The organism is Paenibacillus sp. FSL R7-0297 (assembly GCF_038009025.1).
Classification (GTDB): Bacteria; Bacillota; Bacilli; order Paenibacillales; family Paenibacillaceae; genus Paenibacillus_AQ.
In genome coordinates this window covers 7088002-7145672 of the sequence record NZ_JBBPAQ010000001.1, presented here as the reverse complement: position 1 = coordinate 7145672, position 57671 = coordinate 7088002, and the positions used below count along the sequence as shown (strand labels likewise).

Genomic DNA, 57671 nt, shown 5'->3' with positions numbered 1-57671 from the left:
ATGTCCAGGAGGCCGGACGTGCCGGCCGCGACGGGGAGCCGAGTGACTGTATTCTGCTCTTCAGTGCGCAGGATATTATGACGCAGAAGTTCCTGATTGAGCAGAATCCGCAGGACACAGAGCGCAAAGCCAATGAATACCGCAAGCTGCAGCAGATGATTGATTACTGCTACACCACCCGCTGTCTGCGCAGTGCACAGCTGGATTATTTCGGCGAGAATCATGACGACGATCCGTGCGGCATCTGCAGCTCCTGTACCGATGAACGGCAGCTGGTAGACATGACGGTGGATGCACAGAAGATCTTCTCCTGTATCCACCGTATGCGCGAACGCTACGGGGTGGCGCTGGTGTCCTCGGTGCTGAAGGGCTCGCGCAACCAGAAGGTGCTGCAGTACGGCTTCGAGAAGCTGCCGACCCACGGGGCGATGTCGGGCCGCAGCGAGAAGGAGATTACCGAGAGCATCAATGTGCTGATCTCAGAGGGGTATCTGGCCTTGTCCGAAGGCCAGTATCCGGTCGTGCGGCTTCAGCCGCTGGCAGCAGAGGTGCTGCGCGGCCAGCGTGAGGTTCACCAGCGCGTGGCCCGCACGCTGGTCACCTCCGGCACGCGGGACCGCAGCCGGACGCGCGACCATTCACCGTCGGCCGTAAACGAGACGGTCTTCGAGCAGCTGCGTCTGATCCGCCGCGAGCTGGCGGGGCGCGAGCATGTGCCGTCCTATATCATCTTCAATGATGCGACACTGCGCGAGATGAGCGTGGTTTGCCCGCAGACTGAAGGCGAGATGCTGAGAGTGAAGGGTGTCGGCGAAGTGAAGTATCGTAAATACGGTAAGGCATTCCTGGAGTTTTTTCAAAATGAAATGTAAAGAAGGTTATAAGGCATGAGAATCATCCTGGCCACATTAAATGCCAAATATATTCATACATCGCTGGCGATCCGGCTTCTGAAGGCGTACAGCGAGCATGAATTCGAAGATATCCTTTTGGCGGAATACACCATCAAAGATCCCGTGATGAATATCGTGTCGGACCTTTTCCAGAAGCAGCCGGATGTGATCGGCTTCTCCTGTTATATCTGGAACATCGAAGAAACAGTCAAGCTGGTCTCAATTCTCAAGCAGGTGATGCCGGAGGTGAAGATCGTACTTGGGGGGCCGGAGGTGTCTTATGAGCCGCTCTACTGGATGAAACGGGAAGCCGGAATCGACTTCGTAGTCAATGGGGACGGGGAAGAGACCTTCCATCATCTGCTGCAGGAGATCCGGGATGAGCATAAATACCATTTTGTATACGGCGCTGCCTACCGCAAGGGGGAGGACCTGATCGTCAACCCGCCGCGGCCCAAAAGCGACCTTAATACCCTGCCGACGCCCCACCGGTTCGCGGAGGATCTGCCGGAGCTCAGCAAGCGCATTGTGTATTTTGAGACAAGCCGGGGGTGCCCTTTCAATTGCCAGTTCTGCCTGTCCAGCATCGAGGTAGGCGTGCGTTATTACGATATTGAACGGGTGAAATCCGATCTGCTCTATCTGATTGAAGGCGGGGCCAAGGTGATCAAATTCCTCGACCGCACCTTCAATATCAACCGCAATTACGCGATGGAGATGTTCCAGTTCCTGATCGACAATCATCAGGGCTGTGTGTTCCAATTCGAGATTACAGCGGATATTATGCGTCCGGAGGTGCTGGATTTCCTTGCGCAGAATGCGCCGCCCGGAGTTTTCCGCTTCGAGATCGGTGTGCAGTCGACCAATGATGAGACCAACGAACTGGTCAAACGCCGCCAGAACTTCACGAAGCTGTCCCGCACGGTAATGAAGATCAAGGCCAGCGGCAATATCGACCAGCATCTCGATTTGATTGCCGGACTGCCGATGGAGGATTACTCGACCTTCCGCAAGACCTTCAATGATGTATTCGCCATGGAGCCGGAGGAGCTGCAGCTAGGTTTCCTCAAAATGCTCCGCGGCACCGGGCTGCGCGCCCAGGCAGCCAAATACGATTATACGTACATGGAGCATGCGCCGTACGAAATTCTCAGCAGCCATGTAATGCCGTTCTCTGACATTATCCGGCTGAAGCGGCTGGAGGATGTGCTGGAGAAGTACTGGAACAGCCAGCGCCTGGCTCATTCGGTCAAGTATCTGATCCGCCATGTCTTCCCGTCACCGTTCGATTTCTTCCAGGAATTCGGCGACTACTGGGAAGCGCGGGGCTGGCAGAAGATCGGGCATCAGCTCGAGGATCTGTTCACCCGGCTGCATAATTTCCTCACGGACCGGGGGACGGCTTCCATGGACATGGACATCATCACCGGGCTGATGAAGCTGGATTATTTCCTCGGCCACAAGTACAAGCCGCGGAAGATCTGGTGGGATGAGGTGATGGGCAAGTCAGAGTGGGCCAAATACCTGAAGCAGATTGCCGGGCAGCCGGAGCTGATTTCGCCCAAGCTGGCCGAGGCAGGCTTAAGCGAGCGTGAATTGCAGAAGTACATCGTGCTGGATGTGCTGCCGTTCGTGCTTGCGCCGGTGCTGGATTCGATCAGCGGGCTGCGTTTTGACGGCTTGGCTGGTGCTGAAGGTGAGGCGGCAGAGAATGCGACGGTTGCCGTGGCTGGCTATGAAGGCAGCGACAAAGCCGAAGGAGGCATGTCCGGCAGCTTGACTACGGCCGGGACGGCAGCTACGGTGGCTCCGGCAGCACTGCTGCAAGCTGCAGTAGCTGTGGCCGGGGACACAGTACCGGCCGTGGCGGATGCGCATCCCGGTTCCAGCGGCGGCAGTACGCTGCTGATTGTGCTCTATCAGCAGGATGAGAGCCAGCGGGCGCAGTATTACGCGCTGCCTATATAGACGGAAGCCTGCTGAAATGGCCGGAGCTTACGGTTGTCCCTTGGGGGCAATGAAGCTCCGGCTTTTTGCTGTGTTCATGGCGCTCAACTACTTCAGCAGATGGGATATGAAGAAAGTGGCAAGCCTCCATTAAGAAATACGACCGGGTAGGATTGTGTAGAACGAGTAGCGAATAGATTGAGTACCAATAACAGACAGGAGGATTTCAATGACACAGTTTTATCTCATCCGCCATGGTGAACCCGATTGGAACATCAATGAGCAGTACAAATTAAAGGGCCATGGCCGGGATCTGGTACCTCTTACGGAAGCAGGAGTGAACCAGGTATATCGGACAGCACAAGATGAGCGGCTGAAAGAAGCGGAGGTCATTATTTCTTCTCCTTACACAAGAGCACTTCAAACGGCCGCTATTTTATCCAAGGAACTCGGTTTAGACATAAAGGTTGAATTGGATTTAAGGGAATGGCAGCCTGACTTAACCTTTGAATATGATTCCCTGGAGCAGCTTGCAGAGCTGGGGAACGATTATGATGCTAATCTTGGGGTATATCCTCCAGGGGCAACCAAGCAATGGGAGTCCAAAGAACTGCTGAAGAACCGCGTGGAGAAGGTGATTGACAGATATCTCGGATTTGAAAAAGTGATCATTACCGGACATGGCATGGCTTTTCGTACCCTCGTAGGAGAGATGGAAGAAATTCCGCATGCCTCCATTACCGGATATAATAAAACACAGGCTGTAATAGGAATTACGTAATTGTAATTGGCGGTATCCGGTGTTAATATCAGGAATGAGATGCCTGTAAAGGAGCATAAACCGTATCATGTGGATGACTCTGTAAAGATTAACAAGCCGGAAGAATGCCTGAAATAGTGAACGCACTATTGTATTAGGCATGTCTTTCTTTAATCTTACAGGGTATGCAGGATAAGGTGTGTCATAAAACCACTTCTGCGGATACCCTTTTGGTATCCGCTTTATTGTCGTGTCGCGGGAAATACGCATCTCCCTTGATTCTTACCTGCCTATCCTCCTAAAAATGACTGGAGGAACTACTATATGCATACTAAATTGATCTTAATTGAGGGCTTACCGGGCTCCGGGAAATCAACCACGGCTCAGCTGGTGCATGAAATTCTTACAGAGAATAATCTTAGGGCTCAGCTATTCCTTGAAGGGAATTTGGACCATCCTGCTGATTATGATGGAGTCGCTTATCTAGATGAAGTTGAATACGATGATCTATTGAGCGACTATGAGGAATTTAGGGATTTATTAAGCCCATATACATGGAATCAAGAGAATAGTTATTTCGTGGAATACCGGAAACTAATCAATGAACACTGTTCAAGTATTCCAAATGAAATGCTGGATACTTTGGTGAAGCACGATGTGTATGAATTGCCGCTAGACCGAAACAGGGAACTGATTACGGCAAAATGGAAGCAGTTTGCAGAGAGAGCCTTAAATGGCGCTGACCTTTATATTTTCGATTGTTGTTTCATACAGAATCCTGTAACCATGGGAATGATCAAACATGATGCTGCCAAGGAAGACATCACAAATTATGTTGTTGAACTGGCAGCCATATCAGAAGCGCTGAATCCGCTTCTGATATACGTTGACCAGAACGATCTTGAGTATTCCTTCGGCAAGGCTTTTGAAGAGAGACCCCAAGAATGGTCTGAAGGCTTTGTTGACTATTACACCAAACAAGGGTTTGGCAAAAAACAGGGTTACACCGGCTTGGAAGGAACTCTGCAGGTGCTTAAGGCAAGAAGGGACTTAGAAGAATCCATATTAAGCAGCTTGAATATGGCTAAGCGCAAAGTAAACAACTCTTCATATGATTTAGATGCGTACAGACAGGTTTTAGTGAAGGTATTATCAGGAATAAACTGAAGGGATTTTAAAGGCAGATGGGCGATGGAACCTGGAATTGGATCATCCTCAAGCTTGGGCCTGAATTCGGTGCAATCGGTAAGGATTGAGACCATTCTCAAGCAGAGAGCCTAGCAGATAATTGTATTTCGTGCAGTTAAAATACGGCGAAAAGCCGGATGAGCAGGGATAACTGTATTCTGTACAATTAAAATACTGCGGCGTCAATCAGGTGGAGACCCTGGCAGCAACAGAACTTTGGCAGCATAACCGAAAGCGAGGCACTCCGTCAGGTACGGGGTGCCTCGCTTTATTTTAAAGATATATCTTAAGCTGCTGACAGTTCTCATCCTTTCCCCTGCGGGTTACATGAATGGTCAGCCAGGGTACCAGAGCCAAAGCTCCATTGAAGCTAGTTCGCCGTAGGCTGAAGCCGCATGGAGCCGGCAGGGAGGTGGCGGGCAAGCCAGTCCAGTACATCGGCGGTGACCTCATCCCGGTTGACCTCGTTCAGCATCTCATGCCTGCCTTCAGGGTACAGCTTGCACTCTACGTCCTGTATTCCCTGCCCGCGGTACAGTTCGGCCAGACGCTTCACCCCTTGACCGTTCATCCCCACGGGGTCTTTCTCCCCGGAGAACAGATAGACAGGTTTATCTCTGCACAAGGTCAGCAGGGTAGTCTTGGTATGAAGCTCCCGCAGCATATGGAAGAAATCCCGGAAGAAGCGGGTAGTGCAGATCGCCCCGCAGAACGGGTCGGAGATGAAGTGGTCTACTTCCTCCCGGTCTCTGCTGAGCCAGTCGAAGGCTGTTCTGACCGGTGAGAAGGAACGGTTATATGCGCCAAAAACAAGACCGTTCAACAATACGCTGCGATGGTGGTCTCCCTGCAGCCTTAGCTGCATTGCCGACAGAGATTCGGCCAGCCGCAGCATGCTCCGCGGACCGTTGGTACCGCTGAGAATGAAGCCGCTGTAGATGTCGTTACCTACTTCGCACATCAGCTTCTGGGCCAGGAATGAACCCATGCTATGGGCGAACAGGTAAATCGGCACATGCTGATGCCGGGAGCAGGCGATTCCCGCAAGCTGCAGCAGATTGCGGCGCATCCAGTAGAAACCGTTCTCCCCGGTATCGCCGAGCAGATTGACTTGGCCGGCGGTGAGGCCATGGCCCCGGTGGTCATTGGCATACACCGCATAACCGGCTGCGTTGAGCGCGGACGCAAAACGTGCATAACGCGCAGCCGTTTCACACATGCCGTGAGAGATCTGCACGACCCCTCTGACGTCGGCTCCAGCTTCCGGCAGCCATTCATAGACATGGATTTTGACGCCTAGTGGATCGGTCATTGTAAAGGTGTTCTCTGTCATCGCCGTCCTCCTGAAAGTTAAATTCAGCAATCCTAGCGTAAGAGTACTTCGTTATACTAAATCTGCCCGGTATACCAGTTATGAATGGATGTAAACCGCTGCTGCTTACGGCAGATAAGAGCGGAGAACGGTGGACATGCCTTCAATGCTGTAGGCGCCGAGGCTGGACGGGAGCAGATAGCATTCGCCCGCTGCATAAGGCTGGGAGCCGTCTTCCCAGATCAGGTGGCCGCTGCCTTCACAGATCACCAGAATGGTGAAGCTGTCGTCCGTGGTGGCGAGCTGCCATTCACCGGCGACCACACCTTTTTCTACGATGAAATAAGGGGAGGAGGCGATTTGCAGCCATTCACCGGCCACTGCACCGTCTGTCTTCATCGAAGTCGCGCCTGCACCTTCATAGGCAGTAACATTCAGGGAATCCTCAATATGCAGCTCGCGGGGCTTGCCGTCCAGGCCGGGACGGTCGTAATCGTAAATCCGGTATGTAGTGTCGGAGTTCTGCTGGATTTCGGCTACAACGACACCTGCACACAAGGCGTGAACGGTGCCTGCGGGAATATAGAAAGAATCTCCTGCCGCTACAGTCACTTCCTGCAGGCTGTCCATAACGGTCCCGTTCTCGAGAGCATCCTGCAGAACCTCGCGGGTTACGCCTTCTTTCAGACCGTAGATGATTTTGGCGCCCGGCTTGGCATCCAGCACGTACCACATTTCTGTTTTGCCCAGTTCGCCCTTGGGTAATCCGGCATAATCATCAGTAGGGTGTACCTGTACGGAAAGATTGTCATTGCAATCGAGCAGCTTGATCAGCAGCGGGAATCTTCCGCCGTCCTCCGTAATACCCTTGCTGCCAAACCATTCATGTCCGAACTGCTCACGGATGGCATCCAGACCTAGTCCGGCGAGTTCGCCGTTCACTACAGAAGAAGTTCCGTTCGGGTGGTCAGCGATCATCCAGCCTTCGCCGATATGGCCTTCCGGCAGCTCCAGGCCGAATTTCTCCAGCGCACGGCCTCCCCAGACACGTTCTTTGAACTCCGGCTGAAATTTCAGAGGATATGGTTTCGTCATTACAACATCTTCCTTCCTGATTATAGAATGGTTAAAACTTAATATTTAAACGGTACATCGGACTATAACCCAATAAGTAACCGGTCAAACGCTGGTCAACCAAGCCGGATCATATGTGACACGCTTAAGCTCACACATTATTGGCAGCATCATGGTTATGTTGTACTTATTACAACATTGATTGAGCGATACCAGGGTGATTGGAAGCAGGGCTATCTATGCGCCGGCTGGAAGAACTCAAGCTTCTCGCTGTCCGGTCCCTCGAAGAAGAAATAGCGGCTGCCGTTTGCGAGCTCTGAAATACCGGTCAGTCCCAGGATGCCGAGTCCGGCAAGTCTACTGTGCTCTTCCTCAATGTCATCGACTGTGAAGGCGGTATGGCTTACCCGTCCTTCCTGCGGCAGACCCCCGAATGCCCGTTCAATCAGTTCAATCTCCACACTGGCCTGTCCGGGGAAGCTGAGAAAGGCGAGACGCACTTCATCTCCAGGCTGGCCCAGACTACCCTGAAGCGTCAAGCCGATGACCTCTTGGTAAAATTGCAGTGAACGCTCAAGAATGTCCACTTTAATGCCAACATGCTCCATTTTGGTTACTGCCATTTAGTGATCAGCTCCTTTTTTCTTCTCTACAGCTACAACATACGGGGCGGAATCGCGCTGCAGCTGGCGGTACACGATGGATTGCGCGTCCGGCTGGGCCAGTCCGGCGGCCCAGGCTTCCACGGCGGCAGCTTCACGGCCGCCGCCTTCGTGGCCGGGATACAGCACGGCCGTGATGACCCCGCCCGGGCGCAGCAGCAGCAGCGCCGCCTCCAGCGCGGCCAGCGTGCTCTCCGGCTCGGTGATGATGGTCTTGTCGGCATCGCCTGCAGGCAGATAGCCGAGGTTGAACATCACCGCAGAGACCGTTCCGCGCCAATCCGGCGGAACGGCTTCAGCCATTGCTGCATGGCTCCGCTGCAGCAGGGTCACGGGAGACAGCGCAGCAGGCGCTTCCTCCCGGGCCAGCCGCAGGCGCTCTCCGGCAAGAGCCAGCGCCGCGTGCTGGATGTCGAAGCCGTAGACCCCGCCGCGCGGCCCCGCCGCCTTGGCGAGGAACAGGGTGTCGGCACCTGCGCCTACGGTGGCGTCAATGGCCCGTCCGCCGGGAGCGAGCCGCTCGGCGGTTAGTTTATGAGCAAAGCTAAGGACGGACATGAAGCCCATTAGCTCTTCCTCCAATACTTACCCTGCCAGGTATCACGGGCAATCAGCTCGTGGTCGATGGCATTAAGAACTTCCCATTTCTTGAGGCTCCACATCGGGCCGATCAGGGCATCGCGCGGAGCATCGCCGGTCAGGCGGTGGACAATCATGTCCGGCGGCAGAATCTCCAGCGAGTCGGCAATCAGCTTCACATACTCATCCTGCTCCAGGAAGCGCAGCAGACCGGCTTCGTACTGCTTTACCATCGGCGTTTTGCGCATGAGGTGAAGCAGGTGGATTTTGATCCCCTGCACGCCCATGTTGGCAACAGCAGATACAGTCTCCAGCATCATCTCGTGCGTTTCCTGCGGAAGCCCGTGAATGATATGGGTGCAGACCCGGATACCGTGACGTCTGAGCTTCGCAACGGCTTCGGTATAACAGGCAGTATCATGCGCCCGGTTAATCAGATCGGAGGTGGACTGGTGGATGGTCTGAAGCCCCATCTCCACCCACAGATAGGTGCGCTTGTTCAGATCGGCAAGGTATTCGACCACATCATCGGGCAGGCAGTCCGGCCGGGTAGCAATGGCGAGGCCGACCACACCCGGCTGCTGCAGGATAACCTCATAATATTCCCTTAGCTCCTCAACGGGAGCGTACGTATTAGTGTAGGCCTGGAAATAGCCGATATATTTAGCGTTTGGCCATTTCAAGTGCTGGCGGTCACGTACATTGTTGAACTGGGTTACCAGATCATCGCGGCGGCTTCCGGCGAAATCACCAGACCCTCTGGCGCTGCAGAAAGTGCAGCCTCCTTTGGCGATGGAACCGTCACGGTTTGGACAGGTGAAGCCGGCATCCAGCATGACCTTGAACACCTTGGTATCCATCTGGTCACGCATTTCATAGTTCCAGGTATGGAACCGTTTATCCCCCCACAGAAGCGGAGAGGAGGTCTGTAGAAGATTAGACATGTGCAGCTCCTTTCATTAACCTTCCCATTGTATCAAAAATCAAAGAGGAGCGTAACAATTACTCCCGGAAATCCAGCGGAAAAGGACTAGAAATAGGCAGGAAACAGCCGGGATTTCGCTTGTAAATGCTTACACAATATGTTATATTTAAAGTGTAAAAAAGCCGCTGCAGCAACCACAATCACATTTTTGAATTCATAATTTCGTGTCGTCCGGTCCATAATAAACCATAGAGGTGATAACGATGAATTCTCCAACGGTGTTTCCCGATAATAAAGGTTCGATTGATGTGCAGCTGACTCCCGATGAGGCCCTTGCCCTGACAGGCGTGGAATTTAACGGCAACCACAAGATTAAGACCGAAGCGCAGCGCAAGATCCGCAGTGCCTTCGAGAAGACATTTGATTTTAACGCTCCGGCAAGGTAGACTATGTACTGTTGAAAAATGGACCCCAATTCCAAATACAACAAAAGGGGATTTTCCAACCGGCCTTTTTCAGGCTGGACGGGGAATCCTTTTTTTTTTTGAACTATTGCAGGGATATTTCAGCTTCCTGCTTAAATCCCTTTACTTTTGACGGCAAGTTCGGCACAATATTGCAAGTGGCAGTTATCCTAGAGACTGCGACGAAATAAAGTACCGCTAATTTGTTGACAAAACTCCCAAAACCGTGGAGATTTTGTCAACAAAAGCGGGTACTAATTTCCTCGCAGCTCCCTATTCACAGATAATGCAATAAGAGATAAGCGGAGGAATACTTAATGCGTTTACGCGGAAGAAAAGGAATACGTGAAAGCCTTGAGGAGCAGACTGACCTGGTCATCCTTGATCCACGCAGCCTGAAGGGCCGGTGGTCAGAGCTGTTCGGCAATGATCATCCGATTCATGTGGAGTTCGGAATGGGCAAGGGGCAGTTCATCAGCCAAATGAGCTTCAAATATCCCGGTATCAATTTTATCGGCGTGGATATGTACGATGAACTGGTCCGGCGTGCAGCCGAGAAGGCCAGAAATGTGTGGGAGCCGGCAGGGGAAGAGACGCCGCCGAACGTCAGAGTGGCACTGGCTAATATCGATTATGCGGAGGAAGTATTTGCTCCGGGTGAACTGGAGCGGATCTACCTGAATTTCAGCGATCCGTGGCCGAAGAGCAAGCATGCCCGCCGGCGTCTGACGCATCCGCGTTTTCTCGACAAATACCGGGGGCTGCTTAGTCCGCTTGGCGAAATCCACCTGAAGACGGATTCCCGCAGCCTGTTTGAATTCTCCCTGAATGCTTTTGCCGACTATGGTCTGCAGATGAAGAACATTTCCCTTGATCTGCATGAAGGCGGCGTGATCAATGAAGAGCATGTCATGACGGAATACGAAACCAAATTTTACGGACGCGGTGTGAACATTCAGCGCTGTGAGGCCATTGTCGGGGAAGAGGCAATGAGGCAGTATCAGGCCTCACGGTTGGACAAATACCGCCTGTAGTCCGCCCACGGGTAAGAATATCATTCCGCATTATTAGCTGTATAGTACAAATGGCAGTCCGGGGAAACTTCCCAGGGCTGCCATTTGCCGTTTCTCAACCAAATATAAGAAGAGTCATACTTTAAGTCCCATTGTTCTATAAGAATCCGGGAGGCTATTCCAGCATGTCAATGATGCTCTGGGCGCTTTGCAGCGGATTGAACCGGGAAATCTCCTCCAGGTGTGCTTTGCGTTTGGCCCGCACATCCCCGTAGTCGCCCAGCAGCCGTTCCATCCAACGGTCGACCACATCAAGGGAGCTTATGGGTTCCCCGAAGCCGGCTGCCGTGAAATAACGGCAGTTTTCTTCTTCCTGCCCCGGCAGCGGGGAATGGAAGAGCATAGGGATGCCCTTGGCCAATCCTTCGCTGCAGGTCATTCCGCCGGGCTTGGTGACCAGCAGGTCCGAGACCTCCATGAGCTTATCGACTTCACGGGTGAAGCCCAGCAGCTTGATGTTGGGGTGGCTGTAGCGCGGGTCTTCCTGCATTCCGCGCAGCAGCTTGTCATTCTGTCCGAGGCAGAACACAAGCTGCACCTGCTCCCGCCAGCCGGCGAGGGTCTCGTTCACCACCTCATCGTTCATCATGCCCCAGCCGCCGCCCATGACCATGACCGTAGGCATGTTCCGGAGGCTGAACTGCTTCTGGATCTCATCGCGGCCAGGATGCTCCCAGAAATCGGGATGTACCGGCATACCGGTTACCCGGATCTTGGCGGCAGCAACACTGCGGCGGCGAAGCTTGGCCTTGACCTCCGGTGTAGAGACCAGATATCGGTCCACTTCAGGACTAATCCAGCTGGCATGGGCGTCGTAATCCGTGATGACTGTGATCAGCGGCGCTTTCAGCGACGGATTCAGCCGCTTGAGTCGGGACACCACAGCGCCGGGAATGAAATGAGTGCAAACGATGATGTCCGGCTTCAGCTGCTTCACAATATTTTGCGTATGCGTATAAAATAGGCGGTGCAGGGCAAGTGTGGTAAGACGATTGAATGATTTCTGGTGCCGGTATACATAGCCCATCAGCCGGGGCTGGGAGATCACCGTTTTACGGTAGGCCGAGACAATGATCGGCGCCATCTTAGGATTGAGGAAGCTTCCGAGCTCCAGCACCTTCGTCTGCACATCAGGCGACAATTTGCGCAGGCTGCTCGACAGCGCGTATGCTGCCTGGGTATGCCCTGCGCCGAAACCTTCCGACAGCAATAATACTCTTTTTTTGCGCAATGTATAGTTCACCTGTTCTTTAGTGGTATTCAGGGGTCCGGCAGCCGGGAGGGCGTCAGACCCATAGCGCAAGCGTGCCTGCGGCAACGCCGGAGCCGATTACCGCACCAGCGATGACATCGGACGGATAATGCAGCCCGAGATAGATCCGGGAGAAGCCGACCGTGCAGGCGAGCGGAAGCAAGATATAGGTCAGGGCAGGGTAAGCCATCATATAAGGAACCGTAGAGGCGAAGATAGCTGTAGTATGGCCTGAAGGAAAAGAATGATCCTTAAGCGGATTATGAAACGTATTGGTGCCCGGCAGCGCCAGATAAGGCCGCATGCGCGGATAGAGCTTTTTGGCAACGGCAACGGGCAGATGGCTTACTGCCAGCGCGGTCAGTGCCTGCAGTCCTGTAGTTCTCCATGGCTGTGGACACAGTGCCCAGATTAGAAGATTGATACCGATGGAGCTCGTAGCTCCTCCGAGATGAGTGAGGTACCAGAGCCAGAAGTTCAGAAAGCGGTTGTGCAGCCGTCCGTTAATCCATTGAAAGAGAAGCCGCTCCAAGAGATGCAGTTTCTTGAAAAAAGGTCTCATATCTTGTCCCTCCGTTAGTCCGGCTAAAGATATTTGGCGCAGCTTAAGCAGCAGGTTCCGAGACCTGAAGCTGTCTTTATCATACTTTTTTAAGGCAGTCCATTTCAAGAAAAAGCTCGGAATCACTCGAAAAATGCCAGTTTTGACTTGTGTACCCCAATGCGTCTACAATGATTCAAGCAGGAAGATCCCGTTTATAAGGTAACAGAGAAATAAGGATTCGGCCATGATCCGGATACCATGTTCATATCTTAGGAACGGGGCTAATACACAATCGGAAGCCTGCCCGAGAAAAAGGGATAATTCTTGTCTGCTGTAAGGGATGCAACAAAAGGGTCAGAAAGAACGTTAACAAGCCTGAGAGAGAAAGAGAACATCTAGACTTGGAAAAAGGGGGCATCAAAAGATCATGACAGACGCATTGTTTGTTACGCTCCAAGTGATCTTGGCGGCAATTGCAGTTTATCAGTTTGCATTCTCGCTGTTTGGACTGCACAAGAAAAAGAACAAGGTTAAGTATGCGCCGCAAAAGTCATTTGCCGTACTGGTTGCCGCGCACAACGAGGAAGAAGTAGTCGGCGCGTTAATGGAAAATTTGAAACAGCTTAATTATCCCCAGGAACTGTACGATGTATTTGTCATCTGCGATAACTGTACGGATAATACAGCAGCCATCGTACGGGAGCACGGCATGAATGCCTGTGTACGTACCAACACGAATCTTCGCGGAAAAGGGTATGCTATCGAGTGGATGCTCAAGGAGCTGTGGGCGCTGCCCCGCCAGTATGATGCTGTCGTGATGTTCGATGCCGACAACCTCGCGCATACCGAATTCCTGACCGAAATGAACAATGATCTATGTTCAGGGGGACGTGTAATTCAAGGTTATATTGATACCAAGAATCCGGAGGATTCATGGATTACCGCTGCTTATGGTGTATCCTACTGGTACATCAACCGGCTCTGGCAGCTGTCGCGCCATAATCTGAAGATGGCCAACTTCCTCGGCGGAACAGGCATGTGCTTCGAGACGAACCTGCTCAAAGAAATGGGCTGGGGGGCTACAAGTCTGGTTGAGGATTTGGAATTCACCATGCGCAGCGCTTCTAAGGGTGTGTATCCAAGATTCAACTATGATGCCAAGGTCTTCGATGAGAAGCCGCTTACGTTCAAGGCTTCCTCCAGACAGCGTCTGCGCTGGATGCAGGGGCATTTCACAGTCGCCCGCCGTTATTTCTTCCCTTTGCTGTGGCAGAGCATCAAAGAACGCAGCCTCACGAAGTTTGACTTGGCGCTCTATGGAGCGAATGTCTACATTGTGCTGCTGACATTCCTGATGACGGCTGTAATGTGGATCGATAACTCCATGTTCGATGGTCCGCATATTGCTAATATTTACGGTCATTTGCCGCTCTGGCTGAGCTACTTTGCCATTGGAGCCAATATTCTGACCTTCCTGCTGGCCATGGCGCTTGAGAAGGTGAAGTTCAAAAAGGTATATCTGTACCTCCTGGCCTTCCCGGTTTATCTGCTCTCGTGGTACCCCATTACGTTCTACGCGTTCTTCACGCAGAACAACAAGCAATGGAGCCATACCAAGCACACGCGTGTGGTGCGGCTTGAAGAAGTGCAGAGCAAGCAAGTGTAGTATAATGCCTGATTGTTATCTAAGTATTTTTTGGAGAAGATATTGACACTGTTCGCTCAGTGTTGTATAGTATTCAAGTATGCAAAACATAGGGATTGCAAGCAGAAGCACCGGCTTCTCACCTGAACGGCTAAATTGCCGGCTGGTTTTGATCTCAATGCTTTATGAATGGTTATAATTCATGAACGTTGATCAAACGGGGTGTCGGGGAGTTACCGGCATCCCTTTTTTATGGAGAACCGCATTACAAGAAGATCCGGAGGTGGAGTATTATCAGTAAGGAACATATGATCAATGATGAAATTCGGGCCAAAGAGGTTCGGCTGGTTGGAGCAGAAGGTGAACAAATCGGGATCAAACCGATCCGCGAGGCGTTGCAGATGGCGATCGATCTTAATCTTGATTTAGTCAATGTAGCACCGCAGGCGAAACCGCCGGTATGCCGCATCATGGATTACGGCAAGTTCCGTTATGAAACGCAGAAGAAAGAGAAGGAAGCGCGCAAGAACCAGAAGATCGTGGATATCAAGGAAGTCTGGTTCCGTGCTAACATTGAAGAACATGATTATCAGACCAAGTTCCGCAATGTTATCAAGTTCCTGGGCGAAGGCGATAAAGTGAAGTGCTCCGTTCGTTTCCGCGGACGTGAGATTACCCATGCGAGTATCGGCCAGAAGATCCTGGAGCGTGTGAAGAACGAAGTGGAAGATATTTCTGTTGTTGAGCGCCAGCCTAAGCTGGAAGGCCGCAGCATGATTATGATTTTGGCTCCAAAAGCCCAATAATCCTGGAGTCACTTGCACAGCAATTTGGCGCCGCATAATATTCAAGGAGGAAACACCATGCCTAAAATGAAAACACATAGCAGCCTGAAAGGCCGCTTTAAGATCACTGGAACTGGTAAAGTATTGCGTTACAAAGCTCACAAGAACCACTTGCTGTCCCACAAATCGAAACGCGCAAAACGCGTATTGAACGGCAATCCAGTAATGGCCCCTGGGGATGTAAGACGTTTGAAACAAGGACTTGCTAACTTGAAATAGTTAATTACACATTTTTGGGAGGTTTATTAATATGGCAAGAGTTAAAGGCGGATTTGTAGTTCGTCGTAGACATAAAAAAGTATTGAAACTGGCAAAAGGTTACTTCGGTTCCAAGCACCGCATTTTTAAAACAGCTAAAGAGCAAGTAATGAAATCGATGGTTTACGCTTACCGTGACCGTCGTCAGACTAAACGTAACTTCCGCAGACTGTGGATCGTTCGTATCAACGCAGCAGCGCGTTTGAACGGTCTTTCCTATAGCAAGCTTGTATACGGCCTGAAATTGGCTGGCGTAGAAGTGAACCGTAAGATGCTGGCTGATCTGGCAGTGAACGATCTGAATGCATTCAACTCCCTGGCTGTAGTTGCCAAAGAGAAGATCAACGCGTAAGAATGATATAAACCGAAAAGCACCGCCTGCGGGTTGTCCCGCGTGACGGTGCTTTTTTGTGCCCGAAGGCTGAGCTACTGCTCCCTGCTATATTGAAGGAACAGAATTCCGGAGGAGTGCTATTCCCAGTACTTTGTTGTGCTGAGCTGTGAAGCCAGCTTCTTGCTGCTGGCGCGTCTGATCTTGCGCAGCTCCGAACGCTCGTTGGCAGATTGGCAGATTAGCTTCTCTTCCTCAGTCTCGGCAATGATGGCCGGAACCGGAGATGGAGTGCCATCTTCGTGAACTGCAACGAAGGTAAGGAACGATGTAGCGGCAACAGCCCGTTCGCCTGTATAGAGGTTCTCCGAGATGATTTTGACGAATACCTCGATGCTAGTGCGCCCCGTCCAGGAGACGAAGGATTCGAAGCAGACGGAATCTGTGGGCCTGATTGGCAGAAGGAAGTCTACAGAGTCAGCGGAGGCGGTTACCACATTCGCACGGCAGTGGCGCATGGCCGAGATGGAGGCAACTTCATCAATTGTGCTCATCAGTTTGCCACCAAACAATGTTTTGTGGTTGTTAACATCATTCGGGAAGACACGGCCGGTTTTGAATACGCGGGATTCGTGGCAGTATTTAGAGGCCGGAACAACTTGAGGTTTGTTTTCTTGATCCATTTCAGTAACTCCCTTTGCGAACAATATGTAAACATTCATGATAATAGAAAAGCCATCACTGTGCAATAATAACGTTAATGCGAGGGTATCACAAGATGAATTTTGAGGTTTCCTGACACCTATCATACATAGTGGTTACATGCTATGTCATGGTAAGCGGTTTCTTGTTGAAAAATGCAAATTATTATTGACCTGAGGTCATTAATAGACTGGATTTTAGCTTTTTTTGCAGGTATAATTTGTTCTAATGGTATGTCCAAGCAGAACACAGAAGACATCCAATTTTCTAAGGGGGATCACATTCGATGAAGAAGTTTTACCAACTATCTTTAGTTATGGTTATGGCATTCACTGTTATTTTGGCAGGATGCGGAAACAATAACAACGCAAACACCAATGCTGGAGCAGCAACTACTGCACCAACCACAGATGCAGCAGCTACAGAAGCACCAGCAGCAACTGAGGCTCCTAAGGCTGTCAAACTAGGTCTCGTAACTGACGTGGGCGGCGTTAATGACAAATCCTTTAACCAATCCGCTTGGGAAGCCCTGCAGGCTCTGGAAACAGAATCTGGCGCAGAAATCAAATACCTGCAAAGTAAATCCAATGCAGACTACGAGCCCAACCTTAACCAATTCGTTAAAGGCGGCTACGACCTGACTTGGGGAATCGGCTTTGACCTTGGCGACGCAGTATTGAAGGTTGCTACTGAGAACCCTACTGCTAATCTGGCGATCATCGACAGCGTAGTAGAAGCTCCTAACGTTGAATCCGTAACATTTGCTGAGAACGAAGGATCCTTCCTGGTGGGTGTTGTTGCAGGTCTGACAACCAAAACTAACAAAGTAGGCTTCATCGGCGGTATGGAAAGCCCGGTTATCAAACGTTTTGAAGTTGGCTTCAAAGCCGGCGTATTGGCAGTTAACCCTAGTGCGAATGTAACGATTACTTATGCAGGAGCTTATGACAAGCCTGATACTGGTAAATCCCTGGCTGCTACCCTGTATGATGCAGGCAATGACATCATCTTCCCGGCTGCCGGCGCTACAGGTAACGGCGTATTCAATGAAGCTAAATCCCGCAACAAAGCTGGCGGTACTAAAGTATGGGTTATCGGCGTAGACAAAGACCAATCCCTGGAATTTGGCGACGACGTAACTTTGACTTCCATGATCAAACGTGTTGACGAAGCGGTTAAGAAGGTTTCCCAGCAAGTGGTTGACGGAACATTCAAAGGCGGCACTACAACTGTTCTTAGTCTGAAAGACAACGGCGTAGGCCTTCCTGAAACATCCAAAGCTAACGTTTCTGCTGAAATCCTGGCTAAAGTTGACGAGTACAGCAAACAAATCATCGATGGAACAATCACTGTTCCTGCCGAGTAATTCGTTGCCTCACCTTTACTGGATTTAACCATATCAAGAAACAAGGCCGGTTACTTGAGCTGGCCTTGTTCTCTGTTACAACATTTGTTATAGGTATACACAGCGGTACCGTCCTGCATAGGGCGGTACAGCCGTGTCTATAAGGCAGTATTATATATTCTGTGATGAGGGTGATTCCATGAGTGCTGCGGCTCCTGTCGTAGAGTTGAAGCAAATCACAAAACGCTTTCCCGGTATTGTCGCGAATGACTCTATCAGTCTGACGCTGGAAAAAGGGGAGATTCATGCGCTGCTTGGTGAGAACGGGGCAGGCAAATCAACCTTGATGAATATCGTATTCGGACTGTACCAGCCCGATGAAGGCAGCATCGAAATCGACGGGAAACCGGTTATTATCGATAACCCTAATAAGGCTATTGAGCTTGGCATTGGTATGGTTCACCAACATTTCAAGCTAGTAGAGCCTTTTACGGTAACAGAGAATATTGTTCTGGGAATGGAACCGAAAAAAGGTCTTAAAATCGACTATAAATCCGCTGCGGAGCAGGTTCGTAAGCTATCGGAGCAGTACGGTCTTCAAGTCAATCCAAATGCCAAAATTCATGACATTTCGGTAGGCATGCAGCAACGGGTAGAAATTATGAAAACCCTGTACCGCGGAGCGGATATACTTATATTCGACGAGCCGACCGCTGTACTTACGCCTCAGGAAATTACTGAACTGATGGCGATTATGAAGCGGCTCGTTGCCGAAGGCAAGTCCATTATACTTATTACCCATAAGCTGAAAGAAATTATGCAGATTTCTGACCGTGTAACCATTATCCGGCGGGGCAAGGTAATTGATACCGTCAAGACCTCCGGCACGAATCCGAACGAGCTGGCCGAAAAAATGGTCGGACGCGGTGTTACCTTTAAAGTAGACAAGCAGCCGGCACATATTGGTGAAGGCATCCTGAAGCTGTCGGATGTCAGAAGTAAAAGCAAGGATGGGGTCGCTGTGCTGAACGGCCTCAGCTTTGAAGTGAAAGCGGGCGAGATTCTGGGGATTGCAGGAGTCGACGGCAACGGACAAAGCGAGCTTATTCAGGCGATTACCGGTTTGCGCAAGATCGATTCCGGTTCAATTACAGTTTCGGGCAAGGAAATTGCCAACCTCTCTCCGCGTAAAGTGTCTGAAATGAATGTCTCCCACATCCCCGAAGACCGGCACAAGCATGGACTGGTACTTGATTTCACCGTGAGTGAGAATATGGTGCTGGAAACCTATTATAAGAGCCCGTACAATCAGAACGGATTCTTGAATAAGGATGTTATCAACCGGCATGCAGAGGATCTGGTGAAGCAATTCGATGTACGCACGCCTTCAATTGAGAACAAGGCCCGGTCATTATCCGGCGGTAATCAACAGAAAGCGATTATTGCGCGGGAAATAGACAAAAATCCGACCCTTCTGATTGCAGCACAGCCTACACGTGGCCTTGATGTTGGAGCCATTGAGTTTGTTCAGAAGCAGCTGATTGCCCAGCGTGACCAGGGTAAAGCCGTATTGCTGATCTCTTTTGAATTGGACGAGATTATGAATGTATCTGACAGAATTGCCGTTATTTATGAAGGACAGATTGTCGGAGAAGTATTCCCGCAGGATACGAATGACCAGGAACTGGGTCTGATGATGGCGGGCAGCTTGAAGCGGGGAGGCCACGCGGATGTCTAGAATCAAAAAAATATTCGCTACAGACACCTACATTATTCCGCTTATTGCGATTCTGTTGGGTTTCCTGGTCGGCGCTATCGTTATGCTGATTGGCGGATACGATCCGGTCGCAGCCTACTCGGCGTTATTCAAACGCGTATTCGGCAGTCCATACGATTTCGGTGAAGCTGTACGCGAGATGACTCCGCTAATGTTCACAGGTCTAGCGGTAGCCTTTGCTTTTCGTTCAGGTATGTTTAACATTGGTGCGGATGGCCAGGTAATGATCGGTATGACGGCTGCATCAGTAGTCGGCATCAAGCTTGGCGGCGTATTGCCTGCATTCCTGCTTGTACCTCTTGCGGTGATTGCAGCGGGTGTATGCGGCGGACTTTGGGCGGGGATTGCCGGTTACCTGAAGGCCAAACGCGGAATCAACGAAGTTATTACTACGATCATGTTGAACTGGATTGCCCTCTTCCTGTCGAACTATATTGTCCGGACATTCCTGCTCTTACAGGGGCAGAACCGTTCGGAAGATAACCCGGCATCGCTGTCGATGACTTTCCTGTTCTCCACATTCGACAATGCCCGTCTGCACTGGGGAACGGTTATTGCCCTTGCAGCGGCGACATTCTTCTACGTCTATTTGTGGAAAACCAAGCAAGGTTACGAAATGCGTGCGGTAGGTTTGAACCCGCATGCTGCAGAATATGCAGGGATGAATGTAGGACGCAATGTGATCAAGGCGATGTTCATCAGTGGTGTGTTCGCCGGATTGGCGGGCGCTGGTGAAGTACTGGGTGTGTTCCATTATCAATCGGTATTCGCGGCATCACCTGGTTATGGATTCGATGGTATCGCTGTGGCTCTGCTGGGGCTGACTCATCCGCTCGGCGTCATTCTCGCTGCTATTCTATACGGTACGCTTACGTATGGCTCTGCAGGGATGAGCTTTGGTGCTGATGTACCTCCGGAGCTGATCCGTATTGTCATCGGTTCAATTATTTTCTTCATTGCTGCGCAAGGCATTGTACGCTGGGTGCTCAAACCGTTTTACTTCAAGCGCAAGAAAGAGAAGGTGTTATAGATGGAAGTCTTAGGCCAACTGCTCAATACAACGCTTGTTTTTTCCACGGCGCTTATATTTGCCGCCCTTGGCGGCATCTTCTCTGAACGATCCGGTGTCGTCAACATCGGACTTGAAGGCTTGATGATGTTTGGTGCATTTGCTGCAGCAGTAGGCGGGTACTACGCTCAGGAAGCAGGAATGGGTGAATGGGCGCCTTGGGTTGGTGTGCTTTGTGCCATGGCTGTGGGTGTGATTGGTTCACTGATTCATGCGGTGGCTTCAATAACCTTCAAGGCCGACCAGACGATAAGTGGTACGGTCATCAACTTCCTTGCCGCAGGCAGTACACTGTATATGGTTAAGCTAATCTTCGACGGTTCGGGTGAAACTCCGCTGATCGATGGTTTTAGCAAATTATCCATTCCCGGACTTTCCAAGATACCAGTGATCGGGGAAGGGATTTTTAATTCCTATCCAACGACCTACTTAGCGATTATATTGGTGATTGTTATTTATTTCGTCCTGTTCAAAACTCCGTTTGGACTCCGTCTGCGTGCAGTCGGTGAACATCCGAGTGCAGCAGATACACTGGGTGTAAATGTAAACAAGATGAGATATATTGGCGTAATGCTGAGCGGCCTGCTGGCTGGTATCGGCGGAGCCACGATTACTTTGACAACTACGGGTACGTTTGCGCATAATACCATCTCCGGACAAGGCTTCATTGCCATCGCAGCGATGATCTTCGGTAAATGGAATCCGCTGGGTGCTTTCGGAGCGGCCGTGTTCTTCGGTCTGTCCCAGGCCATCCGTAACTATGTGCAATTGTTTGAATGGTCCAAGAGCATTCCGCAGGAATTCATTTTCATGATTCCTTATGTACTAACTATCATCGTACTGGTAAGTGCAGTCGGACGTTCTTCGGCACCTAAGGCTCTGGGGGAACCGTACGACCCGGGTAAACGCTAGGGTCAGTTTCTCCTTGTTTAATTCTCTTTCGTTGCAGTGCGCATTTTCGGTTATCCGGAAATGCGTTTTTTTTATTCGCGGTGATGCTGCTCCTTCATGATTCGGGCAGGACAGATGTACAGGCAAATACCGGCTGAGGCGAATAGACTGCTTAAGAAACTCATTAGGAGGGATATTATGGCACAGCCGGTTACGAAAAAACAAGTCATGAAGCTGGTGGGTAGAAATATCGTTGCAGTAAAAAAAGACGGCTCCAAGGTGATGGGCAAGTTACTCCGTGTTTCGGGCAACCGTCTTGTTTTACAGCGTATCAGTGGTAAAAAAGTACAAACCAAAGCATTGATTCCGCTTGTATTATTTGATTTGCTGGCCGTCGGTACGGCTCCATACGCTTATGGCGGCGGGGGTTATGGATATGGAGGGGCTCCTTACGGAGGCGGATATGGTTACGGCCCTGGGCCTGTTCCCGGTCCTTACGGCGGTTATGGTCCTGGTCCCGGTTATGGTGTTCCGCCTATTGGATTCTTTTAAGCTGTAGAGCGGTCAGAGTTCGTCAGATAAACTGTTTTTCAAGCTCATAACAGTAGTTTTGCGGTTGATAACGGGCTACGCTGTAGCCCAGTTTTTCATAAAAGGCAAGACCGGCTGTATTTCCGGTATCCACAGAAACCTTAGCCCGCCGGCATGCACGTGATAGTGCAAACCGCTCCGCTCTGTCCATCAGCATATTCCCGTAACGCCTACGCCTTGCATTAGGCGCAATGGCGAGCATATCGATATATAACAAATCTCCATGCAGCATAAAGTGTACGAACCCCAGCGGATCACTCTCATAGTCAGGACAAGCCACGAGAGTAACGCCTTGCCCCAGACGGCGGGGCAGATCTTTTCTGACCTGATTGATAATCGTCTGTGGAAGATGGGATAGCGGGACAAGCTGCTTTTCAATCAAGTCAAAAATGACGGTGTCATCCTGCTTGGGTCTGCGGTAACGAATCATAAAATGCCCCCTTTCCACGCATTGTCGTACATCATATGCCCTGCTTGGTGTGGGCGTTCCGGAAAGGGTAGAACAACATTTTGTGAAGAATTTAATATATATCCGGAAGATGGGTATTGACTTACCGTGTGAGGAAATCATATAATGTGTCTAAACATTTTAACGAACATACATGTATCGGCGATGAAGAGGACGAAGTTTTAAGGGCTCTTTTGTTCAGAGAGTGAGAGGAATTGCTGCAACCTCCACCAAAATCCCTTATATACGAGCTCACCTCGGAGCTGTTTCCCTGAAAGGTCCATCAGCAAGAGCGTTGGAATTATTAGGGGGAATCGTCTAGTCCGCGTTAGGGACTTCAGGTTACAGAGATTTGGGCCCTGCCTACATCGATGGATTTTTGTATCCTGATAAGGCATTTCATCGTGAGATGGAATGCAAACATGGGTGGTACCACGGAAGCTAAACCTTTCGTCCCTCACGCGCTTATTCTGCGCGTGGGAGGCGAGAGGTTTTTTTGTTGAATGAGGAGGATTTACGGCCCGTTCGCCAATATTAATTGTTGTATAAAAGACGTCCTGTCATTTGAATAATGAATGTGAACAATCGAAGGGAGGAATACTGATGAGCGCGCAATTACCGGAAGAAGTGCGGTCTATAGAGCAGTTACGTGAGAAATGGAAAAATCCTGAGGTGATTACAGGGTCTGAAGTCCTGCTGCGCAGTCTAGTACTGGAAGGTGTGGATACTGTATTCGGATATCCGGGCGGGGCTGTACTCTATATCTATGATGCTCTTTATGGATTCGATGATTTCAAACATATTCTGACACGCCATGAGCAGGGAGCGATTCATGCGGCTGACGGATATGCCAGAGCGAGCGGCAAAGCAGGCGTATGTATCGCCACTTCAGGCCCGGGGGCAACTAATCTGGTAACAGGAATTGCTACTGCATTCATGGACTCTGTTCCGCTGGTGGTAATCACCGGGAACGTATTCTCCAGCCTGATCGGCACAGATGCTTTTCAGGAAGCGGATATTACTGGTATAACGATGCCGATTACGAAGCACAGCTATCTGGTACGGGATGTTGAAGACCTGCCGCGAATTATTCATGAGGCATTCCATATCGCGAATACCGGACGCAAGGGTCCGGTGCTGATTGATATTCCGAAGGATGTATCGGCTGCGAAGACATTGTTCACGCCGGTTCAGCAGCAAGGCGTTAACCTTCGCGGTTACAACCCGCGCACAGTGCCTAACAAGCTTCAGCTTGATAAGCTGGTGAAGGCCATTGCTGCTGCAGAGCGTCCGATTATTATTGCAGGCGGCGGGGTCATTTACTCCGGAGCGCATGAGGCGATGTATGAATTCGTGAAGCGTACAGAAATTCCTATTACTACAACATTGCTGGGTCTCGGCTGTTATCCGAGTGCGGAGGATCTGTGGATGGGAATGCCGGGCATGCACGGTACCTATACAGCGAACAATGCGATTCAACAATGCGACCTGCTGATTAATATCGGTGCCCGGTTTGATGACCGTGTAACCGGTAAGCTGGATGGTTTTGCTCCAAAAGCCAAGATTGTTCATATCGATATTGATCCGGCGGAGATCGGCAAGAATGTATCGCCTGATATTCCGATCGTTGGCGATGTAAAAACCGTGCTGGAAATGCTGATCCCTGATGTGAAGCGGGCCGCGAATGCGGATGCCTGGAGAACGCAAATCGCCCAGTGGAAGCTGGATCAGCCGTTGCGTTATAAAGATTCTGAGGCAGAGCTGAAACCGCAATGGGTAATTCAAATGATTAATGACACCACTAAAGGCGAGGCAATTGTTACTACTGACGTAGGACAGCACCAGATGTGGGCTGCACAATATTACAAATTCAATCACCCTCGTGCATGGATTACTTCGGGTGGTCTTGGTACAATGGGCTTCGGCTTCCCTGCGGCAATCGGGGCGCAAATGGCACATCCGGAGCGGCTGGTAGTCTCCATTAATGGTGACGGCGGCATGCAGATGTGTTCACAGGAACTTGCGATTTGCGCGATTAATAAGATTCCGGTCAAAATCGTCGTAATCAATAATCAGGTACTGGGAATGGTCCGGCAATGGCAGAATCTCATCTATGAGAAGCGTTACAGCTATACCGATCTTGCCGGCAGTCCGGATTTTGTGAAATTGGCTGAAGCTTACGGAGTTAAGGGTCTGCGGGCTACGAATAAAGAGGAAGCCGGAGCCGCGTGGAAAGAAGCCCTGGAAACACCTGGACCCGTCCTGGTAGAATTCGTTGTCCCTAAAGACGAGAATGTCTACCCGATGGTAACCCAAGGGTCAACCATTGATCAAATGCTGATGGGGGATGAATAGCGGTGATGAGACATACGATTTCCGTGCTTGTAAATGACCAGCCGGGTGTGCTGCAGCGGGTATCCGGACTGTTCGGCCGCCGGGGGTTCAATATTGAGAGTATTACTGTAGGCCAGTCTGAAGAGATTGGGCTGTCCCGGATGGTTATCGTTACTCTTGGAGACCAGCATACGCTTGAGCAGATTGAGAAGCAGCTCTATAAGCTGATTGATGTCATCAAGGTCATTGATCTTGGCTCCAAGCCCATGGTTGCCCGTGAGCTGGCGCTGATTAAGGTCAAGGCTGATCCGGCTGAACGGCCTGAGATTATGGGCGTGGTCGAAACCTTCCGGGCCTCGGTAGTGGATATCGGAACAACTAGCTTATTAGTACAGGTAGTTGGAGAGACCCAGAAAATTGATGCTATGATTGAGCTGCTGAAGCCATATGGTATTAAGGAACTGTCACGAACAGGTGTAACGGCGATGATTCGCGGCAATGCCTGATCGTCACAATTTATAGCTTTAACGAATTACTGCTTGCTTGCATTAATTTATTAAGATATGGTTAGGTTTTCCCGCGAAAGAGCGGGGGCTTGAGGAGACGCCAATGCATAAGTATTGAAGCCCTGCGCTCTTGAAGCACCCGCTCTTTACGATGGGTCCAAATTAAAGGAGGATATTGACAATGGCAGTTACAACGTACTATGAACAGGATGCAGAACTTAGCGTATTAAAAGGAAAGACAATTGCAGTAATCGGGTACGGAAGCCAAGGGCATGCTCAGGCACAGAACTTACGTGACAGTGGACTCCAGGTTGTCATCGGCCTGCGTGAAGGCAAATCATTTGAAACTGCGAAGAATGACGGTTTTGAAGTATTGTCTGTTGCAGAAGCAGTATCCCGTGCAGATGTAGTGCAGATTCTCATGCCGGACGAAACACAGGCATCCGTATATAAGAATGAAATTGAACCGAACCTGAAGAATGGCGCGGCTCTGATGTTCTCCCACGGCTTTAACGTACATTTTGGTCAAATCGTTGCTCCTAAGGATGCAGACGTGCTGCTGGTAGCACCTAAGTCCCCGGGCCACATGGTCCGCCGTACTTATGTTGAAGGCTTCGGAGTTCCCGGCCTGATCGCCATTGAACAGGACGCAACCGGTAATGCCAAGGCGATCGGACTTGCATATGCCAAAGGTATCGGCTGTACCCGTGCAGGAGTTATCGAAACTTCCTTCCGTGAAGAAACAGAAACAGATTTGTTCGGTGAACAAGCTGTCCTCTGCGGCGGTGTATCCGCACTGATCAAAGCCGGATTCGAAACACTGACAGAAGCCGGTTATGCTCCCGAGATGGCATACTTCGAGTGTCTGCATGAAATGAAATTGATTGTGGACCTGGTGTATGAAGGCGGACTTGCCACTATGCGCGATTCCATCAGCAACACAGCTGAATACGGTGATTATGTAACTGGACCACGCATCATCACGGATGAAACTAAAAAAGCAATGAAAGAAGTGCTGTCCGATATTCAACAAGGTAAATTCGCCCGCGACTTTATCCTTGAGAACCAATCCGGCCGCGCCTTCCTGACTGCTACCCGCCGCAATGAAGCCGCTCATCCGGTAGAAGTGGTAGGGAGCCAGCTGCGTGAAATGATGCACTGGATTAAGAAATAGGACATATACTTAAGACTACATGAACCATAGGTGATCCTCAGATGCGGCCGTAATTTTGCGAGCCGCATTTGGGGATTTATGGACAATTTGCAGGAGGTGCTCAGCATGCGGAAAATATATGTGTTCGACACGACGCTGCGTGACGGAGAGCAGTCACCGGGTGTGAACCTCAACACGCGCGAGAAGGTGGAAATCGCCTATCAGCTGGAGAAGCTGGGAATTGACCGGATGGAAGCCGGATTCCCTGCGGCTTCACCCGGAGATCTGGCTGCGGTTAACGCAGTGGCCAGAGCCGTGAAGAACGTCACTTTGATTGGCCTCTCCCGTTCTAGAGAGAGTGATATCGATGCGGTTAAGGAAGCGCTGCAGGGTGCACAGGATCCTTGTATTCATATTTTTCTTGCTACATCACCGATTCACCGCCAGCACAAGCTCCGTATGGATAAAGCACAGGTACTGGAAACTGCGCAGTCGGCTATCCGTTATGCCAAGAAATATTTCCCCAAGCTGGAGTTCTCTTTGGAGGATGCCGGCCGGACAGAACGTGATTTCATGGCTGAAATGGTGTCGATGGCGATCCGTGAAGGTGCCAATGTGGTGAACATCCCTGACACTGTGGGCTATTTGAATCCTTCGGAATACGGAGCGATTTTCAAATTCCTGAAGGATACGGTGCCTGATATCGAACGTGTACAGCTCAGTGCACATTGTCATAATGATCTGGGGATGGCCACCGCCAATACGCTGGCTGCGATTCAGAATGGTGCAGATCAGATTGAAGGGACCATCAACGGTATTGGAGAGCGGGCCGGGAACACAGCTATTGAAGAGGTAGCGCTGGCGCTGGAGACCCGGAGCGAATTTTTTGACGCCAAAACTTCACTGGTCCTGTCGGAAATATCCCGTACCAGCCGCTTGGTCAGCAAGCTGACCGGGATGGTAGTGCCCGGGAATAAAGCCATCGTCGGTGCCAACGCCTTCGCCCATGAATCCGGTATTCATCAGGATGGCATGCTGAAGGAGAAGACCACCTACGAGATCATGACACCTGAAACGATCGGCCTCAAAGAGAGCAAGCTGGTGCTCGGCAAGCACTCCGGGCGCCATGCCTTCCGCGACAAGCTCAGTGATCTGGGCTATGACGTCCCGGAGGAAGAGCTGAATGCCGCTTTTGCCAAGTTCAAGGATCTGGCGGACAAGAAGAAGGAAGTCTCGGATGAGGATATTCTGGCTCTTCTGGAAGAGAAGCTGATCGATACACCGGAGACCTTCAGCCTGCAGACGATATATGTGACTTATGGTAATGAAGCTACGCCAACGGCCAAAGTTATTATTAACGGGCAGGAGCCGCAGCCGATTGTGGCAGTTGCTGAGGGCAATGGTTCCGTAGACGCGATCTATAACGCCATTGATCAGGCTACTGGTGAAGAAGTCACCTTGGGAGACTATTCGATCAAGGCAGTCAGCAGAGGCAAAGACGCGCAGGGTGAGGTTCATGTTGTGCTGTCCCAAGGCGAAATCGCAGCGCAGGGCCGCGGACTCAGTACCGATATTCTGGAAGCGAGTGCCAGAGCCTATCTGGATGCGCTGAACAAGCTGATTGAGAAGCGTAAGTCGCTGCTCCCGGCTGACCAGGCCAGCCTGTAAACGGTATATATAGTAGCTTTAACTTAATTGAAACCTATGGTTAAGCCATTGGGCCAGCAGAACATTCTGCTGACCGGATGGCTTTTTTTGTTTTTCCTGGGGGAATTATGGTCTATGAGCGGTTTGTCAGTGATTTATCAGTGACTTTAGTTACAATTTAACTTGTCATAAACACGCCTTTTGGCACTTTCTTTGTCAATACTAAGCGGTTTTTAGGAAATTGGAGTGAGAAATGGAGAAATTACTTAGCTGTTCAGAAAATGTTCATGTCACTGCTCTAATGTCTAATCTGATCATTCCACGACTGAGGTAAGAACAAATTATACATATGAAAGAGGGAGAGGTCTTGAGATTATTGAAAAAGAAAAAATGGGCACTGGGGCTTGGAATAATACTATTTGTAACAACATTTGCTCAGGCAATGGGTTTCTTCACCAATGTAAATGCGGATGCAGTGAACACAGAAATTACCGAAGATATTGTTAAAACTGTAACACTCTCGGTTTACGAAAATGGGATGCAGGTTACGGATAGTGTGTACAAGCTGGATTCTATGGTTAAGCTGAATTTGACATATGAGCTTCCGGATGCAAAGTATGACAAAGGCGCTACATACACGTACACCCTTCCTTCCCAATTAAAAATTAATCAAACGTATTCCGGTACGCTGGTTAATAGTGAATTCGCTAATGGAATCGGTACTTATACTGTAGGTGCTGATAATAAAGTCGTATTTGTTTTTAATGAAAATATTGAAGGGCTATTAGATATAAAAGGCACTTTTTGGGTTGAATCTACCCTAAGCTCAACTACAGTTACCGGCAGCACAACGCAGGTGCTCCATTTTCCGATAGCGGGAAATGCCAATAACTCAATTACACTCCAGGTTCAACCCAGTAACGGCAAAGCTATCACCAAAACCGGAACACCAATGCCGCAAAAATATAATGCCAGCAGTATTGACTGGACGGTTGATGTAAATACGCTTTTGAACAAACTTGATAATGCTGTAATTACGGACCCCATGCAGACAGGCTTGGAGCTGGATCCGGCTTCTATTGCTGTATATGCCTTGACGGTGGATGTTAAAGGAAACTTAACCCTTGGCGGGCAGGTCAGTTCTGCACTCTATGACACGACCGCAAGTGATCTGACCAAACTGGATCTGAAATTCAAAAATTCAATAAATGAAGCCTACCGGATAAAGTTTACTACCAAGAACATAAGTACAACAGAGCAAACAAAGTTTAATAATACTGCTACACTGACTGCTAATGGCTCACCTCAATCTGCCTCTGCAGAGGTTAATATTAACTTGGGCAAAACGCTGGAAAAGTTTACAAGCGGATATAATTCCTCAGATGAGACTATTACTTGGGAGATTCGGTTCAATTATAATGAAAAGTCAATAACGTCGAATAATGCTGTCCTGACTGACTATTTCAACATATCCCAAGACTATGTTGCTGATTCAATGATTATCTATAAAGTCAAGCTCGATCAAAATGGGTCTGGAACAGATGACGGAACGTTGCTTGCAGATACGGATTATACGCTTACCAAACTACCTGACGTATCAGGTACAGCTGGATTTAAGCTTCAGTTCAACCATGATATTCAATCTGCCTACCGGATTGTCTATAAGACAAAGGTAGCTGAGCGGGTATACACTGGTGAGAGCATCGTAAATAAGGCGACTTATAACGGGCAAACTGTTCAAGCGAGTACTTCGACTACCCAACGTATTTTGAACAAGCAGGCTGTAAATAACGGTACGGATGTAGACTACTTGAACAAGACCGTGAAATGGACTATTAAGGTTAATGAAGACAGCAGAACTATGACAAACCTGGTACTTACCGATAAATTTACTAACGCAGGATTGCAACTGATCGGGAAACCGGATATTTCGCCTGCGCTTGTTGAAGGTACAGATTATGAGATCACCAATTTAGGCTCTGGTGAATTTAAGGTGAATGAGGGTTTTGAGATTAAATTTTTAAAGCCAATTACTAAGGCTTACACGATTACGTACAGTACAAAATTTGATTATTACTCATTGATCACTGCTTCAAAATATTTCATTAATACTGCATCCATTGTGTGGAATGAAAAAACATCAAGCAGTGCTCAGACATCAAGTTCAACATTCACTCCAGACGGTAAGGTTATTAAGAATGGATTTAAGACAGGAAAGTATGATATAGCTAGTAAGAAAATCACCTGGACAGTTGGAGCGAACTATAATAAAAGAGTGCTCGCTGCAGGTGCGGAGCTGGTTGATACCCTTCCGGCGGGTCAGCAGGTAGTTGCGGGTACTGTAATCGTTAATAAGCTGAATTATGGTGCTGATGGAGCACATTACTCTGTAAATCCTGCTTTGGTTGAGGGTACAGACTACACAGTTACTGTAACAGATAAATTGCTCAAGGTTAAATTCAAAGACAGCGTGGATTATGCTTTCTATGTAGTTTTTAAAACGGAGTTCAAAGACGGTGATATTAACCTGTCTAGCGTTGCTAATAACGCCATTTTTAATAACTCGGACGATAAGCCAGTCTCGGAAGTATTATCCGGCAGTGCAAGTGTAACGAATGGCGGACAATATGTAACAAAAACCGGATCTCGGGATAGTTCTGATCAAACTATCATTAACTGGACAGTAACGATTAATGCAAACCAGTCAAACGTGAGCAATGTTCAAGTCGTGGATACTCCGAGTAGTAATCAGGTACTGCTGCCTGAAAGCTTCCAGCTGGTTGAGACCACTGTTAACCCTGCGAACGGTACTGTAAATGTTACGGCTACCAAGCTTGAGCGTGACAAGGATTATACGCTGGATTTCATCACGGATAGTACCGGCAAGGATACATTCAAGCTGGCATTTACGAACACCATTAATAAACCATACATTCTCACCTATAAGTCAGTCATTGCGGCAGTAGGGACCGTACCTGTAACCAATGCTGTATCGTTCAGTGGATTGGGGTCCCAACTGGTAAGTAAACCTTCTTCATTCACCCAAAACTTCACCATCGTTGATACCGGAGGCACGGGAAGCGGTGTGAAAGGCTCGCTTAAGGTGCTGAAAACAAATGCAGACCAAACTAAAAATCTGCAGGGTGCTGAGTTCTCCCTGGATCGTATTGTAGGCACAGAACTGAAGGATACAGTGAAAGCAGCCAGCGATTCAGCTGGCAATCTGGAGTTCACTAATTTGCGGGCCGGTAAATATGTTCTAAAGGAAACAAACGCACCCTCCGGATATGCACTGGATACTACAGTGCGGACGGTAACCATTAATTCTTCTACACCTGTTCTGCTGACCGTTACGAATGATTATAACGGCTCGCTCAAGCTGACTAAGGTTGCTCAGGATGATTCGTCCAGAAAACTTGCAGGTGCAGAATTTGAACTGTATGATACTACGAATAAATTGGTCGAAACGGGAACTACCGATTCAAACGGCGTAGTATTATTTACGAAATTAATGGGAGGAAGCTACACATACAAAGAAACTAAAGCACCGGCTGGATATAAGCTTAATGGTAATAGTGTTCCCGTAACTATTGATCCGGCTCAACAAAAGGCCGTGACGGTTACTAATGAAGCACTTCAAGGTTCGCTTAAGCTAATAAAAGTAGATAAAGATGATGCAACGAAGAAGCTTGCAGGAGCAAAGTTTGAGTTATACAATTCCAGCAATACTCTAGTGGCAACATCTACTACCAATGCCAGCGGGGAAATTGTATTCAGTAATTTAAAGTTCGGAACCTATTTCTATCAGGAAACAGCTGCTCCGGCCGGATATGAATTGGATTCAACAAAGCAGAGCATTACGATTGATTCGGATGTGCAGAAGGTTCTGGAACCGATCAAGAATACAGCAATTCTGGGCTCACTCAAGCTCGTTAAGGTAGATGCAGCTGACAGTACGAAGAAGCTTGCCGGAGCGAAGTTCGAGTTGTACAATTCCAGCGATGCCATGGTGGCAGCGGCAACTACTAACGCCAGTGGTGAAATTATTTTCGATAATCTGAAGATTGGAGCATATACACTGGAGGAAACCAAGGCTCCGGCCGGATATGATTTGGATTCCACGGTGCGCAACCTCACGATTAATTCGAAAGTACAGCAGGTGCTGGCTCCAATTACGAATAAAGAAACCTTGGGTTCACTCAAGCTTGTTAAAGTAGATGCCGCGGATGGAACGAAGCAGCTTGCCGGAGCGAAGTTCGAACTGTACAATTCCAGCGATGCTATGGTGGCAACGGCGACTACCAGTGCCAATGGTGAAATAGTTTTCAATAATTTGAGGCTTGGAGACTATACACTGAAGGAGACCGAAGCTCCAACTGGGTATGAATTGGATGAGACGGTGCGTAATGTCCAGATTGATTCGAAAGTACAGCAGGTTCTGCCGTCGATCCCCAATAAAGCAACCACAGGCTCACTCAAGCTCATAAAGGTGGATGCAGCGGACGGAACGAAGAAGCTTGCAGGAGCAAAGTTCGAATTATACAATTCCAGCAATACTGTGGTTGCGGCAGGGACTACCAATGCCAATGGTGAAATTGTATTCGATGATTTGAAGCTTGGAACGTACACACTGGAGGAAGTCAAGGCTCCAACCGGATATGATTTAGATGGAACAGTGCGTAGTATCAAGATTGATTCAAAGGATCAGCTGGTGCTGGACCCAATTAAGAACACCAAAACCTTGGGCTCACTCAAGGTAAGTAAGGTAGATTATTATAATGTGAATAAAAAGCTGGCCGGAGCAGAGTTCAGACTCACGAATACCAGCACAAATGTAGCGGTGACGGGTGTTACGAATGCCGATGGTGAGATTGAATTCACTGATCTGAATCTTGGGGACTATACCCTGGTGGAAACCAAGGCCCCATACGGATATGATTTGGATGCAAGGGTACGCAATGTCAAGATTACTTCGAAGGATCAGCTTGTACTGAGCCCAATTGCAAATATAGAGACCATAGGCTCGATTAAGTTTGTTAAGGTCGATGCAACTGACGGGAATAAGAAGCTTGAAGGAGCTGTATTCAAGCTCACGAATTCCAGCAAGGTTGTGGTAGGAACAAAGACTACCAATGCCAATGGTGAAATTGTGTTTGATAATTTGAAGGTCGGAGTCTATACCCTGGAGGAGACTGCCGCTCCAGCCGGATATGACTTGGAGGGGACTCCACAGAATATCACGATTGATTCCAATGTACAGAAGGTGCTCGACCCTATTAAGAACCAGGAGACCCTGGGTTCGCTCAAGCTCATCAAGGTAGACGCCGCTGATGCCGCCAAAAAGCTTACGGGAGCAGAGTTCAAGCTTACGAATTCCAGCAGCGGTGCGGTAGTAACAGGCACCACCAATGTTAGTGGTGAACTGGTATTTAATGATTTGAAGCTAGGCAAATACACACTGGAGGAAACCAAGGCTCCAGCCGGGTATGATCTGGATGGAACAGTGCGTAACATCACAATCAGCGGGAAGGCCCAGCAGGTGCTGGCTCCCATTCAGAACGTGGAAACCTTGGGTTCGCTCAAGCTCATCAAGGTAGACGTCGCTGATGCCGCCAAAAAGCTTGCCGGAGCAGAGTTCAAGCTCACGAATTCCAGCAAGGTTGTGGTAGCAACGAAAACTACCAATGCGAACGGTGAAATTGTGTTCGATGAGTTGAAGCTGGGCACGTACACGCTGGAAGAAACCAAGGCGCCAACAGGATATGAAATAGATTCAACGGAGCGCACTATTACGATTAATTCAAAGGTGCAGCAGGTATTAGCACCAATCACAAACCAAGAGACCTTGGGTTCAATCAAGCTCGTTAAGATCGCCGAAGGTAATGCAGCGAGAAAGCTTGCCGGGGCTGAGTTTAAGCTTTATGATTCCAGCAAGAGCGTAGTTGCAACGGGAATTACCGACATGAATGGTGAGATTGAATTTAAGGATTTGAAGCTTGGAGTATACACACTGCAGGAAACCGTGGCTCCTATAGGCTATTATTTGGATTCATCGGAGCGCAGCATCATCATTGATTCGAAGGTACAACAGGTGCTGGCCCCAATTACGAATAAAGACATACCGGCACCGACAGGAGCGCCCGGAACGTACCCGGTGGTTACCCCAACACCTACTCCGGTTAGTACGGTAACGCCAGGTGTAACTAGTACACCTGGTCCTTCAGCAACAGGAGTACCTGGCGTAGCGGTTACACCGGGACCTACACCAATAGCGACCTTAAGTCCTACTGCACCTGCAGTAAGCAGTACACCGACGCCACAGGCTACGTCAGCAACTACTGTTCAGGATATTCCAATCGAGGGGGAGATTCCGCTGGGCGGCATTCCAAGCCTTAGCGTGGAACCGACACATGGTACAGTAGTCGTTACACCAGACGGCAAATGGACTTATACTCCTGATCCGGGATATACCGGCAAGGATAAGTTCACCATTACTGTAACGGATGAAGACAGCAATGATCAGGATATTATTATTGAGGTGGGTGTTGACGAAGTGCCGACAGGTACGGTAACTGATACAACCTCCAGTGAAGATGGCCTGCCTGGAGATCTCCCTAAGACAGGTGAAGAAAGCCCGCTTCCATTGTATCTGATGGGTGGAGGACTGATCGTTCTGGGGATAATCCTGGCACGGAGATTCAAGACACGCAATAAACCGGAGTAATAAGTGATAGCATAAACAAGGTTACAGTGGTATACAGACAACCCGCCCGAAGCAAATGCTCCGGGCGGGTTGTCTTGTTCTTATATTCAGCAGAAGCATAAGATTAATTCACAGACTTCTGAAATTATTCTGCTTCCATTCCTCGTACCACCGGGTTATATTTGCCGGCAGGCTGATCCCCAGTTCCCCGTTCCAAAGAGCTGTCATCGTGTTATATTGCTCCTCAACCCCTGAGCGTTCACCGATGATATCATACGTTTTCATAAGTCCGAAATATCCCTGCTCGAAATAAGGCTGAAGACGGACAAGACGCTGATATATCGTAACAGCCTCCGGGAGTTTGCTGGTCTCTATATAGAATGCTGCCAGACTCAGTGCATGATGCAGCCAGATCGTCCGGAGCCGCTGACGTTCACTCTCAGCCCACAAATAATCGTAGTCGGCCAAATAATCACCAGTGTAGAAATCCAGCAGACGCTGATGCTCTTGAATATTGCCTGCACTGACCGGCTCCAGAGTAAGAAGGCCTTTCTCCCATTCGTAGCTGTCAATTAAAGCGCCTCCGGTCTCCAGGGTATAGCCTTCTCCGCCGCTGACATTATTGATGGGGAGATCGATTTCTCCCTGCTTCAAGCACTGCCTTACCTGATAAATGGTAGTGTACAGGTGGGTTGAGGCTTTTTTGAGATTGAAATCAGGCCACAGGAGATCGATCAGGCTGTCCTTGCTGACAAACCGGTTACGGTTATGGAAAAGATAAGCAAACAGCTCCTGGGCTTTCGAGGTACGCCAGCGAATATTGCTTAGTGGCTGTCCGCCGCGCTCGAAACGCAGGGACTGGAGGCTGCGGATCATGATTTGATGATCTGCAATTTTCTTGTCGGGCTCCAGCTCTATCCGTTCCTCCAGCCGCTGGATAGTCTTCACCAGCCTGCTTCTGCTTACCGGCTTCAATACATAATCAAGCGCGTTTAGTTCAAAAGCATCTACAGCGTAGTTATTGTATGCGGTCACAAATATGATTTTGGCACGGGGGCAAAGATTCTGCAGGATTTCACCAGCTTGAACTCCATTCATCTCGGGCATATCAATATCCAGGAAAATAACTTCCGGGTCCAGCTCCGGCGCTGCTTTTACCGCTTCATAAGGGTCTGTAAAAGCGGCAAGGATCTGTACTGACGTTAATTCTTCAAGCATGAGCTGAAGTTTTATAAGTGCAAGACGTTCATCATCCACTAGCATAGCTCGAATCATTTCTGTCCACCGCTTTCCTTATCTTTATCGCTGAAACGGATAACATGCTCTTAAGGGGGAGCAGCCGCTTCTATTTGTATGCTGCCTAGCCATGATGATAAATGATTTCGACAAGAAAAGGGAATTCCCTTTCTGTAGAGGATAAGCTCCATGTAGGATATAGTAAAGTAGAATAGACTACAAAAATTATTTTTAAAAAATTCTACATATCCTGCAGGGGCATCAGCCTGCCCGGCGTCTAACGTTATGTAACTGAAGGAGGGGAGAATTACGTGGAAGAGACGGAGTGGATTACTGCTGTGCTCGGCGGAGAGCATCAGGCCTTTGGGCACCTGGTGACGCGTTATCAGGGCATGGTATATAGTGTATGCATCAAAATCACTGGAGAAGCCGAGTCGGCCAAGGATATGGCCCAGGAAGTCTTCATCAAAGCCTATAAGGCTCTCCCCTCCTTCAGAGGACAGTCCTCCTTCTCCACTTGGCTGTACCGTATTGCTTACCGGACCTGTCTGGACTGGAAACGGGCCAATGACCGGGAATGGCGGCACCGGAGCACTGCGGACTACACGGAGAATGATTGGGTGACTTCGCAAACGCCTGAGCAGATGGCGCTCCGTAAGGAAGCCTCCCAGGAGCTCGGTGAGAATTTGAACAGTCTGACAGAGCCGTACCGGTCGGTTGTGCAGCTGTACTACTTTCAGCGACACTCGTATCAGGAGATTGCCGATCAGAAAGGGATTTCGGTCAAAACGGTTGAATCGCAGCTGTATCGGGCCAGACAGATGATGCGCAAAAGCGGGGAGGAATGGCGATGAATTGTGCAACAGTAAAAGAATGGATGCCGCATTATATCGATGGCCAGCTGCCGCCTGAGGCGCAGCAGACAATCCGCCTGCATGCCGAGTCCTGTCCCGACTGCGCGCAGTGGCTGGAAGAGGCACGCGGTCTCGCAGCGCTGTGGAATGAGATGGAAGCAGGGCTGGACGGCCTTGGCCAGGAAGCAATGCAGCCTATGAACTTCCCTGATCTTACAGCGGATGTGATGGCTAAGATTGACCGTATGGAGAATGGCCGCAGGGAACGGGTGATTAAAGCAACAATGTCCAGACGGCGTACCGCCCCGGGAACCTCCTGGATGCATTATGGCGTTGCCGTGGGGCTGACTTTTCTCCTGCTGCAGTTCGGTGTGTTCGAACACCTTGCCTATGGCATTACCGAAATTAATGGGCAAATGTCCACTTCAGTCAGCGCCTGGTTCGGCCCTCAAGGCAAATAATCCAACAATCCGCAGGGGCTATTCCGGCTAATTCATACTAAAACCTGCGTACGATAGCAGCAGCTCTGCTGCAAGAAGATTTCGAAGAAGCGGATGTTCCGCAAAACTTTTAGGAGGGTATTATATGATTAAGAAAAGACGCTGGCTCACCTTTCTCCTGGCGATGGTTCCGGGACTGGGCCATATGTATTTAGGCTTCAAAAAGCTGGGTCTTGAGTATATGCTTGGAGCATCGCTGTGTATTATGTTCATTCCGTCGATGCCCACCGTATTTCCGTTCGCGCTGGCAGCACTCTGGTTCTATCAGCTATTCGATGCGCTGCAAAAAGCGGCCTGGATGAAGCTCTCTGCGGCTGAGCATGAGCGGATGATGTTCCATCCGGACAGCTTCGGGGCACCTTGGACTATGGGGATGCCGGCACCTCCGGTGTATCCGCATGATGATGTTAATCCGGTATGGGTAGGCATAGGCTGTGTAATAGCGGGTATTATGCTAATGCTCATTACGGCATTCCCAACCCTCTGGAGAATACTCAATGACATGAACATCGGGGCGATCCTGCTGTCTCTTGCCTTGATCGGATATGGACTGAGAATGCTGAAGAACAATTCTAAAGTATAGTGAAATGGGGAAATGAACCATGGGGAGATGGAAAATCGGCAGCTTTACCGCCGCGATAGGCTGCATTGTGATTGGGGTCATTGTAGTACTCGCCCAGTACGATGTAATCACTTACGAGGCGCTGGGCTATATCTGGCCGGCATTGCTTATTCTGTTCGGGCTGGAGATGCTGCTTAGGCTCTTCATTAAATCGGATGTCAAGAGCCGCGTGAGCGGCTGGGCGATTGTACTCATTATCGTGCTTGTCGCTGCAAGCGGGGCACAGACGGTACTGGCCGGCGGTTCGTTGAGCAGTATCTTGGGCAATACAACGCTTGTCCCGGTAAGCGGGACGGTAGAAGTGAATCAGGAAATTAAGAATGTGCGGATTGAATTGCCTGACGGCAAGGTTAAGATTGAAGGCGTGCAAGGAAACACCCTTGAGTATGAAGGAAAGCTGGAGCTGCCGGGCAATACGGACAGTGAAGCAGCAAGCGCACTGGAGCGTAAATGGAAAGTGACGACCGAAGGGGACACGATTGTCATGGAGCTGGAAGGAGATTCCGGCTGGCTCGCGAACATTCAATTCGGGATCAATGTTAAAGCTCCTTACCTGAATGTCAGCATTCCGCAGAATTTAGCCGCCCAGGTAGAGACCAGCGACGGATCTATCGAAGCTGCCGGTCTGACGGCAGGCATTGATGTGGACACCAGCAACGGGACAATGGATATCCATGATATTACCGGAGGCGTGGAGGCTCACACCAGCAATGGTACAGTAACCGTGCAGAATATACAGGGTAAAGTGGAGCTGGTCAGCTCGAACGGGGCGATCACACTGGGCAATATCGACGGCTCCTTATCTGCCAAGAGCAGCAACGGCAAGATTACGGTCAATTCTGCGGTGACAGGCGACTGGGAGCTGAAATCCAGCAATGGCAAGGTTGTGGTGGGCCTGCCGGCTGTTACAGATGCGACAATCCATGCGGATACGAGCAATGGCTCGCTTAAAGGGAATGTTACCTGGGACGGCGATGATGACAATGGAACAGCTGTGCTTGGCAGCGGAACCCATGAGGTTACTTTGTCCACCAGTAATGGTTCTGTGACGGTGGACACCGCAGAGTAAATTGCACAAAGAGCTGTTTACCGGATAATTGCCGGTGAACAGCTCTTTTTATGCCCTGCTATAGAATAGAATAGGAGTCAGATCTGGCTTCTTAAACCCTGCTTACCAGGCATAAGCCTTCGGAGCAGCACCGCCAGGTCCCGGGAAAATCTCGTCCAGACGTTTCAGCACGGACTCGTCCAGGGTGATCTCCAAGCTGCGCAGCGCGCTTTCGAATTGTTCCAGCGTACGCGGTCCTATAATCGGAGCCGTCACCGCAGGATTGGCCAGGAGCCAGGCCAATGCGAGATTATCCTGCGGTTCGCCCAGCTCCAGACTCAGCTCCGCAAAGGCTTCCAGCTGGCTCTTATGCTGCTCTACACGTTCTGAATTGCCCCCGCTGCGGCTGCCTTCGATCTTCTTCAAGGCATTGCGGCCGAGGAGTCCCCCGTCAAGCGGGCTCCACGGGATAATTCCAAGACCGAGATGCTGGGCCGCAGGCAGGACCTCCAGCTCCGGCAGACGGCAGGTGAGGCTGTATTTATGCTGCTCCGATACCAGTCCCAGGAACCCGCGGGCCTTCGCTTCCTGCTGGGCTACGGCAATATCCCAGCCGGCAAAGTTACTGGAGCCGACATAACCGATCTTGCCCTGGCTGACAGCAAGCTCAAAGGCGCCCCACAGCTCATCCCACGACACGTTGCGGTCGATATGGTGCATCTGGTAGAGTTCAACATGATCAGTCTGCAGACGCTGCAGAGAGGCTTCCAGGTGCCTGCGGATAATATAAGAGGAGAGGCCGGCCTCATCGTTTGGACCATCCAGCTTGTCACTCATGGCGCCATAGACCTTAGTGGCGAGAACGACCTTTTCACGGCGTCCGCCGCCCTGCTTGAACCAACGCCCGATAATGGTCTCGGTCAGGCCGGAATTTTCTCCCCAACCATACACGTTAGCGGTATCAAAAAAGTTGACTCCGGCGTCCAGCGCAGCATCCATGATGCGGAAGGCTTCCTTCTCGTCGGTAATCGGCCCGAAATTCATCGTTCCCAGACAGAGGCGGCTAACCTTCATACCGGACTTGCCAAGCTTAGTATATTGCACCTTAGTATCACTCCCTCATTAAGATGGACTAACGGTTATTTACAACATTTGCATACTAATTGTAAACAACTTCAGATTTAAGAGCAAACTGTGCAGATTAAGTCAGTGCTTCCTCCTTTATAGGGAAAAACTATCAGTTCAATAGAATCTATATCTTTGTCCTTTGTCTGTTGTTATGATACAACAATATACAGAAGAACTATGTCTGCGAGCAGCAGGACTACCTAAGGAGTGACAGGAATGAGCGAGGTTAAGAAAATCGCCGTAATTGCCGGGGACGGTATCGGACCTGAAGTTGTGGCAGAAGCGGAAAAAGTATTGAAAAGAACGGAAGAAGTGTTTGGCTTTGCTTTTGAAACGGAGCATGCCCTCTTCGGCGGAATTGCCATTGACGAGCGGGGAACACCGCTGCCGGAGGATACGCTGGAAATCTGCCGCAGTGCAGATGCCGTACTCCTGGGAGCCGTTGGCGGACCAAAGTGGGATAACAACCCGAAGGAGCTGCGCCCGGAAACGGGACTGCTGGGTATCCGCAAAGCACTGGGTCTGTTCTCCAATCTGCGTCCTGCAGTTGTCTTCGACTGCCTGAAGGATGCTTCAACGCTGAAACCGGAAGTACTGGAAGGCACGGACCTGATGGTGGTGCGTGAGCTGACAGGCGGTATTTATTTCGGTGAGAAGCTGCGCCGTCAGGGTGAACACGGAGAAGAAGCTGTGGATACCTGCGTGTACAACGTAACGGAAGTAGAGCGCATTGTACGCCAGGCGTTCGAGATTGCCGGCAAACGCCGGAATAAGCTGGCCAGTGTCGATAAAGCCAATGTGCTGGAGACCTCGCGCCTCTGGCGTGAGGTAGTAAACAGACTGGCACCGGAATATCCGCAGGTAGAGCTGGAGCATGTGCTGGTGGATAACTGTGCAATGCAGCTGCTGCGCCGCCCTTCGAGCTTCGATGTCATCGTTACTGAGAACATGTTCGGAGATATCCTGAGTGATGAAGCAGCGATGCTGACCGGTTCCATCGGTATGCTGGCTTCCGCTTCACTGGGAGAAGGCAGCTACGGCCTCTACGAGCCGGTACACGGCTCTGCGCCTGATATTGCCGGCCAGGGGCTCGCGAATCCGATCGCGACGATTCTGTCGCTTGCGCTGATGTTCCGCATGACCTTCGGCTACGAAGAGGCAGCGGCTGCCATAGAAGCAGCTGTCGCTGAGGTGCTCGATGCCGGTCACCGGACCAGCGATATCGCGGTAGACAAGACCAAGGCAATCAGTACTACTGAGATGGGCGATCTGATTGTTGCTGCTATCCGCAGAGCCTAGTTCTACCACATATGCCCTCCTTTGACGCAGTAAGAAGAAAAACTTCACAAAATGTTGCTTATTTATAATAATTATAAAAAAGTAATCAATGTAATATTGACTTTGATTTTGTACGATGATAACATTTGTTCTGTAGAAGCAACAATGTAACCATCCCATCAAAATCAAGAAAAGCATATTGCACCGGCTAACGGCACCGTAGTTGTTTTTCTTACATAATCAAAGGAGGATTTAAGCAATGGCAGAACGTTTGGTAGGTAAACCAGCCCCTGATTTCTTCATGGAGACAGTAACGGGCGACGGTAAGGATTTCGGTAAGGTTAGCTTGTCCGACTATCGCGGCAAATGGCTTGTATTCTTCTTTTATCCGCTTGATTTCACATTTGTATGTCCGACCGAAATTACAGCACTGAGTGATGCTGCGGCTGATTTCGCAGAACTCGATACAGAAATTCTTGGGGTGAGCATCGACTCCATCCACAGCCACAAAGCCTGGTTGACAACCCCTAAGGATATGAATGGCCTTGGTCCGGTTAACTTCCCGCTGGCGTCTGATATCACGAAGAAGGTTGCCAGCGATTATGGCGTCCTGATCGAAGAAGAAGGTATCGCACTCCGCGGATTGTTCATTATCGATCCTGATGGCGAACTGAAATATCAAGTGGTTAACCACAATGATGTAGGCCGCAGTGTAGAAGAAACTCTGCGTGTTCTGCAGGCTCTGCAATCCGGCGGGCTATGCGCTATGAACTGGAAACCAGGCGACAAGAATCTGTAAGCTGCCGGTCCTCATAGCTGCGATCTTTGATATACGAAGAGAACCTCCTTGCGGGAGTATTTCCCGGCAAGGGGGTTTTTTGCACCAAACGGCCCATCCTTACCGGACAAGCCGTTTGAAAATGGGCGTTAAGGTTAATATATAGCTTCAAGGAGAGGAATCTCTCCTGCCATTGTGTAATATAATAATAGGAATTCAACGGAAAAAATCAAGGAGGGTGAACAAAAATGAGCTTTTGCTGTGGAGCGAGTATGGTTGGAACTAAGGGGACCCTAAAGCATTATCGCACGCAAGTCCATAATGTTCCCCTGCTTTTTTGTCCGGTATGCCACCGGGTAGAGGTACATTATAAAGTCGAAAATGAATATGAAATCCTGGCAGAATATGCCCATGGCGACGGAGTTACGGATGTTGATTTCCAGGATTATGTAATGGAAGATGAGGAAGCGATCTTCGAGAATGTGATAAATATGGAGAGCGAGGATCCGCTCGCTATTGTGCGCAGCCAAATCGACATGTCGCTTGACCTGCTGGCCGTAGCCAAACAAATTGGCGATACCAAATGGGAACGTGAACTGAAAAAGCGTCTGGCGGTTATGAGTCAGCGGCGTCACCGGCTGCAGCAGAAAGCCTGAATACCAAGCTTAATGCTTCCACGGAATGTCATAAAAGAGGAGAGTCTTCGCGAAATGCGGAGGCTCTTTTCATTGTATTTGCAGGAAACGAAATATTCTAACGATATTTAATGTGTCTTAAGAATCATTTTAAGAATATTTTTATCATTCGACAGTTTCTCCGGTTGCGTTGTCTTCTTCTCTTGGATATGATTGGAATATAGTTGAAACGGTTGGATAATATAATACGATTTCCGAATGTTCTGGCGGCTTCGTCATATACTCATATACATAGTAATTTGATGTCGCTTAAGCGTCTCGTCAATTGCAGTAAAAGGGGGAACTTCGTATCGTGATAAGCCAATATCAGGAAAGCTTGCTTTTACCGGCAAGAACGTTTCAATCTGGACCGATGGATACTACATATGAGGATGTTCTGGAGCATATCGACAGCGGAATTATGCTTTTTGATGAAGAGGGAGTTCTGACGTTCGTAAATAAGCAGATGTACGGTATACTGGAGCTTAACCGCCATTCTCTACTCGGCTGCACTCTGAACCATCTGTTAGCCCATATTCAATTAAGCCGTTTTAAGAAGAAACAGGTATTGCGGAGCTACCGTGAAATGGTGGTCAAAGGTAAGCCAAGCTATGAATTTGTAGATGAATATGGCCGGTACTGGCGCGCTTCTCTCTGCAGTGGAGAGCAGATGAAGGGCTGCTACCTGTTCACGCTTAAAGAGATCTCAGACTTTAAGCTGATTGAACAGACAGCATACCAGAACGACAGTCTGGCGATGCTCGGCAGATTATCGGCTTCAATTGCCCATGAGATCCGCAACCCGCTGACTGCGATCCGGGGTTTTATTCAATTGCTGCATCCCCATCTTCACCTGCTCGGCAAGGAGGAGTATGCGAAGATTATATTGGCTGAGATTGATCGTGCCAATGACATTATTCATGAATTTCTGACTTCCTCCAAGCCATCGGTACCACAGGTCAGTATGATTCCTGTCTCGGCGCTGCTTAAGGAAGTTGTTCTGCTTACAGAGAGTGAAGCGCTGATGAAGGGCTGCCAGATTAATCTGCAGGTGCTTCAGGAAGATCTGTTCATCTCCGGAGACACGAAACAAATGAAGCAGGTCGTCTTAAACATGATTCGAAACGCTATGGAAGCGATCTCGGAGAGAGCGGATGATTCCATGGGCAGAATAGAGGTCGGAGCACGCAAAGAAGGAACAGAGGTGCGGATTTTTATCTCTGACAATGGCAAAGGCATGGATATCTGCACACTGGATAGGCTGTTCAATCCTTTCTTCACTACCAAGGAGAATGGTACGGGATTAGGACTCTCAGTCAGTGACCGTATCATCAAGAATCATGGTGGCTGCATCTCTGTCAGCAGCCGGCTGAATGAGGGAACCCGGTTCGTGATTTCGCTTCCGCTCATTCATTAATCTAACAATAGACTCGGTATTTCCAGGTTTCCGGGTTATAATCAATACATTATGGGCTGATTCCTGCAGTGCACGGTTGTGTGCGGGAGATCAGCCTTGTCTGCGTTATTTAGAATAATACAGTGAGCCAGTGGAGGGATGCAGCATGAATATTGAATGGAGCAGCGGTTCAGAGGCAGCTTCGCTGCAAGGTGATGCCTTATGTCTCATAGTCTCGGAGGCACAGGCGCTGGGAGAAGGACTTTCGGCGGAATGGGCGGAGAGAATCGGCCTGTTGACCAAGGCAGGGCTGTTTAGCGGCAGGCTGGGGCAAATCTACCTGCTGCCGGTGACTGGCCGTCCGGGTCCGCCGGTTGTCATTCTGGCCGGAAGCGGCAATGGCAGCGCAGCAGTCCATGACCTGCGGCTGCTGATGGCGCATGCCGCTAGGGCGGCTCACAGACTGAAGGCAGATACTCTGATCGTGCAGATCCCGGATCAGCTGAACCTGCTGCCTGAGGCCCTGAAGGCAGAGGCAGCAGGTCAGGCCCTCGCAGAAGGCCTGGTTCTTGGGGCCTACCGCCGCAGACAATACAAGCTGGAGCAGCCTTACGCCGGCTTAACCGCCGTAAGGCTGCATATGGAGCGTCAGTCCGAAGAGTCAGAGGATAAGCGATGGAAAACAGGCATGTTGCGGGGACAGGTTTTTGGGGAAGCGACGAATCTGGCCCGGGATTTAACCAACCTCCCTGGTAATCTCCTGACCCCTTCAGAGCTTGCGGCAGCAGCCATTGAAGTAGCCGAACGCCACGGCCTTCCTGCTGAGGTGCTGGATGAACGTGAGATTGAACTTAAGGGAATGGGCGGATTACAGGCCGTCGGCAAAGGCAGTGTGAATCCGCCGCGTATGATAGCCATTCGCTATCAGGGAACCAATCAGTGGGAGAATGTGGTGGGGATTGTCGGCAAGGGCATCACCTTCGACACTGGAGGCATTTCGCTCAAAAGAGCTCCTGGGATGGAGGATATGATCAGTGACATGGGTGGTGCAGCCGCAGTACTCGGAGTCATGGAGGCCTTGGGGCGTTTGCGTCCCCGGATCAATGTGGTCATGCTTATTCCGTCGGCGGAGAATATGCCGGCAGGCAATGCTTTTAAACCTGGTGATATTATAACCTCCCTTAGCGGAAGAACGATTGAAGTGTTGAATACCGATGCGGAAGGCAGAGTAGTTCTGGGAGATGCAATCACGTATGCGCGGGAGTGGGGGGCAGAACGGATTATTGATGTCGCCACGCTAACCGGGGCGGTCTTGTCCATTCTGGGCGATGTGGCTACGGGCGCAGTAACGAATGATGAAGGGTTCCTGACGGAGCTTCTGGAGGCCTCCAGACTGTCAGGTGAGCAGATATGGGCTCTGCCCGTCTATCCGGAATTCCGCGAGATGCTAAAAAGCGAGGTCGCCGATATCCGCAATGCTGCCGGAAGATACGGCGGAGCTACTACAGCCGGATTATTCATCGGTGAATTTGCGGAAGGTCTGCCATGGATTCATTTGGACATTGCCGGAACGGCATTTTTGTCAAAAGAGCGGGGAGTGAACCCGAAGGGGGCAACGGGTGTGATGGTGCGTACGCTGCTTGAATATCTGCTCCGCTTAGCTTCTGATCCTGTTAACCAGGCAGATACTGCCGAAGCTTCTTCATGAACCTGATAAGGCCTGTACCAAGCTAAACAGCCGCAGTCTCCGGATTCCCGGGACCGCGGCTGTTTAGGATTGAGTTATTTTTCGGCTGAGTAGAGCCTGGGTTACACCCTATTTTCTGGCCTTCATCTGTGCAGTAAAGGACTGGACCCCATTCATGATCTTGTCCCGCGTATTCTTATTCTTCAGCAAGTAGGCTGCTCCCAATGCTACCGTAGTAAACAATGTCTTTTTGGTGTTCATGGTAATTCCTCCTTGGTATGGTCTGGCTGTAATTGCTTATAACTAACATACCCGCATGCCAAGGATTCTAAACGAATTGTATTCTTTTCTCTAGGGACGCAGACGGATCTAGTGTTTGGGATCGGCTGTAGTTCCGCAGCAGGACAAGGGTGAATCCAGCGACGCGGCCGAACAGGTTTTGCTTTTGTCACAGCCGGCACAGGCGCCTTCTTTGCCCTTTTGAACATGACGGTACAGCATCCAGCCGGAGTACCCGAAGATAAGCGCTACAATCAGAATATTGACTATCATTGCTGCTCTCGCTTCCTCTCAGTAAATCTTGGACTTGCTATTTCTACGACCATCCTAATAACCGGCCGCCCTGGAAAATAACCAGTGACACGGCATACGCCAGTACCAGTGAATATCCCATGGAGAAGAAGGTCCATTTCCAGGATGCCGTTTCTTTCTTGATCACTCCGACCGTGGCCAGGCAAGGAATATAGAGCAGAATAAAGGCCATGAAGCTGATCGAACTAAGCGGTGTGAAGACTGACGCAATTTGTCCTTCCAGCCCTGCGCTATCCGGCGCATGGTAAATGATATTCATGGTGGATACGACAACCTCTTTGGCGAGGAAGCCTGGAACCAGTGTGGAACCAGCCTGCCAGGTGCCGAAGCCGAGCGGCTGCAGCAGCGGTGCGATCAGCCCGCCGAATTTGGCCAGGAACGAGTTGTCCATCTCTACATTGAATCCGGCAGGACCCGCGTAAGACATCAGCCAGATAATGACCGAACCGGCAAGAATGATGGTTCCTGCTTTTCGCAGGAAGCCTTTGCCCTTCTCCCAGGTGCTGCGGCTGAGTGTCTTGAACTGCGGCATCCGGTAAGGCGGCAGCTCGATAATGAAGATGGAGGATTCATTCTTGAACAGATGTTTGGAGAATAATTTACACAGAATCAGGGCGAAGACTACTCCCATCACATACATCGCCAGCACCGCCGTTGCTTGCCGGGCCGGGAAGAAAACCGCTGCAAACAGCAGATACACCGGCAGCCGGGCTGAACAGGACATCAGCGGCATAAGCAGCGTTGTCAGCATCCGGTCTTTGGGCTGTTCGATACTGCGCGCTGCCATAATCGCCGGTACGTTACAGCCGAAGCCGATAATGAACGGGATAAAGGCTTTACCGTTCAGGCCCATCCGTTCCATCGTGCTGTCCATCAGCAGGCAGACGCGTGCCATGTAACCGGAATCCTCCAGGAAGGAGATCATCAGGAACAGTATGAAAATCTGGGGAACAAAGACGAGCACGCCGCCGACACCCCCGATAATACCATCGACAATCAAAGCATGGGTAAAGCCCGATGCACCGATCATCTGCAGCAATGAGTTGGCTCCGTCACTGAGGGGGCCGCCAATGAAGCCGTCCAGAAGATCCGATAAAGGTCCGCCTACCCAATCAAAGGTCGTTTTGAACATAGCATACATAAAGACGATAAACAGAGGCAATCCCAGGAAACGGTGAGTCAGGATGGAATCCAGCCGCTCTGTCAGATTATGCGGCTTCTGCTTCGTCGCATCGATGGCTGCCGCGCATACACTGCGGATGTAGTCCATGCGGATGGAGCGGATCCACTGCGGAAGGGTAAGCGCCAGCTTCTGCTTTTGCAGCTGGGTCTGGCAGGTATCACAGAGGAGCATCAGCTCGGAAGTATCCATACGTTTCTTGAGCAGCTCCAGTACTACCGGATTCTGCTCCATCAGTTGCAGGGAAACCCAGCGCAGGTTAGGCAGCCCGGAGATCTGCTGCAGTTGATTTGATATAGAAGCTATCGTCGCTTCAACGAGTTCACCATAATTCAGACGGAAGCTTACAGGCGGAATACTCGCCGGCTTCTCAAGAACGCTGAGCACTTGGCTGCTTCCTTTGCCTGTTCTGGCAATCAGCGGTAACACGGTTATCCCAAGCTGTGCCTGCAGTACTTCAGGATTCACCTGAATTCCACGGGCATTGGCAACATCGATCATATTTAAACCAAGTACAATCGGCTTGCCGTATTCGAGCAGCTGCAGGGTAAGCAGCAGATTTCTTTCCAATTGCGATGCATCGACAATATTGATGAGTGCTTCGGGTGATTCTTCGATCAGATATTGGGCGGCTACGCCCTCATCGCGGGAGAGCGGATGGAGTGAATAGATTCCGGGTAAGTCGATCAGCTTGCCGGCTCCGTTCTTCAGGCTGCCGACCTTCTTCTCAACAGTAACGCCCGCCCAGTTTCCGACATATTCATACGAAGATGTGAGTGTATTGAAAAGCGAAGTCTTTCCGGTGTTTGGATTCCCTACAAGGGCGATAGAGCTCATGAAACCTTCACCTCGATCATCGAAGCTTCCTTTCGGCGGATCGCGAACAACTGGCCGTTGCATTCCAGCGTAATGGGGCCCATAAAAGGACCTTTACCCTTCAGACGGATCATTACACCTTCGGATACTCCCAGATCGGCAAGACGGCGGCGCAAGATGGGGTTCATACCTTCGATTCTATAAATAGAGCCGGTAGTGCCCGGTTGTAAACGCAGCAAGGAGCAGGATGCAGAAGCCATTGTAATCCCTCCGAGAGAGACTGATAATCAATCTCAATTATTTTCTTGTACTGTAGCATTTTGTTTGAATATTTTCTGTGATTAATGTCATTGAACGTCTCTTCTGAAATCTATATGGAAATTACTGAAATTTTCTTTACAATATATTCTTCATTAAAGTATGATTGAACGATAATGTAAGCATAGTAAGTTTGTGGCCGTGTTTATTATGAGGATATAATATGAAGCTAAGCCCGAAGGGAGAACAGATTGTGAAGACTAATCAGAGCAAAATTGTCGATTGTACCATCCGTGACGGGGGATTGGTGAATAACTGGGATTTCAGTATTGAATTTGTTCAGAAATTATACGCTGGTTTGAATGAAGCCGGTGTTGATTATATGGAAATCGGATATAAAAACTCACCGAAGTTGCTGAAAGGGTCCGAGGGTGCCGGGCCGTGGCGTTTTCTTAATGATGATTTCCTGCGCAAGGTTATTCCGCAAAAAGGCCACACCAAGCTGTCGGCACTGGTCGATATCGGCCGTGTTGACGTGAATGATATCCTGCCCCGCAGTGAGAGTATGCTGGACCTGATCCGTGTAGCCTGCTATAGCAAAGATGTGGACAAGGCGCTTGAGCTGGTGCAGACCTTCCACGATCTGGGGTACGAGACTACGATTAATATTATGGCTCTATCCAATGTCATGGAGAATGAACTGCTTGAAGCGTTTGAACAGATCCGCGAAAGCGTCGTTGATGTTGTATATATCGTTGATTCCTACGGCAGTCTGGATCACAATGACATCCATTACCTGGTAGAGAAGTTCAGAACACATTTGCCGGATAAACGCCTGGGTGTACATACGCATAACAATCTGCAGCTGGCCTTCTCCAATACACTGATTGCAGCGGAAAAAGGTGTCGAACTGCTGGACGCTTCCTGCTACGGCATGGGCCGTGCTGCCGGCAATTGTCCTACAGAGCTGCTGGTTACCCATTTGAAGAATACCAAGTATACCCTCCGTCCCGTTCTGGATATTGTTGAGAACCTGATGATTCCATTGCGCGAGAAGGAAGAGTGGGGGTATATCATCCCATACATGATTACGGGAACACTGGATGAGCATCCGCGCTCGGCGATGGCGCTGCGTTCTTCAGCCGATAAAGACAAGGCGGTTGACTTCTATGACAAACTGACTACACCTGAGGTTAATTTCGGGGATAAATAAACGTCCGGAAGATGAAAGCACTGACCTCTCTGTAGAGGAAGGTGCTTTTTTTCTGCCAGAGATGGTTTCTTTTAATATTGTAGGATGAACGATGTAACTTTACAGGAGTATTTAACCGATATTTATTCATAGGACCAAAAACACATCGACTAGTTATTATAGATATCATTTTTAGACGCGAGGGACATATGAGACAAGAAGAGAGAAAGACCATTCATGCGGCGATTATAGGGGCTGCGCTGTTCCTTCTGATCCAGATTTTCCGTACACCGCTGGGCCATATAGAGGATAAAGATTTACTGCTGGCATTCTATCTTATTTCGGGCTGCTGCACTGTGGCTTTCGGCTTTGCGATTTTTGCCCAGGGCTGGTTGTTATTCTCCAATAAATTATCCAGAGCAAGACTTTATACATCCGCTCTGTTTTTGGGTGTAAGCATCTTTGATTTCCTGCATGTTCTCGGTTTTGTAGGCATTCCCGGAGTTGCCTCTTATATTAGCTCCGGACAATCCCTATGGCTGCTGACCTTCTCGCGGCTTGCGAGTGCGCTGGGGATCGTGCTTATCTTCTGCAGGGCAGATCAGCCGATGTCGGTAGACAGCAAGAACAAGGTGTTCCGGAATTCCTTTTTGTTGATTCTGCTATCCGCGGCTGTGTTTGGCTCCGGCAACCTGATTGTTCCTGGACTGACGAGTTATCCGTGGGTGGAGACAGTAAGAGATTTGATGAATATGGCCGTACTGTTCGTTTATCTGCTTGGAGTAGGGATTATTGTATATCCGGGCAAAATTGAGAAGTCTGCTTCGCTTCTGATTATTATCCGCTCCCTTGTATTTTTTGCACTGGGCCAGGTCTTCTTCATGAATCTGTTCAGTGTCGGAGATATGGATTATCTGTTCGGGATGCTCAGCAGCGGAGTGGCTTATTATCTTCTGCTTACCGGTGTCTACAGATTAACGATAGAGGAGCCCTTTGAAGAGAACCAGCAGGCAGAGGCGCGGATTAATTATCTGGCCTTCCACGATGATCTTACAGGTCTTCCGAACAGGCGCCGCCTGATGCAGCGTATGGAAGAGATCGTGATCCAGAGTGAGAAGGACAAAAGCCGCGGATTCTCGGGTCTGGTCATCATGAACATCAATCATTTCAAGAATATTAATGACTCCCTTGGACATTATGCAGGAGATTTGCTGCTGCAACTGGTCGCCCAGCGGATCGGTAGTGAGGTTAGAGTGAATGAAGAGCTCTATAGTATGGGAGCGGATGAGTTTGCTTTTCTGATGACAGAGCGGACTGGTCTTGAGAACTGTCTGGTCCGGGCGAATGATCTGCTGCGGCTGTTCGAGACACCCGTAAGCCTCGAGTCCGGAGAATATCACATCTCGCTTAGTCTGGGGATGAGCATCTTCCCCGGAGACGGTGATACGGCAGAGCAGCTAATCCAGAACGCGGATACTGCTGTGCACAATGCGAAGATGCAAGGGGTGGATATCCGCCGCTATATTCCGGCTATGCAGATGAAGGCTAAGGAACGCCTCAAGCTGGAGAATGATCTGCGCAGAGCCCTAGAGCGGAATGAATTCTATCTCGTCTATCAGCCTCAGGTACTGCTTGAGACCGAAGAGATTGTCGGTATGGAGGCGCTGCTGCGCTGGAATCATCCCAAACGCGGACTCGTCTCTCCCGTAGATTTCATTCCAATCGCAGAAGAGAGCGGACTGATTGTTCCAATCGGGGAATGGGTGCTCAGAACGGCTTGCCAGCAGAATAAAACATGGCAAAATGCCGGTTATCGGCCCATTTGTGTCTCTATTAATCTATCGATGCGTCAGTTCCTGCAGCCGAATCTGGCTGGTAAGATAGGGGCGATTCTGCAGGAGATCGGTCTCGATCCCAGCTATGTTGATCTGGAGATTACCGAGAGCATGACACTGGACAAGGAGACTGCCTTTGACCAACTGAACCGCCTAAAGAGACTTGGCGTATGCATCAGTATTGATGATTTCGGCACAGGGTACAGTTCATTGCATTATCTCAAGAACATGCCGATTGACCGGCTCAAGATTGACCGCTCCTTTGTCTCGGATGTCATGGAGGACAGCAACAATGCGGCGATTGTCTCCACGATAACGTCCATGGCTCACCACCTGAAGCTTAAGGTAACTGCGGAAGGCGTTGAGAACAAGGAACAGCTGCAATTCCTGCGCCAGCAGCATTGCCATGAAGCACAAGGGTTTCTGTTCAGCAAGCCGGTCAAGGCGGAGGAATTCGAACTGTCTTTTTTGAAGCCGCTGCTGGAAATGCCATCGTAATATGATCCGGGAGATCCTGCTAGGGTTGCAATTTATTCGTAGTAATGCTACAATGTTTCTTGTACTCAATTTGAGTTGCGGGTGTAGTTCAATGGTAGAACTTCAGCCTTCCAAGCTGATAGCGTGGGTTCGATTCCCATCACCCGCTCCATATTTAAATTCCAAATCCTTGTCCGCAAGGGTTTTTTTGTTGTTTATTTTCGTTATACAACAAGTATTCTGATCCGCAACAAGCCAGGCTCCCGATTCTCCGGGAGCCTGGCTTTGCTGTTGCAGCTATTCGTGGACCAGCTTGGACAATGCTGTGCCGGATTATACGGTCTTCAGGAACTCCACAATCGTCAGCAGGCCTTTATCGAAATTCTCCAGATTGAAATGCTCATCCGGAGCATGCAGGTTCTCGTCGTCCAGCCCAAAGCCCATCAGTACCACAGGAGCCTTCAGGATGCGGGAGAAGCTCTCCATGATTGGGATCGAGCCGCCGTCTTTGGTGAAGAGGGCGCGGGTGCCGTATACTTTGCCGTAAGCATCTGCAGCGGTCTGCAGGATCGGATGAGAGGGATCGATGTTGAAGGCGCGGGCCTTCTCCATCTGTTTCACATGCACTTTCGCACCACTCTGTATATTGGCCTTCAGATGTGCTTCCACGGCATCCAGGATATGCTGCGGGTCCTGGTCGCCGACAAGGCGGCAGGTGATTTTGGCATGGGCTTCCTTCGGAATAACCGTCTTGCTGCCTTCGCCCTGGAAGCCGCCGTATACGCCGTTCAGCTCCAGGGTTGGACGTGCGCCAATGCGTTCTACGAAGCTGTAGCCTTCCTCGCCGTACAGCTGCTCCAGGCCAAGGGACGCTCTGATCTTGTCTTCGTCTACTCCCTGCTTGGCGAATTCATCGCGGAGGAGAGGAGAGAGTACAGGCACGCCTTCATAGAAACCTTCAACGGACACACGGCCCTTGTCATCATGAAGCGAGCTGAGAAGAGACACCAGTGCATGCAGGGCATTTGGAACGCCGCCGCCATAGGAGCCGGAGTGCAGATCCGTTAATGCGGTGTTTACAGTGACCTCAAGCGAGCATAGACCGCGCAGTCCGGTGCAGATCGCAGGGCGCCCGCGTTCCAGGAGGGAGGTATCCGAGACAAGGACGGCATCTGCCGCAAGCTTGTCCTGGTTGGCTTCCAGGAATGGAGGCAGGTTCACGCTGCCGATCTCTTCTTCGCCTTCGATGCACAGTTTGATGTTGACCGGCAAGGTGCCCTCCTGCTTGAGGATGGCTTCAATGGCCTTGATATGCATGAACACCTGACCTTTATCGTCAGTGGCTCCACGGGCGTACAGCTTGCCGTCACGGATCTCCGGTTCAAACGGAGGGGTGGTCCACAGGTTCAGCGGATCAACCGGCTGTACATCATAATGTCCGTACACCAGAATGGTCGGCTTACCTGGGGCATGAAGATAATCTGCATATATCACTGGATGTCCTGCAGTAGGGTGCAGCTCGATATTTTCTAATCCGGCGCGTTTCAGAGTCTCTACCAGCCAGCCTGCAGCGGCGTTCACATCCTCCTTGTGTACGGAGAGGGCCGAGATGCTGGGAATGGCCAGCCATTGCTTGAGTTCGGTTAGCTGAGCGTCACGCTCAGTCTGAAAATAAGTTTCGTAAGACATCGTAATTATGTACCTCCTTGGAATTCGCTGCCTAGTACCGCGGAGCCCTGTATCATGCAACGCAAGATGACAGGCCCCGTCGGTTTAGAATCGGCAGTGTAATGCATCCATTATACTGGAGATATAGAGATGGATCAAAAAGGATTGTTCAAGCACTTTACCAGAGGATGGTGGCTGGCGTTACACCTTGTGGAAAAGTATCCTCGGGCTGAGTTCTGCGGGAGTAAAGATCGTACCATGCACCGGCAATGAGATTCGGATCGGCATCAGTCCCGGGTCTGATAATGGCTCCTATAGCTAAATGACCTACATAAATGCCTAGTGGTGCCAGATCCGTGTGCAGGTTCATAGCGTAGTTGCGCAGCCCGCTAAATGCAATTCCCATGTTGCCCATCATAGGAATCGGATACAGGGAGGACAGTCCGGTTGTGAATAAAAGAGCGCCTGTATTCTTCTCCAGCATCTCCGGCAGCACCTGCTCCACACTACGGATCGCGCCGATGACCTGCGACTGGAAAGCGTCAAGTGCAATTTCTTCTGTTACCTGTGTTGCCGGAGTTGGAGGAAAGCTGCCGCTGGTAGGGCTGAATTCCAGTACATCAATGAAGCCGTATTTGTCTTTGATGTTCCGGAATGCTGTGGTGAGCCCTTCCTTGTTGTAAAGATCCGCAGGGAATGCGGCTGCTTCAATACCCAGCATTGTAAGTTCTTCTACCAAAGTTTTTAATTTGGCTCCGTTGCGGGCGATCAAAGCGACACGGAAGCCCTGTCCGCCAAACTTCTTGGCAATGGACAGGCCGAGGCCCGGTCCTGCACCTACGATAGCGATGGTTTGCATAGTCGATCAGTTCCTTTCAGGTTGTTGATTACTAACAGTAACCATGATAGACTTAGTGGGCCTAAGCGGCAAGAAGGCACTATTAGATGCTTAGGTTACATGGAGGTAACTGCCTTGAACAATCAGGAGAAGGATGGATTACAAGCTGGCCGGCAACTAACTATACTGGAGGATTGCACGGTTACCCGGCAGATCCTGGACCGTGTCGGAGATAAATGGAGTATGCTGATCATTGTGAACCTTGGAGCGCAGTCTTTACGTTTCAAGGAACTGCAGCGCCGTTCCGGCGGGATCTCGCAGCGCATGCTCACCCAGACGCTCCGCCATCTGGAGCGTGATGGACTGGTCTGGCGCAAAGCTACTCCGACAGTCCCTTTAACCGTAGAGTATGGTCTTACAAGTCTGGGCGAATCTATTCTTGGCCCGCTGACTTTACTGGTGGAGTGGGTGAATGGAAACCTTGGTGAAATTGCCAGAGCGAGAGTCAGCTATGATAGCGGGCATGGAGAGGCTGGACCGGCGGCCAGACTGGAAGAGTCAAACATCGAATCAGAAACCAAACCGCCGCATGCGGCGGAAGCGATAGGAGCGGAATAACAGTGTCAGCGAATGTATCAGCAAGTCTTGAATATGAAGCACAAATGCCCGAGGGCGGAAACAATTCTTATATCTATACATACGCCCATTCTGAGGATGAGGCATCCCTATGCGGTATGGAGCTGCGCTGTCTGTTTGGCGGCGAGATCCCGCCGGCTATATTCTCAAGCGGGACCCGGGTGGACGTCAGCCGCAGCCCTTTTATCAAAGAGCGGATTGATGTGATGTACGAAGGGGACACGCTCCCGGAAATCTACCGGCAGACGGAACGGGTAGAACTGAATGGACGGACCTTTAAGGTGATTTTTGTGAAGACGAATGATCTGACACCAGAGCATAAAATTGAATACGATGAACGCAGAGTAATTGAACGGGAAATCGGCCTGCGGATCGAAGGCGAGGCGGATGTGAATCATCCGGAGCTGGTGTATGGAATTGTAACGCTGGGCGGACGCTGGTACTTCGGCGCTTATCATAAGAATAAGGCAACCTGGTTCCGGCAGATGAAAAAGCCCCGCAGCTACTCCATAGCACTCAGCACACGGGTGGCCCGGGCGGCGGTCAATATGGCAGTTCCCCGCATAGCCGGAGTGAAGATGATAGATCCCTGCTGCGGGATTGGCACGGTAATGGTTGAGGCACTGTCTATGGGAATCGATATTGTAGGACGTGATATTAACCCGCTTATTGCTGCCGGAGCGCGGACGAATATCGCCCATTTCGGCTTCGAGAGTGAAGTCACGCTCGGGGATATCGCCGACATTAAGGAGCACTATGATGTTGCTATTGTGGATATGCCTTATAATCTGTATTCGCGGATTACCCCTGAGGAGCAGTTTGCCATTCTCACCAATACCCGCCGGATTGCGGACCGGGTTGTTATTGTGGCGATCGAAGCGATGGATGAGATGATACATTCTGCCGGCTTCACGATCATCGACCGCTGTATTGCGAAGAAAGGTGCGTTCTCCCGTCATCTGATGCTGTGCGAGTAGCGCTAATATAATGAATGGAGCTGCTGGAGTTCTGAAAAAGTATGTTCTATCCCATATCTGATTAAAGGCGGTGTACTTATGGAACAGAAATGGTTAACCTGGGCCAAAGAAATACAGGGGATTGCCCAGACCGGTCTGACCTATGCCAAGGATGTATATGATATCGAACGTTACCAGGCGCTGCGGGAGCTGAGTGTAGATATTCTGGCTAACTATACGTATGAGAGCAAAGAACGCATCCGGCTCTCATTCGCGGGAGAGGGCGGATACAGCACGCCGAAAGTGGATATCCGCGGAGTGATTTTTGAGGATAACCAAATTCTGCTTGTACGTGAGAAGCTGGACGGTAAGTGGGCATTGCCTGGAGGCTGGGCGGACATCGGCTTGTCTCCAAGCGAAGTGGTTGTGAAAGAGATTGCCGAGGAATCCGGCTATCAGGCGGAAGCCGTACGTTTGCTCGCTGTGCTGGACAAGAAATTTCACCAGCATCCCCCGGAGCCTTATCATGTCTACAAAATGTTCATCCTGTGCCGGATTACCGGCGGGGCAGCGGAAGCGGGTGTGGAGACAAGTGGGGTAGGCTTTTTTGCCGAGGATGCCTTGCCTGAATTGTCTGAGGAGCGCAATACGGTGGAGCAGCTGCACACACTGTTCCAATATTTACATAATTCTGAAAAGGCAGTAATATTGGACTAAAGTACTGCATATAATAGATGATCAGGAGTATATAAGTTTTAAAGTAGACAAAAATTGGTTAATATTATTTATGTAAGCCTTTGCATTAATCAACCGCTGAGCCTTTATATCTAAAAAATTTATCAGAAACACAACTTTTTGGGCCAGGCGGTCTACATTTTTTCCTCTGCTGTGTCGATAACAATTTTAGGAGGGGATCACATGGAACAAGAAGAGTTAAGACTTCCGCTGACGCAGGAAGGTGTAACACGTCCTGCAGAAGGTAATATTGCCACCGGCCTGGTATGGGGCGTCCTAATCAGTATTCCATTATGGATCTCGGTTATCGGCTGGATTACGGGCATCTGGAAATTTTAAGATTCACCTTGAAGCTCTAACCTTATACTAA

Annotated in this window: 52 protein-coding genes and 1 tRNA gene (1 of these 53 running past the window's edge); 36 read left to right on the top strand and 17 right to left on the bottom strand. The window is 49.9% G+C overall.

Features of this window, described 5'->3' with window-relative positions; translation table 11 throughout:
- The 4 genes from recQ to MKZ24_RS30895 form a co-directional block, all read left to right on the top strand.
- Positions 1 to 872: the final stretch of a DNA helicase RecQ gene (gene recQ, locus MKZ24_RS30910; protein WP_042233360.1), read on the top strand. 955 nt of this gene lie to the left of the window's left edge; only the last 872 of its 1827 coding nucleotides appear in the window; its start codon lies off the left edge, out of view; the stop codon is at positions 870 to 872.
- Positions 873 to 887: 15 nt separating this feature from the next.
- Entirely contained in the window at positions 888 to 2861 is a 1974-nt protein-coding gene (locus MKZ24_RS30905; RefSeq protein ID WP_340789627.1) for a B12-binding domain-containing radical SAM protein, read from the top strand.
- Positions 2862 to 3069: 208 nt separating this feature from the next.
- Complete coding sequence (locus MKZ24_RS30900; RefSeq protein ID WP_340789626.1) at positions 3070 to 3621, top strand: histidine phosphatase family protein; 552 nt, start codon at positions 3070 to 3072, stop codon at positions 3619 to 3621.
- A gap of 303 nt (positions 3622 to 3924) precedes the next feature.
- Entirely contained in the window at positions 3925 to 4767 is an 843-nt protein-coding gene (locus tag MKZ24_RS30895) for a hypothetical protein (protein WP_340789624.1), read from the top strand.
- A 391-nt stretch (positions 4768 to 5158) separates the two neighbouring features.
- On the opposite strand, the gene MKZ24_RS30890 is transcribed toward MKZ24_RS30895, so the two are convergent.
- The 5 genes from MKZ24_RS30890 to MKZ24_RS30870 form a co-directional block, all read right to left on the bottom strand.
- Positions 5159 to 6121: an alpha/beta hydrolase gene (locus MKZ24_RS30890; protein WP_340789622.1), complete on the bottom strand. Its 963-nt coding sequence runs from the start codon at positions 6119 to 6121 to the stop codon at positions 5159 to 5161.
- A gap of 105 nt (positions 6122 to 6226) precedes the next feature.
- Positions 6227 to 7195, bottom strand: a complete 969-nt coding sequence (locus MKZ24_RS30885; RefSeq protein ID WP_042233372.1) for a type I phosphomannose isomerase catalytic subunit — start codon at positions 7193 to 7195, stop codon at positions 6227 to 6229.
- A gap of 212 nt (positions 7196 to 7407) precedes the next feature.
- Positions 7408 to 7797, bottom strand: a complete 390-nt coding sequence (locus MKZ24_RS30880; protein WP_340789619.1) for a VOC family protein — start codon at positions 7795 to 7797, stop codon at positions 7408 to 7410.
- Entirely contained in the window at positions 7798 to 8403 is a 606-nt protein-coding gene (locus MKZ24_RS30875) for a tRNA (mnm(5)s(2)U34)-methyltransferase (RefSeq protein ID WP_340790252.1), read from the bottom strand.
- Positions 8403 to 9359 carry a TIGR01212 family radical SAM protein gene (locus MKZ24_RS30870; protein WP_042233378.1) on the bottom strand — a complete coding sequence of 319 codons (957 nt, stop codon included), beginning with the start codon at positions 9357 to 9359 and terminating at the stop codon, positions 8403 to 8405. The genes MKZ24_RS30875 and MKZ24_RS30870 overlap by 1 nt, the downstream gene beginning before the upstream one ends.
- A 244-nt stretch (positions 9360 to 9603) precedes the next feature.
- Here MKZ24_RS30870 and MKZ24_RS30865 point away from each other — a divergent pair, with 244 nt between their 5' ends.
- The gene (locus MKZ24_RS30865; protein WP_039301551.1) at positions 9604 to 9786 is read left to right on the top strand and encodes a hypothetical protein; all 183 of its coding nucleotides are present in this window, start codon (positions 9604 to 9606) and stop codon (positions 9784 to 9786) included.
- 335 nt (positions 9787 to 10121) lie between these two features.
- Entirely contained in the window at positions 10122 to 10838 is a 717-nt protein-coding gene (trmB, locus tag MKZ24_RS30860; RefSeq protein WP_042233380.1) for a tRNA (guanosine(46)-N7)-methyltransferase TrmB, read from the top strand.
- A gap of 154 nt (positions 10839 to 10992) precedes the next feature.
- Here the strand turns inward: trmB and MKZ24_RS30855 are convergent, their stop codons facing one another.
- On the bottom strand, positions 10993 to 12108 hold the full coding sequence (locus MKZ24_RS30855) for a UDP-N-acetylglucosamine--LPS N-acetylglucosamine transferase (protein WP_042233381.1): 1116 nt from the start codon (positions 12106 to 12108) through the stop codon (positions 10993 to 10995).
- Positions 12109 to 12163: 55 nt separating this feature from the next.
- Positions 12164 to 12691: a phosphatase PAP2 family protein gene (locus MKZ24_RS30850; RefSeq protein ID WP_042233383.1), complete on the bottom strand. Its 528-nt coding sequence runs from the start codon at positions 12689 to 12691 to the stop codon at positions 12164 to 12166.
- Between the two features lie 409 nt (positions 12692 to 13100).
- Here MKZ24_RS30850 and MKZ24_RS30845 point away from each other — a divergent pair, with 409 nt between their 5' ends.
- From MKZ24_RS30845 to rplT, 4 genes are all read left to right on the top strand, one after another.
- Positions 13101 to 14339 (top strand): glycosyltransferase family 2 protein, encoded by a 1239-nt coding sequence (locus MKZ24_RS30845; protein ID WP_042211122.1) that lies wholly within the window; start codon positions 13101 to 13103, stop codon positions 14337 to 14339.
- A 287-nt stretch (positions 14340 to 14626) separates the two neighbouring features.
- Entirely contained in the window at positions 14627 to 15124 is a 498-nt protein-coding gene (gene infC, locus MKZ24_RS30840) for a translation initiation factor IF-3 (protein WP_039301536.1), read from the top strand.
- A 57-nt stretch (positions 15125 to 15181) separates the two neighbouring features.
- Positions 15182 to 15382, top strand: a complete 201-nt coding sequence (rpmI, locus tag MKZ24_RS30835; protein WP_036696104.1) for a 50S ribosomal protein L35 — start codon at positions 15182 to 15184, stop codon at positions 15380 to 15382.
- A gap of 31 nt (positions 15383 to 15413) precedes the next feature.
- Positions 15414 to 15773 carry a 50S ribosomal protein L20 gene (rplT, locus tag MKZ24_RS30830; RefSeq protein WP_036649386.1) on the top strand — a complete coding sequence of 120 codons (360 nt, stop codon included), beginning with the start codon at positions 15414 to 15416 and terminating at the stop codon, positions 15771 to 15773.
- Positions 15774 to 15892: 119 nt separating this feature from the next.
- On the opposite strand, the gene MKZ24_RS30825 is transcribed toward rplT, so the two are convergent.
- Positions 15893 to 16435, bottom strand: coding sequence for an acyl-CoA thioesterase (locus MKZ24_RS30825; RefSeq protein WP_042233386.1), 543 nt, complete (start codon positions 16433 to 16435; stop codon positions 15893 to 15895).
- A 305-nt stretch (positions 16436 to 16740) separates the two neighbouring features.
- Here MKZ24_RS30825 and MKZ24_RS30820 point away from each other — a divergent pair, with 305 nt between their 5' ends.
- From MKZ24_RS30820 to MKZ24_RS30800, 5 genes are all read left to right on the top strand, one after another.
- Positions 16741 to 17820, top strand: coding sequence for a BMP family lipoprotein (locus MKZ24_RS30820; RefSeq protein ID WP_042233388.1), 1080 nt, complete (start codon positions 16741 to 16743; stop codon positions 17818 to 17820).
- Positions 17821 to 17998: 178 nt separating this feature from the next.
- The gene (locus MKZ24_RS30815; RefSeq protein ID WP_042233390.1) at positions 17999 to 19537 is read left to right on the top strand and encodes an ABC transporter ATP-binding protein; all 1539 of its coding nucleotides are present in this window, start codon (positions 17999 to 18001) and stop codon (positions 19535 to 19537) included.
- Positions 19530 to 20606: an ABC transporter permease gene (locus MKZ24_RS30810; RefSeq protein ID WP_039301514.1), complete on the top strand. Its 1077-nt coding sequence runs from the start codon at positions 19530 to 19532 to the stop codon at positions 20604 to 20606. Before MKZ24_RS30815 ends, MKZ24_RS30810 begins: the two co-directional genes overlap by 8 nt.
- Positions 20607 to 21557, top strand: coding sequence for an ABC transporter permease (locus MKZ24_RS30805; RefSeq protein ID WP_042233395.1), 951 nt, complete (start codon positions 20607 to 20609; stop codon positions 21555 to 21557).
- Between the two features lie 177 nt (positions 21558 to 21734).
- Positions 21735 to 22088, top strand: coding sequence for a hypothetical protein (locus MKZ24_RS30800; protein ID WP_042233397.1), 354 nt, complete (start codon positions 21735 to 21737; stop codon positions 22086 to 22088).
- Between the two features lie 22 nt (positions 22089 to 22110).
- Here MKZ24_RS30800 and MKZ24_RS30795 read toward each other — a convergent pair whose 3' ends face one another.
- Positions 22111 to 22557 (bottom strand): GNAT family N-acetyltransferase, encoded by a 447-nt coding sequence (locus MKZ24_RS30795; protein WP_039301506.1) that lies wholly within the window; start codon positions 22555 to 22557, stop codon positions 22111 to 22113.
- A gap of 621 nt (positions 22558 to 23178) precedes the next feature.
- On the opposite strand from MKZ24_RS30795, the gene ilvB reads away from it, so the two are divergent.
- From ilvB to MKZ24_RS30770, 5 genes are all read left to right on the top strand, one after another.
- Positions 23179 to 24930 carry a biosynthetic-type acetolactate synthase large subunit gene (gene ilvB / locus MKZ24_RS30790; protein ID WP_042233399.1) on the top strand — a complete coding sequence of 584 codons (1752 nt, stop codon included), beginning with the start codon at positions 23179 to 23181 and terminating at the stop codon, positions 24928 to 24930.
- A gap of 5 nt (positions 24931 to 24935) precedes the next feature.
- Entirely contained in the window at positions 24936 to 25415 is a 480-nt protein-coding gene (gene ilvN, locus MKZ24_RS30785; protein WP_039301592.1) for an acetolactate synthase small subunit, read from the top strand.
- A gap of 181 nt (positions 25416 to 25596) precedes the next feature.
- Positions 25597 to 26589: a ketol-acid reductoisomerase gene (gene ilvC, locus MKZ24_RS30780; RefSeq protein ID WP_039301500.1), complete on the top strand. Its 993-nt coding sequence runs from the start codon at positions 25597 to 25599 to the stop codon at positions 26587 to 26589.
- A gap of 105 nt (positions 26590 to 26694) precedes the next feature.
- Entirely contained in the window at positions 26695 to 28236 is a 1542-nt protein-coding gene (locus MKZ24_RS30775; protein WP_042233401.1) for a 2-isopropylmalate synthase, read from the top strand.
- 346 nt (positions 28237 to 28582) lie between these two features.
- On the top strand, positions 28583 to 34939 hold the full coding sequence (locus MKZ24_RS30770) for a SpaA isopeptide-forming pilin-related protein (protein ID WP_340789603.1): 6357 nt from the start codon (positions 28583 to 28585) through the stop codon (positions 34937 to 34939).
- Positions 34940 to 35047: 108 nt separating this feature from the next.
- Here MKZ24_RS30770 and MKZ24_RS30765 read toward each other — a convergent pair whose 3' ends face one another.
- A complete protein-coding gene (locus tag MKZ24_RS30765) occupies positions 35048 to 36193 on the bottom strand; it encodes a response regulator (RefSeq protein WP_081956401.1) in 1146 nt (381 codons plus the stop codon).
- A gap of 272 nt (positions 36194 to 36465) precedes the next feature.
- Here MKZ24_RS30765 and MKZ24_RS30760 point away from each other — a divergent pair, with 272 nt between their 5' ends.
- The 4 genes from MKZ24_RS30760 to MKZ24_RS30745 all read left to right on the top strand — a co-directional run bounded on the left by MKZ24_RS30760 (position 36466) and on the right by MKZ24_RS30745 (position 39199).
- Positions 36466 to 37008: an RNA polymerase sigma factor gene (locus MKZ24_RS30760; RefSeq protein WP_042233405.1), complete on the top strand. Its 543-nt coding sequence runs from the start codon at positions 36466 to 36468 to the stop codon at positions 37006 to 37008.
- Complete coding sequence (locus tag MKZ24_RS30755; RefSeq protein WP_042233407.1) at positions 37005 to 37469, top strand: zf-HC2 domain-containing protein; 465 nt, start codon at positions 37005 to 37007, stop codon at positions 37467 to 37469. Before MKZ24_RS30760 ends, MKZ24_RS30755 begins: the two co-directional genes overlap by 4 nt.
- A gap of 124 nt (positions 37470 to 37593) precedes the next feature.
- Entirely contained in the window at positions 37594 to 38091 is a 498-nt protein-coding gene (locus MKZ24_RS30750) for a hypothetical protein (protein WP_042233408.1), read from the top strand.
- Between the two features lie 19 nt (positions 38092 to 38110).
- The gene (locus tag MKZ24_RS30745) at positions 38111 to 39199 is read left to right on the top strand and encodes a LiaF transmembrane domain-containing protein (protein ID WP_340789597.1); all 1089 of its coding nucleotides are present in this window, start codon (positions 38111 to 38113) and stop codon (positions 39197 to 39199) included.
- A gap of 102 nt (positions 39200 to 39301) precedes the next feature.
- Here MKZ24_RS30745 and MKZ24_RS30740 read toward each other — a convergent pair whose 3' ends face one another.
- Entirely contained in the window at positions 39302 to 40282 is a 981-nt protein-coding gene (locus MKZ24_RS30740) for an aldo/keto reductase (RefSeq protein WP_042233412.1), read from the bottom strand.
- Positions 40283 to 40522: 240 nt separating this feature from the next.
- Between MKZ24_RS30740 and leuB the strand changes: the two genes are divergently transcribed.
- From leuB to MKZ24_RS30715, 5 genes are all read left to right on the top strand, one after another.
- A complete protein-coding gene (leuB, locus tag MKZ24_RS30735; RefSeq protein ID WP_340789594.1) occupies positions 40523 to 41605 on the top strand; it encodes a 3-isopropylmalate dehydrogenase in 1083 nt (360 codons plus the stop codon).
- Between the two features lie 238 nt (positions 41606 to 41843).
- On the top strand, positions 41844 to 42383 hold the full coding sequence (locus tag MKZ24_RS30730; RefSeq protein ID WP_039301479.1) for a peroxiredoxin: 540 nt from the start codon (positions 41844 to 41846) through the stop codon (positions 42381 to 42383).
- Positions 42384 to 42610: 227 nt separating this feature from the next.
- Positions 42611 to 43018 carry a hypothetical protein gene (locus tag MKZ24_RS30725; protein WP_039301477.1) on the top strand — a complete coding sequence of 136 codons (408 nt, stop codon included), beginning with the start codon at positions 42611 to 42613 and terminating at the stop codon, positions 43016 to 43018.
- 331 nt (positions 43019 to 43349) lie between these two features.
- Positions 43350 to 44453, top strand: a complete 1104-nt coding sequence (locus tag MKZ24_RS30720; protein ID WP_042233416.1) for an ATP-binding protein — start codon at positions 43350 to 43352, stop codon at positions 44451 to 44453.
- Positions 44454 to 44598: 145 nt separating this feature from the next.
- On the top strand, positions 44599 to 46140 hold the full coding sequence (locus MKZ24_RS30715; protein ID WP_340789590.1) for a leucyl aminopeptidase: 1542 nt from the start codon (positions 44599 to 44601) through the stop codon (positions 46138 to 46140).
- A 108-nt stretch (positions 46141 to 46248) separates the two neighbouring features.
- On the opposite strand, the gene MKZ24_RS30710 is transcribed toward MKZ24_RS30715, so the two are convergent.
- From MKZ24_RS30710 to MKZ24_RS30695, 4 genes are all read right to left on the bottom strand, one after another.
- Positions 46249 to 46380 carry a hypothetical protein gene (locus MKZ24_RS30710; RefSeq protein ID WP_256704057.1) on the bottom strand — a complete coding sequence of 44 codons (132 nt, stop codon included), beginning with the start codon at positions 46378 to 46380 and terminating at the stop codon, positions 46249 to 46251.
- Positions 46381 to 46488: 108 nt separating this feature from the next.
- On the bottom strand, positions 46489 to 46671 hold the full coding sequence (locus MKZ24_RS30705) for a FeoB-associated Cys-rich membrane protein (protein ID WP_039301473.1): 183 nt from the start codon (positions 46669 to 46671) through the stop codon (positions 46489 to 46491).
- 43 nt (positions 46672 to 46714) lie between these two features.
- Positions 46715 to 48727, bottom strand: coding sequence for a ferrous iron transport protein B (gene feoB / locus MKZ24_RS30700; protein WP_340789587.1), 2013 nt, complete (start codon positions 48725 to 48727; stop codon positions 46715 to 46717).
- On the bottom strand, positions 48724 to 48966 hold the full coding sequence (locus MKZ24_RS30695; RefSeq protein WP_042134498.1) for a FeoA family protein: 243 nt from the start codon (positions 48964 to 48966) through the stop codon (positions 48724 to 48726). Before MKZ24_RS30695 ends, feoB begins: the two co-directional genes overlap by 4 nt.
- Before the next feature lie 251 nt (positions 48967 to 49217).
- Here MKZ24_RS30695 and MKZ24_RS30690 point away from each other — a divergent pair, with 251 nt between their 5' ends.
- The 3 genes from MKZ24_RS30690 to MKZ24_RS30680 all read left to right on the top strand — a co-directional run bounded on the left by MKZ24_RS30690 (position 49218) and on the right by MKZ24_RS30680 (position 52640).
- A complete protein-coding gene (locus MKZ24_RS30690) occupies positions 49218 to 50177 on the top strand; it encodes an aldolase catalytic domain-containing protein (RefSeq protein WP_197073108.1) in 960 nt (319 codons plus the stop codon).
- 188 nt (positions 50178 to 50365) lie between these two features.
- On the top strand, positions 50366 to 52489 hold the full coding sequence (locus tag MKZ24_RS30685; protein WP_042233421.1) for a putative bifunctional diguanylate cyclase/phosphodiesterase: 2124 nt from the start codon (positions 50366 to 50368) through the stop codon (positions 52487 to 52489).
- A 77-nt stretch (positions 52490 to 52566) separates the two neighbouring features.
- Positions 52567 to 52640 (top strand) — tRNA-Gly (locus tag MKZ24_RS30680).
- A gap of 161 nt (positions 52641 to 52801) precedes the next feature.
- Here MKZ24_RS30680 and MKZ24_RS30675 read toward each other — a convergent pair.
- Complete coding sequence (locus tag MKZ24_RS30675) at positions 52802 to 54157, bottom strand: dipeptidase (protein ID WP_042233423.1); 1356 nt, start codon at positions 54155 to 54157, stop codon at positions 52802 to 52804.
- 157 nt (positions 54158 to 54314) lie between these two features.
- Positions 54315 to 54995: an SDR family NAD(P)-dependent oxidoreductase gene (locus tag MKZ24_RS30670; RefSeq protein WP_042233425.1), complete on the bottom strand. Its 681-nt coding sequence runs from the start codon at positions 54993 to 54995 to the stop codon at positions 54315 to 54317.
- A 114-nt stretch (positions 54996 to 55109) separates the two neighbouring features.
- On the opposite strand from MKZ24_RS30670, the gene MKZ24_RS30665 reads away from it, so the two are divergent.
- The 4 genes from MKZ24_RS30665 to MKZ24_RS30650 all read left to right on the top strand — a co-directional run bounded on the left by MKZ24_RS30665 (position 55110) and on the right by MKZ24_RS30650 (position 57640).
- The gene (locus tag MKZ24_RS30665) at positions 55110 to 55592 is read left to right on the top strand and encodes a winged helix-turn-helix transcriptional regulator (protein ID WP_340789581.1); all 483 of its coding nucleotides are present in this window, start codon (positions 55110 to 55112) and stop codon (positions 55590 to 55592) included.
- 44 nt (positions 55593 to 55636) lie between these two features.
- On the top strand, positions 55637 to 56587 hold the full coding sequence (locus MKZ24_RS30660; protein WP_042241772.1) for a TRM11 family SAM-dependent methyltransferase: 951 nt from the start codon (positions 55637 to 55639) through the stop codon (positions 56585 to 56587).
- 78 nt (positions 56588 to 56665) lie between these two features.
- Positions 56666 to 57283: an NUDIX hydrolase gene (locus MKZ24_RS30655; RefSeq protein WP_042233427.1), complete on the top strand. Its 618-nt coding sequence runs from the start codon at positions 56666 to 56668 to the stop codon at positions 57281 to 57283.
- Between the two features lie 201 nt (positions 57284 to 57484).
- Complete coding sequence (locus MKZ24_RS30650) at positions 57485 to 57640, top strand: hypothetical protein (protein ID WP_156122990.1); 156 nt, start codon at positions 57485 to 57487, stop codon at positions 57638 to 57640.
- Positions 57641 to 57671: the final 31 nt, after the last annotated feature.

Coding starts and splice junctions, on each gene's coding strand:
- MKZ24_RS30775 (WP_042233401.1), top strand. CDS start 26,695: ATGCGGAAAATATATGTGTTCGACACGACGCTGCGTGACGGAGAGCAG.
- ilvB (WP_042233399.1), top strand. CDS start 23,179: ATGAGCGCGCAATTACCGGAAGAAGTGCGGTCTATAGAGCAGTTACGT.
- MKZ24_RS30865 (WP_039301551.1), top strand. CDS start 9,604: ATGAATTCTCCAACGGTGTTTCCCGATAATAAAGGTTCGATTGATGTG.
- MKZ24_RS30675 (WP_042233423.1), bottom strand. CDS start 54,157: ATGTCTTACGAAACTTATTTTCAGACTGAGCGTGACGCTCAGCTAACC.
- MKZ24_RS30685 (WP_042233421.1), top strand. CDS start 50,366: ATGAGACAAGAAGAGAGAAAGACCATTCATGCGGCGATTATAGGGGCT.
- MKZ24_RS30650 (WP_156122990.1), top strand. CDS start 57,485: ATGGAACAAGAAGAGTTAAGACTTCCGCTGACGCAGGAAGGTGTAACA.
- leuB (WP_340789594.1), top strand. CDS start 40,523: ATGAGCGAGGTTAAGAAAATCGCCGTAATTGCCGGGGACGGTATCGGA.
- MKZ24_RS30905 (WP_340789627.1), top strand. CDS start 888: ATGAGAATCATCCTGGCCACATTAAATGCCAAATATATTCATACATCG.
- MKZ24_RS30820 (WP_042233388.1), top strand. CDS start 16,741: ATGAAGAAGTTTTACCAACTATCTTTAGTTATGGTTATGGCATTCACT.
- MKZ24_RS30810 (WP_039301514.1), top strand. CDS start 19,530: ATGTCTAGAATCAAAAAAATATTCGCTACAGACACCTACATTATTCCG.
- MKZ24_RS30800 (WP_042233397.1), top strand. CDS start 21,735: ATGGCACAGCCGGTTACGAAAAAACAAGTCATGAAGCTGGTGGGTAGA.
- MKZ24_RS30825 (WP_042233386.1), bottom strand. CDS start 16,435: ATGGATCAAGAAAACAAACCTCAAGTTGTTCCGGCCTCTAAATACTGC.
- MKZ24_RS30715 (WP_340789590.1), top strand. CDS start 44,599: ATGAATATTGAATGGAGCAGCGGTTCAGAGGCAGCTTCGCTGCAAGGT.
- ilvC (WP_039301500.1), top strand. CDS start 25,597: ATGGCAGTTACAACGTACTATGAACAGGATGCAGAACTTAGCGTATTA.
- MKZ24_RS30890 (WP_340789622.1), bottom strand. CDS start 6,121: ATGACAGAGAACACCTTTACAATGACCGATCCACTAGGCGTCAAAATC.
- MKZ24_RS30745 (WP_340789597.1), top strand. CDS start 38,111: ATGGGGAGATGGAAAATCGGCAGCTTTACCGCCGCGATAGGCTGCATT.
- MKZ24_RS30670 (WP_042233425.1), bottom strand. CDS start 54,995: ATGCAAACCATCGCTATCGTAGGTGCAGGACCGGGCCTCGGCCTGTCC.
- MKZ24_RS30880 (WP_340789619.1), bottom strand. CDS start 7,797: ATGGCAGTAACCAAAATGGAGCATGTTGGCATTAAAGTGGACATTCTT.
- MKZ24_RS30900 (WP_340789626.1), top strand. CDS start 3,070: ATGACACAGTTTTATCTCATCCGCCATGGTGAACCCGATTGGAACATC.
- MKZ24_RS30875 (WP_340790252.1), bottom strand. CDS start 8,403: ATGGGCTTCATGTCCGTCCTTAGCTTTGCTCATAAACTAACCGCCGAG.
- MKZ24_RS30655 (WP_042233427.1), top strand. CDS start 56,666: ATGGAACAGAAATGGTTAACCTGGGCCAAAGAAATACAGGGGATTGCC.
- MKZ24_RS30805 (WP_042233395.1), top strand. CDS start 20,607: ATGGAAGTCTTAGGCCAACTGCTCAATACAACGCTTGTTTTTTCCACG.
- infC (WP_039301536.1), top strand. CDS start 14,627: ATGATCAATGATGAAATTCGGGCCAAAGAGGTTCGGCTGGTTGGAGCA.
- MKZ24_RS30845 (WP_042211122.1), top strand. CDS start 13,101: ATGACAGACGCATTGTTTGTTACGCTCCAAGTGATCTTGGCGGCAATT.
- MKZ24_RS30895 (WP_340789624.1), top strand. CDS start 3,925: ATGCATACTAAATTGATCTTAATTGAGGGCTTACCGGGCTCCGGGAAA.
- MKZ24_RS30765 (WP_081956401.1), bottom strand. CDS start 36,193: ATGATTCGAGCTATGCTAGTGGATGATGAACGTCTTGCACTTATAAAA.
- rplT (WP_036649386.1), top strand. CDS start 15,414: ATGGCAAGAGTTAAAGGCGGATTTGTAGTTCGTCGTAGACATAAAAAA.
- MKZ24_RS30885 (WP_042233372.1), bottom strand. CDS start 7,195: ATGACGAAACCATATCCTCTGAAATTTCAGCCGGAGTTCAAAGAACGT.
- MKZ24_RS30815 (WP_042233390.1), top strand. CDS start 17,999: ATGAGTGCTGCGGCTCCTGTCGTAGAGTTGAAGCAAATCACAAAACGC.
- MKZ24_RS30750 (WP_042233408.1), top strand. CDS start 37,594: ATGATTAAGAAAAGACGCTGGCTCACCTTTCTCCTGGCGATGGTTCCG.
- MKZ24_RS30730 (WP_039301479.1), top strand. CDS start 41,844: ATGGCAGAACGTTTGGTAGGTAAACCAGCCCCTGATTTCTTCATGGAG.
- MKZ24_RS30850 (WP_042233383.1), bottom strand. CDS start 12,691: ATGAGACCTTTTTTCAAGAAACTGCATCTCTTGGAGCGGCTTCTCTTT.
- ilvN (WP_039301592.1), top strand. CDS start 24,936: ATGAGACATACGATTTCCGTGCTTGTAAATGACCAGCCGGGTGTGCTG.
- MKZ24_RS30660 (WP_042241772.1), top strand. CDS start 55,637: ATGCCCGAGGGCGGAAACAATTCTTATATCTATACATACGCCCATTCT.
- MKZ24_RS30725 (WP_039301477.1), top strand. CDS start 42,611: ATGAGCTTTTGCTGTGGAGCGAGTATGGTTGGAACTAAGGGGACCCTA.
- MKZ24_RS30695 (WP_042134498.1), bottom strand. CDS start 48,966: ATGGCTTCTGCATCCTGCTCCTTGCTGCGTTTACAACCGGGCACTACC.
- feoB (WP_340789587.1), bottom strand. CDS start 48,727: ATGAGCTCTATCGCCCTTGTAGGGAATCCAAACACCGGAAAGACTTCG.
- rpmI (WP_036696104.1), top strand. CDS start 15,182: ATGCCTAAAATGAAAACACATAGCAGCCTGAAAGGCCGCTTTAAGATC.
- MKZ24_RS30705 (WP_039301473.1), bottom strand. CDS start 46,671: ATGATAGTCAATATTCTGATTGTAGCGCTTATCTTCGGGTACTCCGGC.
- MKZ24_RS30870 (WP_042233378.1), bottom strand. CDS start 9,359: ATGTCTAATCTTCTACAGACCTCCTCTCCGCTTCTGTGGGGGGATAAA.
- MKZ24_RS30795 (WP_039301506.1), bottom strand. CDS start 22,557: ATGATTCGTTACCGCAGACCCAAGCAGGATGACACCGTCATTTTTGAC.
- MKZ24_RS30755 (WP_042233407.1), top strand. CDS start 37,005: ATGAATTGTGCAACAGTAAAAGAATGGATGCCGCATTATATCGATGGC.
- MKZ24_RS30710 (WP_256704057.1), bottom strand. CDS start 46,380: ATGAACACCAAAAAGACATTGTTTACTACGGTAGCATTGGGAGCAGCC.
- trmB (WP_042233380.1), top strand. CDS start 10,122: ATGCGTTTACGCGGAAGAAAAGGAATACGTGAAAGCCTTGAGGAGCAG.